This window comes from Microcoleus sp. LAD1_D5, assembly GCF_036702115.1.
Classification (GTDB): Bacteria; Cyanobacteriota; Cyanobacteriia; order Cyanobacteriales; family Microcoleaceae; genus Microcoleus.
On sequence record NZ_JAUBSA010000001.1, the window covers coordinates 115,344 to 171,961 of the forward strand.

The 56,618-nt window shown below is 45.7% G+C and carries 58 protein-coding genes, 1 tRNA gene and 1 pseudogene (2 of these 60 cut by a window edge); 23 read left to right on the plus strand and 37 right to left on the minus strand.

Annotated elements, in window-relative coordinates; genetic code table 11:
• Together sigC and lipA are read right to left on the minus strand one after the other, a co-directional pair.
• A protein-coding gene (gene sigC, locus QUA70_RS00530; protein WP_333325399.1) for an RNA polymerase sigma factor SigC crosses the window boundary here: on the minus strand, positions 1–155 show its 5' portion. The gene continues 1,111 nt to the left of window position 1, outside the view; the window shows 155 of its 1,266 coding nt (coding positions 1–155); it begins with the start codon at positions 153–155; its stop codon lies off the left edge, out of view.
• Positions 156–941: 786 nt separating this feature from the next.
• Positions 942–1,817 (minus strand): annotated as a pseudogene (lipA, locus tag QUA70_RS00535) (lipoyl synthase); the annotation flags it as partial.
• 91 nt (positions 1,818–1,908) lie between these two features.
• Here lipA and QUA70_RS00540 point away from each other — a divergent pair.
• A tRNA-Pro gene (locus QUA70_RS00540) sits at positions 1,909–1,982 on the plus strand.
• 478 nt (positions 1,983–2,460) lie between these two features.
• Entirely contained in the window at positions 2,461–3,582 is a 1,122-nt protein-coding gene (locus QUA70_RS00545) for an EAL domain-containing protein (protein ID WP_333344622.1), read from the plus strand.
• A 169-nt stretch (positions 3,583–3,751) separates the two neighbouring features.
• Here QUA70_RS00545 and QUA70_RS00550 read toward each other — a convergent pair whose 3' ends face one another.
• From QUA70_RS00550 to QUA70_RS00570, 5 genes are all read right to left on the minus strand, one after another.
• On the minus strand, positions 3,752–4,627 hold the full coding sequence (locus tag QUA70_RS00550) for an SDR family oxidoreductase (RefSeq protein WP_333344620.1): 876 nt from the start codon (positions 4,625–4,627) through the stop codon (positions 3,752–3,754).
• Between the two features lie 181 nt (positions 4,628–4,808).
• Positions 4,809–5,594: an exodeoxyribonuclease III gene (xth, locus tag QUA70_RS00555; protein ID WP_333325388.1), complete on the minus strand. Its 786-nt coding sequence runs from the start codon at positions 5,592–5,594 to the stop codon at positions 4,809–4,811.
• A gap of 76 nt (positions 5,595–5,670) precedes the next feature.
• Positions 5,671–6,060 (minus strand): hypothetical protein, encoded by a 390-nt coding sequence (locus QUA70_RS00560; RefSeq protein WP_333325384.1) that lies wholly within the window; start codon positions 6,058–6,060, stop codon positions 5,671–5,673.
• Positions 6,039–6,449 carry a HEPN domain-containing protein gene (locus tag QUA70_RS00565; RefSeq protein ID WP_333325383.1) on the minus strand — a complete coding sequence of 137 codons (411 nt, stop codon included), beginning with the start codon at positions 6,447–6,449 and terminating at the stop codon, positions 6,039–6,041. The genes QUA70_RS00560 and QUA70_RS00565 overlap by 22 nt, the downstream gene beginning before the upstream one ends.
• A 64-nt stretch (positions 6,450–6,513) precedes the next feature.
• Positions 6,514–7,920 carry an NB-ARC domain-containing protein gene (locus tag QUA70_RS00570; protein ID WP_333325380.1) on the minus strand — a complete coding sequence of 469 codons (1,407 nt, stop codon included), beginning with the start codon at positions 7,918–7,920 and terminating at the stop codon, positions 6,514–6,516.
• Between the two features lie 215 nt (positions 7,921–8,135).
• On the opposite strand from QUA70_RS00570, the gene QUA70_RS00575 reads away from it, so the two are divergent.
• From QUA70_RS00575 to QUA70_RS00585, 3 genes are all read left to right on the plus strand, one after another.
• Complete coding sequence (locus QUA70_RS00575) at positions 8,136–8,876, plus strand: calcium-binding protein (protein ID WP_333325378.1); 741 nt, start codon at positions 8,136–8,138, stop codon at positions 8,874–8,876.
• Between the two features lie 504 nt (positions 8,877–9,380).
• Complete coding sequence (locus tag QUA70_RS00580; RefSeq protein WP_333148509.1) at positions 9,381–9,593, plus strand: type II toxin-antitoxin system HicB family antitoxin; 213 nt, start codon at positions 9,381–9,383, stop codon at positions 9,591–9,593.
• Positions 9,586–9,813: a type II toxin-antitoxin system HicA family toxin gene (locus tag QUA70_RS00585; RefSeq protein ID WP_015174173.1), complete on the plus strand. Its 228-nt coding sequence runs from the start codon at positions 9,586–9,588 to the stop codon at positions 9,811–9,813. Before QUA70_RS00580 ends, QUA70_RS00585 begins: the two co-directional genes overlap by 8 nt.
• Before the next feature lie 155 nt (positions 9,814–9,968).
• Here QUA70_RS00585 and QUA70_RS00590 read toward each other — a convergent pair whose 3' ends face one another.
• From QUA70_RS00590 to QUA70_RS00610, 5 genes are all read right to left on the minus strand, one after another.
• A complete protein-coding gene (locus QUA70_RS00590; RefSeq protein WP_445301485.1) occupies positions 9,969–10,196 on the minus strand; it encodes a hypothetical protein in 228 nt (75 codons plus the stop codon).
• On the minus strand, positions 10,186–10,452 hold the full coding sequence (locus QUA70_RS00595) for a DUF6972 family protein (protein WP_333325374.1): 267 nt from the start codon (positions 10,450–10,452) through the stop codon (positions 10,186–10,188). The genes QUA70_RS00590 and QUA70_RS00595 overlap by 11 nt, the downstream gene beginning before the upstream one ends.
• 509 nt (positions 10,453–10,961) lie before the next feature.
• Positions 10,962–11,390, minus strand: coding sequence for a heavy metal-responsive transcriptional regulator (locus tag QUA70_RS00600; protein ID WP_333325372.1), 429 nt, complete (start codon positions 11,388–11,390; stop codon positions 10,962–10,964).
• A 103-nt stretch (positions 11,391–11,493) separates the two neighbouring features.
• Complete coding sequence (locus tag QUA70_RS00605) at positions 11,494–11,787, minus strand: hypothetical protein (protein WP_333120947.1); 294 nt, start codon at positions 11,785–11,787, stop codon at positions 11,494–11,496.
• 354 nt (positions 11,788–12,141) lie between these two features.
• Positions 12,142–12,312, minus strand: a complete 171-nt coding sequence (locus QUA70_RS00610; protein ID WP_333325369.1) for a hypothetical protein — start codon at positions 12,310–12,312, stop codon at positions 12,142–12,144.
• Between the two features lie 167 nt (positions 12,313–12,479).
• Here QUA70_RS00610 and QUA70_RS00615 point away from each other — a divergent pair, with 167 nt between their 5' ends.
• The 3 genes from QUA70_RS00615 to speA all read left to right on the plus strand — a co-directional run bounded on the left by QUA70_RS00615 (position 12,480) and on the right by speA (position 16,693).
• On the plus strand, positions 12,480–13,070 hold the full coding sequence (locus QUA70_RS00615) for a DUF3611 family protein (protein WP_333325367.1): 591 nt from the start codon (positions 12,480–12,482) through the stop codon (positions 13,068–13,070).
• 158 nt (positions 13,071–13,228) lie between these two features.
• A complete protein-coding gene (locus QUA70_RS00620; protein WP_333325365.1) occupies positions 13,229–14,380 on the plus strand; it encodes a helix-turn-helix domain-containing protein in 1,152 nt (383 codons plus the stop codon).
• Between the two features lie 303 nt (positions 14,381–14,683).
• On the plus strand, positions 14,684–16,693 hold the full coding sequence (gene speA / locus QUA70_RS00625) for a biosynthetic arginine decarboxylase (RefSeq protein WP_333325362.1): 2,010 nt from the start codon (positions 14,684–14,686) through the stop codon (positions 16,691–16,693).
• 101 nt (positions 16,694–16,794) lie between these two features.
• Here speA and QUA70_RS00630 read toward each other — a convergent pair whose 3' ends face one another.
• The 8 genes from QUA70_RS00630 to QUA70_RS00665 form a co-directional block, all read right to left on the minus strand.
• Positions 16,795–17,955 (minus strand): NDP-sugar synthase, encoded by a 1,161-nt coding sequence (locus tag QUA70_RS00630; protein WP_333325360.1) that lies wholly within the window; start codon positions 17,953–17,955, stop codon positions 16,795–16,797.
• A gap of 314 nt (positions 17,956–18,269) precedes the next feature.
• The gene (locus QUA70_RS00635; protein WP_333344615.1) at positions 18,270–19,085 is read right to left on the minus strand and encodes a segregation/condensation protein A; all 816 of its coding nucleotides are present in this window, start codon (positions 19,083–19,085) and stop codon (positions 18,270–18,272) included.
• Positions 19,086–19,158: 73 nt separating this feature from the next.
• Positions 19,159–19,548 carry a LapA family protein gene (locus tag QUA70_RS00640; RefSeq protein WP_333325355.1) on the minus strand — a complete coding sequence of 130 codons (390 nt, stop codon included), beginning with the start codon at positions 19,546–19,548 and terminating at the stop codon, positions 19,159–19,161.
• Between the two features lie 201 nt (positions 19,549–19,749).
• Complete coding sequence (locus QUA70_RS00645) at positions 19,750–20,574, minus strand: DUF3153 domain-containing protein (protein WP_333344613.1); 825 nt, start codon at positions 20,572–20,574, stop codon at positions 19,750–19,752.
• A gap of 242 nt (positions 20,575–20,816) precedes the next feature.
• Positions 20,817–22,121, minus strand: coding sequence for a TldD/PmbA family protein (locus tag QUA70_RS00650; RefSeq protein WP_333344611.1), 1,305 nt, complete (start codon positions 22,119–22,121; stop codon positions 20,817–20,819).
• 71 nt (positions 22,122–22,192) lie between these two features.
• Entirely contained in the window at positions 22,193–22,864 is a 672-nt protein-coding gene (locus tag QUA70_RS00655; RefSeq protein ID WP_333325347.1) for a hypothetical protein, read from the minus strand.
• A gap of 79 nt (positions 22,865–22,943) precedes the next feature.
• Positions 22,944–23,465, minus strand: a complete 522-nt coding sequence (locus QUA70_RS00660) for a tetratricopeptide repeat protein (RefSeq protein ID WP_333059932.1) — start codon at positions 23,463–23,465, stop codon at positions 22,944–22,946.
• Between the two features lie 47 nt (positions 23,466–23,512).
• Entirely contained in the window at positions 23,513–23,872 is a 360-nt protein-coding gene (locus QUA70_RS00665) for a single-stranded DNA-binding protein (protein ID WP_190663675.1), read from the minus strand.
• A 330-nt stretch (positions 23,873–24,202) separates the two neighbouring features.
• On the opposite strand from QUA70_RS00665, the gene QUA70_RS00670 reads away from it, so the two are divergent.
• The 3 genes from QUA70_RS00670 (at position 24,203) to mreD (ending at position 26,667) form a co-directional block, all read left to right on the plus strand.
• Complete coding sequence (locus QUA70_RS00670; protein ID WP_333325339.1) at positions 24,203–25,210, plus strand: rod shape-determining protein; 1,008 nt, start codon at positions 24,203–24,205, stop codon at positions 25,208–25,210.
• Positions 25,211–25,297: 87 nt separating this feature from the next.
• Complete coding sequence (gene mreC / locus QUA70_RS00675) at positions 25,298–26,104, plus strand: rod shape-determining protein MreC (RefSeq protein ID WP_333325337.1); 807 nt, start codon at positions 25,298–25,300, stop codon at positions 26,102–26,104.
• A complete protein-coding gene (gene mreD / locus QUA70_RS00680; RefSeq protein WP_333325334.1) occupies positions 26,101–26,667 on the plus strand; it encodes a rod shape-determining protein MreD in 567 nt (188 codons plus the stop codon). The genes mreC and mreD overlap by 4 nt, the downstream gene beginning before the upstream one ends.
• A gap of 70 nt (positions 26,668–26,737) precedes the next feature.
• Here the strand turns inward: mreD and QUA70_RS00685 are convergent, their stop codons facing one another.
• On the minus strand, positions 26,738–27,529 hold the full coding sequence (locus tag QUA70_RS00685; RefSeq protein ID WP_333325331.1) for an HAD family hydrolase: 792 nt from the start codon (positions 27,527–27,529) through the stop codon (positions 26,738–26,740).
• 246 nt (positions 27,530–27,775) lie between these two features.
• Here QUA70_RS00685 and argB point away from each other — a divergent pair, with 246 nt between their 5' ends.
• Both argB and QUA70_RS00695 read left to right on the plus strand, forming a co-directional pair.
• Positions 27,776–28,687: an acetylglutamate kinase gene (gene argB, locus QUA70_RS00690; protein ID WP_333344609.1), complete on the plus strand. Its 912-nt coding sequence runs from the start codon at positions 27,776–27,778 to the stop codon at positions 28,685–28,687.
• 163 nt (positions 28,688–28,850) lie between these two features.
• A complete protein-coding gene (locus tag QUA70_RS00695) occupies positions 28,851–29,114 on the plus strand; it encodes a DUF4926 domain-containing protein (protein WP_333344608.1) in 264 nt (87 codons plus the stop codon).
• A 76-nt stretch (positions 29,115–29,190) separates the two neighbouring features.
• On the opposite strand, the gene QUA70_RS00700 is transcribed toward QUA70_RS00695, so the two are convergent.
• On the minus strand, positions 29,191–31,581 hold the full coding sequence (locus QUA70_RS00700; RefSeq protein ID WP_333344606.1) for a dynamin family protein: 2,391 nt from the start codon (positions 31,579–31,581) through the stop codon (positions 29,191–29,193).
• Positions 31,582–31,777: 196 nt separating this feature from the next.
• A complete protein-coding gene (locus QUA70_RS00705) occupies positions 31,778–31,993 on the minus strand; it encodes a hypothetical protein (RefSeq protein WP_293269880.1) in 216 nt (71 codons plus the stop codon).
• Between the two features lie 227 nt (positions 31,994–32,220).
• On the opposite strand from QUA70_RS00705, the gene QUA70_RS00710 reads away from it, so the two are divergent.
• Positions 32,221–32,721: a DNA-binding response regulator gene (locus QUA70_RS00710; protein WP_333344603.1), complete on the plus strand. Its 501-nt coding sequence runs from the start codon at positions 32,221–32,223 to the stop codon at positions 32,719–32,721.
• Here the strand turns inward: QUA70_RS00710 and QUA70_RS00715 are convergent.
• Complete coding sequence (locus QUA70_RS00715; RefSeq protein ID WP_333410278.1) at positions 32,718–32,888, minus strand: hypothetical protein; 171 nt, start codon at positions 32,886–32,888, stop codon at positions 32,718–32,720. The genes QUA70_RS00710 and QUA70_RS00715 overlap by 4 nt on opposite strands.
• Positions 32,889–32,892: 4 nt before the next feature.
• Here QUA70_RS00715 and QUA70_RS00720 point away from each other — a divergent pair, with 4 nt between their 5' ends.
• The gene (locus tag QUA70_RS00720) at positions 32,893–34,680 is read left to right on the plus strand and encodes a cellulose-binding protein (RefSeq protein WP_333344602.1); all 1,788 of its coding nucleotides are present in this window, start codon (positions 32,893–32,895) and stop codon (positions 34,678–34,680) included.
• A gap of 17 nt (positions 34,681–34,697) precedes the next feature.
• On the opposite strand, the gene QUA70_RS00725 is transcribed toward QUA70_RS00720, so the two are convergent.
• From QUA70_RS00725 to msrA, 4 genes are all read right to left on the minus strand, one after another.
• The gene (locus QUA70_RS00725) at positions 34,698–35,279 is read right to left on the minus strand and encodes a DUF948 domain-containing protein (RefSeq protein ID WP_333325313.1); all 582 of its coding nucleotides are present in this window, start codon (positions 35,277–35,279) and stop codon (positions 34,698–34,700) included.
• A gap of 37 nt (positions 35,280–35,316) precedes the next feature.
• Positions 35,317–35,658: a YtxH domain-containing protein gene (locus QUA70_RS00730; RefSeq protein WP_333176020.1), complete on the minus strand. Its 342-nt coding sequence runs from the start codon at positions 35,656–35,658 to the stop codon at positions 35,317–35,319.
• A gap of 121 nt (positions 35,659–35,779) precedes the next feature.
• On the minus strand, positions 35,780–36,085 hold the full coding sequence (locus QUA70_RS00735; protein WP_333344600.1) for a hypothetical protein: 306 nt from the start codon (positions 36,083–36,085) through the stop codon (positions 35,780–35,782).
• 162 nt (positions 36,086–36,247) lie between these two features.
• The gene (gene msrA / locus QUA70_RS00740; protein WP_333344598.1) at positions 36,248–36,901 is read right to left on the minus strand and encodes a peptide-methionine (S)-S-oxide reductase MsrA; all 654 of its coding nucleotides are present in this window, start codon (positions 36,899–36,901) and stop codon (positions 36,248–36,250) included.
• Positions 36,902–37,219: 318 nt separating this feature from the next.
• Here msrA and QUA70_RS00745 point away from each other — a divergent pair, with 318 nt between their 5' ends.
• Positions 37,220–37,357 (plus strand): hypothetical protein, encoded by a 138-nt coding sequence (locus QUA70_RS00745; protein ID WP_333325307.1) that lies wholly within the window; start codon positions 37,220–37,222, stop codon positions 37,355–37,357.
• Between the two features lie 123 nt (positions 37,358–37,480).
• On the opposite strand, the gene QUA70_RS00750 is transcribed toward QUA70_RS00745, so the two are convergent.
• Together QUA70_RS00750 and QUA70_RS00755 are read right to left on the minus strand one after the other, a co-directional pair.
• Positions 37,481–38,407 (minus strand): DUF6999 family protein, encoded by a 927-nt coding sequence (locus QUA70_RS00750; RefSeq protein WP_333325304.1) that lies wholly within the window; start codon positions 38,405–38,407, stop codon positions 37,481–37,483.
• Complete coding sequence (locus QUA70_RS00755) at positions 38,407–40,275, minus strand: 3-oxoacyl-[acyl-carrier-protein] synthase III C-terminal domain-containing protein (protein WP_333344596.1); 1,869 nt, start codon at positions 40,273–40,275, stop codon at positions 38,407–38,409. Before QUA70_RS00755 ends, QUA70_RS00750 begins: the two co-directional genes overlap by 1 nt.
• Positions 40,276–40,521: 246 nt before the next feature.
• On the opposite strand from QUA70_RS00755, the gene QUA70_RS00760 reads away from it, so the two are divergent.
• Positions 40,522–41,538 (plus strand): hypothetical protein, encoded by a 1,017-nt coding sequence (locus tag QUA70_RS00760; RefSeq protein WP_333325300.1) that lies wholly within the window; start codon positions 40,522–40,524, stop codon positions 41,536–41,538.
• Between the two features lie 203 nt (positions 41,539–41,741).
• Here QUA70_RS00760 and serS read toward each other — a convergent pair whose 3' ends face one another.
• From serS to QUA70_RS00785, 5 genes are all read right to left on the minus strand, one after another.
• Positions 41,742–43,022, minus strand: a complete 1,281-nt coding sequence (gene serS, locus QUA70_RS00765) for a serine--tRNA ligase (protein WP_333344594.1) — start codon at positions 43,020–43,022, stop codon at positions 41,742–41,744.
• Between the two features lie 471 nt (positions 43,023–43,493).
• Positions 43,494–45,125 carry an iron uptake porin gene (locus QUA70_RS00770; protein ID WP_333344592.1) on the minus strand — a complete coding sequence of 544 codons (1,632 nt, stop codon included), beginning with the start codon at positions 45,123–45,125 and terminating at the stop codon, positions 43,494–43,496.
• A 45-nt stretch (positions 45,126–45,170) separates the two neighbouring features.
• On the minus strand, positions 45,171–46,175 hold the full coding sequence (locus tag QUA70_RS00775; RefSeq protein WP_333325294.1) for an ABC transporter permease subunit: 1,005 nt from the start codon (positions 46,173–46,175) through the stop codon (positions 45,171–45,173).
• Entirely contained in the window at positions 46,172–47,719 is a 1,548-nt protein-coding gene (locus tag QUA70_RS00780; protein ID WP_333344590.1) for a sugar ABC transporter ATP-binding protein, read from the minus strand. Before QUA70_RS00780 ends, QUA70_RS00775 begins: the two co-directional genes overlap by 4 nt.
• Before the next feature lie 178 nt (positions 47,720–47,897).
• The gene (locus QUA70_RS00785; RefSeq protein ID WP_333325289.1) at positions 47,898–48,878 is read right to left on the minus strand and encodes an ABC transporter substrate-binding protein; all 981 of its coding nucleotides are present in this window, start codon (positions 48,876–48,878) and stop codon (positions 47,898–47,900) included.
• 832 nt (positions 48,879–49,710) lie between these two features.
• On the opposite strand from QUA70_RS00785, the gene QUA70_RS00790 reads away from it, so the two are divergent.
• Positions 49,711–50,877 (plus strand): glycosyltransferase family 4 protein, encoded by a 1,167-nt coding sequence (locus QUA70_RS00790; protein WP_333344588.1) that lies wholly within the window; start codon positions 49,711–49,713, stop codon positions 50,875–50,877.
• 106 nt (positions 50,878–50,983) lie between these two features.
• On the plus strand, positions 50,984–51,364 hold the full coding sequence (locus QUA70_RS00795) for a hypothetical protein (protein ID WP_190663653.1): 381 nt from the start codon (positions 50,984–50,986) through the stop codon (positions 51,362–51,364).
• Positions 51,365–51,511: 147 nt separating this feature from the next.
• Here QUA70_RS00795 and QUA70_RS00800 read toward each other — a convergent pair whose 3' ends face one another.
• Positions 51,512–51,760, minus strand: a complete 249-nt coding sequence (locus QUA70_RS00800; protein WP_333344585.1) for a chlororespiratory reduction protein 7 — start codon at positions 51,758–51,760, stop codon at positions 51,512–51,514.
• A gap of 298 nt (positions 51,761–52,058) precedes the next feature.
• Here QUA70_RS00800 and sir point away from each other — a divergent pair, with 298 nt between their 5' ends.
• From sir to QUA70_RS00815, 3 genes are all read left to right on the plus strand, one after another.
• Positions 52,059–54,050: a sulfite reductase, ferredoxin dependent gene (sir, locus tag QUA70_RS00805; protein ID WP_333344583.1), complete on the plus strand. Its 1,992-nt coding sequence runs from the start codon at positions 52,059–52,061 to the stop codon at positions 54,048–54,050.
• A gap of 243 nt (positions 54,051–54,293) precedes the next feature.
• On the plus strand, positions 54,294–55,070 hold the full coding sequence (locus tag QUA70_RS00810) for a 16S rRNA (uracil(1498)-N(3))-methyltransferase (protein ID WP_333344581.1): 777 nt from the start codon (positions 54,294–54,296) through the stop codon (positions 55,068–55,070).
• 119 nt (positions 55,071–55,189) lie between these two features.
• Positions 55,190–55,783: a hypothetical protein gene (locus tag QUA70_RS00815; protein WP_333344579.1), complete on the plus strand. Its 594-nt coding sequence runs from the start codon at positions 55,190–55,192 to the stop codon at positions 55,781–55,783.
• Between the two features lie 197 nt (positions 55,784–55,980).
• On the opposite strand, the gene QUA70_RS00820 is transcribed toward QUA70_RS00815, so the two are convergent.
• Positions 55,981–56,133: a hypothetical protein gene (locus QUA70_RS00820; RefSeq protein ID WP_333325274.1), complete on the minus strand. Its 153-nt coding sequence runs from the start codon at positions 56,131–56,133 to the stop codon at positions 55,981–55,983.
• On the opposite strand from QUA70_RS00820, the gene QUA70_RS00825 reads away from it, so the two are divergent.
• Positions 56,132–56,618, plus strand: partial view of a tetratricopeptide repeat protein gene (locus tag QUA70_RS00825; protein WP_333344575.1) — the 5' portion only. 671 nt of this gene lie beyond the right edge of the window; only the first 487 of its 1,158 coding nucleotides appear in the window; the start codon lies at positions 56,132–56,134; the stop codon falls past the right edge of the window. The two genes, QUA70_RS00820 and QUA70_RS00825, sit on opposite strands and share 2 nt — an antisense overlap.

Sequence of the window (56,618 nt, forward strand, 5' to 3'; positions counted from 1 at the left end):
GCTGCTGGGTCTGCATCTTCTGTCTCTGCTGGGTCTTGGTCGAGCAGTTCGTCTCCAGCTTCTTCAGCATCTTCATCCAACACATCACCTTGCAAGGGATTGACTCGCAGTTGTTCGTCGAATTCAGCTTCAGCGTAAAAAGAGGTGGCTGGCATAGTGATTTTCTCAGTGGCTCCGGGTGAAAAGATGCTACGCTTAGCGGTTATTTATAATTAAGATGCCCATTTGGTTAAGACGAAGCATCACCGCTTTGTGTTTCTTTAGTAACTTTTCTGACTTTTCTGCTGTTGTTCGATCGAACTTTTGCTGCCCCACTTGTTTTACCAAGATTCTGGAAAACGCTAAGAACTTTCTGATGTAACAGGTTGAAGGCCCGAAAAGTGTGTTGTACTTCTTTGTTTATGTAGCTAGTATAGATAGTGACTGGCTAGAAACAAGTGACGTTAGTCAGAAGTTAAGTTAATCTTCATCACCAATAACCTGGTTCCCGATCACTTCGGAAAATTAGCCATTTTTTTAATAAAACTTTATATAACTCGGCGCTGTTGATTAAATACGCGGCAGTGAGCGCAGAAGTTTAATCCATTATAGAATATGGGTTTCAGAGTGGCTAGAGTCCCCAGTACCGAGTTATTGGCTGACGCAAAAACCGGGTTTCTTCCTCAAATTTCTGGATTAAAACCTAGAAGTTTGAGGAAGAAACCCGGTTTCTGGATCTTTTTTAGGTAAGTCGCGACATTGAGGCGACGATCGACCGATAATTGTTTTGCTGTTGGCTGCTGCTTCCCGCTTAACCTCACGCCCCAAACACCAGCATCTGAAACCGGGTTTTTTGCCCAGGGCCTGCATATAAAGCGCAACTTTTTCCTCGCTGTTACCCGGTTGATCTGCTTTTAGTGAGAATGGTGCGATCGGGCGCGAGTCAACTCAAATTAAAATTGCTAGCGTGGGTAAAGTTTCATCAGTTCCCTCACCTGTTCGGCGTGATAGGAACTGCGAGTTAAGGGAGAAGCGACAACTTGCAAGAATCCCAAAGATTCGCCAAACTTTCTCCAAGCATCAAACTGTTCTGGAGGCACAAAGTTTTCTACGTTTAAGTGCTTTTGAGTCGGTTGGAGGTACTGTCCAACTGTTAAAATATCGCAGCCGACAGCCCGTAAGTCCTGCATCGCCTCCCGAATTTCGGCGTCTGTTTCTCCCAGTCCCACCATGATGCCGGATTTGGTGTAAACCCCAGGTGCGAGTTCGCGACTTCGCTGCAATAGTTCCAAGGTGCGATCGTACTTTCCTTGCGGTCGCACCTTGCGGTAAAGTCGCTTTACGGTTTCGGTATTGTGGTTGAGTACGTCTGGGCGGGCTGCGAGAATGATTTCTAAAGCTTGCCAGTTGCCGCACAAGTCGGGAATCAAAACTTCTATAGTTGTGTCCGGCATCGCACAGCGCACTGCTTGAATGCACTCGACAAACTGAGACGCGCCCCCATCCGGCAAATCGTCCCGGTTGACAGAGGTAATCACGACGTGGTTGAGTTTGAGCCGCTGCACTGCTTGGGCCAATCTTTGTGGTTCCGTGGGATCTAAAGGTTGGGGCTTTTTCTCAAAATCGATGTCGCAGTAAGGACAGGCGCGGGTACAAGCCGGGCCCATAATCAAAAATGTCGCAGTACCTGCGTTGAAGCATTCGCCGATGTTCGGACACGACGCCTCCTCGCAAACCGTATTCAGGGATAAATCCCGCAAAATTTCTTTGACGTTGCCGACGCGCTCCCACTGGGGGGCTTTAACTCGCAACCACTGGGGCTTAACTGTCACGTCTGTCTCCGCCTGAGTAGTATTTTACAAATAATTATATACGAGGTTGCTGAATTTTCAGTTGAATGTGATAAGCTTAAAATATAGTGACTAATTTCGGGATGTAGCGCAGCTTGGTAGCGCACCTCGTTCGGGACGAGGGGGTCGCAGGTTCAAATCCTGTCATCCCGATTATAAAATTAAATTGGATATTCCCCAGCCAGTGAGTTTGTTTTGGGCGATCGTCCGGGTGTGTATATTTGTGGTACGCATAAATTAGTCTCTGGGGCGATTCCCTACGGGATAGCTGCGCTTCACGGGCGTGTTAATTCCCCTTTGCTAAAAAATCAACTGTACCGACTGTTTTGCCAGAGGGAATTATAGAATAAAACGTAAACAATCAGAGCAGCAGTAGAGAGTAGAGAACAACTCTTTGCCTTCTCCCTCTGTGATGATTTAGGACAGTGTTCGATCGCAGGTACTTGCTGAATAATGAGAACTTTGACCAAGGTTTGAAACCGGAGGCAAGTATAAATACTGCAATAATTCTTAAATACAAGTTCATTAAGATTTACATCTTGAGATAGATGAATTAATAAGTGAATTAGCTTATAATAAAACTTAATTGTTAGCTTGTCTAAAATTAACCCAAAAACCGGAGGATATTCCAATGCAAATAAGTGGCAAAGCCTTCGGCTCCTGCTCTCGCTGCGAAACAGTACCTGAAAAAATAGAGGGCAGGGGAGGTCTATACCTGTGGTTTCCAGTATCACACACGTTGAATAAGGTTATTTCTGCACTGACCAAGGCTAAACTTGAATTCGGGCTGTTAGAAGAGAGCAAGTGTTTGTACATTATGCTTGAGGGCATAGCAAACGAAAAGTTTAAGACCCTAGCATCATCGGTGCTGACAACTCAAGAGTTGAAAGAGACAAAAGTTTTGTGGATGCGCGAAGTTGAACAGCCAAAACTTAGCGATTTTTATCGCAGCACTTCCTTAGACTATTTTATTAATTTGAGTAACTCTGATTGGCTGTTAGATTTATTGTCCGAAGAACGCATTACTACACATTTTCAGCCCATTGTTTATACCTCAGATACTTCTAAAATTTTTGCCCACGAAGCGCTACTCCGAGGAATTGACGAGCAAGGAAACTTAATTTATCCGGGCCGGATTTTTGCCCAAGCAGAATCAGCTGGCCTAATTTTTCAACTAGATGTTTTAGCCCGGACTCGCGCTATCCGCGAAGCCCATGTTTACGATATCAAAGAACTACTTTTTATTAATTTTTCTCCCACTTCAGTTTACGATCCCGCTACGTGTCTGCGGAGAACAGTACAGGCTATTGATGAAGCGGGAATTCCTCACAGCAATATTGTTTTTGAAGTGGCGGAATCTCAGCACCCTCCTGATATGGATCACTTAATTAATATTCTGAGGTTTTACCGAGAGGCGGGATTTTTAATTGCCCTGGACGATTTTGGCAGCGGTTCTTCTAATTTAAATTTGATGCACCAACTGCGTCCAGATTTTATTAAGTTGGATATGCAATTGATTCGCAACGTCCATCAAGATTATTATAAGGCTCTCATTACGGAAAAGATGTTAGAAATTGCCGCTCAATTAGAAATTAAAACTGTTGCTGAAGGTGTGGAAACTTTGGAGGAGTTTGAGTGGGTGCGAGAACGGGGAGCAACTTTTGTTCAAGGTTATTTGATTGCTAAGCCGACTTCTCCGCCGATCGCAGTTACGAGCTATATTGGTGCTGAACCACTACCTATTTCTGCTTAATAACGGGTTTTCAGTTGCGATTGGGCGCTACATTGGCTCGTTCCCAGGCCTCTGCCTGGGGACGCATATCGGGAGGCTCTGCCTCCCTTAAAATGAGACAACAATTGGGAGGCAGAGCCTCCGGATTTTCATTACCAGGCAGAGCCTGGTAACGAGAATAACTAGCATTTTAAACGCTCAAATTGCGTCGCAGAAACATTTCTAAGGATTCCATTCTCATGCCGTAGATTGATTCCAAGTTTTGCACTTCTTCGGGAGTGCAGAAATACTCGTTACCCAGCAATACCCGCAAAGTTCCTAAGTCTTTTTGAGCTTGAGGATTCAATAAACCCAAGGCATTTCTCAAACCGTCAAACACAACCAGTGGCGGGTTGATTACCATCGGTTCGCGATTGAATAAGCGTGCAAAAATGCGGGGAATGTCATCCCTTGTCAGCACATCCGGGCCACCGACTCGCAGAATTTGGTTGCGGGCGCCTTCGACTGTTGGCGAGTCTGCGGCAATCTTTGCTAAGTCGTCGGTACTGACAACAGAGGTGCGGTTTTTGCCGTCGCCAATCAGCAGGTAAAGTCCGGTTTCTCGAAATCTTTCTGCTAGGGGTAACAAGCTGGAAGCAAAACCGGCAGGCCGCAAGATTGTATAATTCAAGCCACTGTTTTGCAGGTATTTTTCTACTTCTCGCTTGGCTTTAAATACTGCTGAATCTTCGTATCCGCGATCGACTCCCAGTACCGAAAGAAAGACAAAGTGCTGCACTCCCGCTTCTTTGGCGCAGTCGATCAATTCTATGTTAGCGCGGTAGTGAACTGCTTGAACGTCGCCGCCGGTGCCGTGGCTGCTGATAATGTATTGCACTCCTTGGCAGGCTTTTTTAATATCTTTGTCTTGTTTTAAGTCGCCGATAAAAATCTCGGCGCCTCGGTTTTCTAGTTCTGAGTAGCGAGATGCGAGGCGAACGAATGCGCGGACAGGCTTCTCTTGCTGTCTGATTTCTCGTACAATTCGGCGGCCTAGTGCGCCTGTTGCTCCGGTTACTAAGAACATGATTTTTAGTTGTTGGTTGTTACTTACATATTGCACTTTTCTCAATAGTAGGCAAGATGCCGGTTCCACAAAGAGTGAATTTTCTTGTGGGGAGTAGGGGGTTGGGCATCCTGTCCGCCCATCCAAGGCTTATTGAGAATGGGGCAAGATGTTAATTGTTATTAACCTTATAACTTATAAATCAAATTTCGACAATTACGGGGGCGTGGTCGCTGGGTTTGATTAATTTTCTGGGAGCAGTATCTATTGTACAGTTTTTTGCTTGTTCGTAGAGGGGAGGGCTGAGATAATGGTGGTCGATTCTCCAGCCGTTGTTGCGGGGAAATGCGGCGGCGCGGTAGTCCCACCAGCTATAATGACCGCCTTCTGTGGTGAATTTGCGAAAGGGGTCGTTTAATCCTAATTCTATGATTTCTGTTAGCGCGAGGCGCTCGGCGACAGACAAGCCGACGGAGTTAGCATTGGCTTTGGGATTGTGGATATCTCGATCGTCCGGGACGATGTTGAAGTCGCCGCAAATACACAATTTGGGGGATTTATCTAGTGCTATTTTGAGGTATTCTTGCAGCAGTTTGAGCCACTTTAGCTTGTACTCATATTTCTCGCTGCCAACTTCGGAACCGTTGGGAACGTATACGCAAATAATGCAAATATCGTCTATAATCCCCGCTATGAGGCGTTTTTGTTCGTCAAACATACCTGTGGCTTCGTCGCCGAGAAGGGGGGCAAATCCGGTGCTGATTTGCGTTAGGGGCGATCGGCTAAAAATGGCGACGCCGTTGTAGGATTTTTGACCGGAAATGTAGCAGTTGTAGCCGAGGTTGGTGAAGGGTTCTAGGGGAAAGTCTTTGTCTGGAACTTTGGTTTCTTGGAGGCAGAGAACGTCTGGGGAGTTTGTTTGCAACCAGCTAGTAACGTGTTCTAGGCGGGTGCGGATTGAGTTGACGTTCCAGGTGGCGATTTTCATTAATATAGTAATCCTAAAGGTTAGGTGAGAGGGAGAGCGATCGCACCTATTTTAACCCATTTTATTCACAGTCTAGTCACTTGATTTGATAAATGTAAGCATCTTCGATCCACGTCTGATTAATCCGATCATTCGTCATTCTTCTGCCTGATAAGTCTAAATTCCAATCTTGTTGTATCTGACGTAAGCCCTCAATTAAGTCATGTTTTGGGCTTACTGCTACGAGGGCTGTCCAATCGATTTTCAATTCAGGTTTAACTTCGCGAAAGACTGACAGAATTTCCCCATAAGTTTTCAGCGAACCTTCGCGATCGTACAGAGGTGAAGTGAGCATCAGCCGCCATGTTTCTGGTTCTGGTGCGTAGTTCCAGAGAGCAGAATCAACTGATAGATTTGCTGCATTTAGAGCGTCTATTAGTCTTTGACCTTCTGCTATTTCGTGACTTAATAATGTTGCTGTAGCCATTGTAAAACTCCGTGAGTGGGGTCAGTAATTGCTAAGTATATATCCAGGGCTTTTTGTTGGCTATGTATTTGATAGCGGCTTTCTTCTGACCAGTCTCTGACCTCTAACCATCCCACTGAAAAATTAGGATCGTCGAGGAGAGACCTTAACTCTTTATCAAGTTTAGCAACTTTAACCAACTTTTCTAAATCGTGGGTGTAACTGTCCATAACAGTTTTCTTGTCAGGAAAATCAAATTCCTGAGTTTGCTTGGCAATGCAAGCCTTTAAAGCGCATTCGATGACATAACCGCTGAGGTAGTAAGCACCTGAGTATTTATGATTGTTGAGCAGCACTTCTACTTCTTCAAGTCGAGTGAGTGCTAGGTTCTGTAAATCTTGGCTATTCAAAAGTTTAGCATACCTCCATAAATTTTTACTATCTTAGCTATAGTTTAGCAGAGCGATAAATTTATCAGTTTTTGTGTCGGGTTTTGTTGATTATATATTCTCTGATTACTGGCGCGATCGTAAAGTGCGATCGCCCGTTTTGTTTGACTGTTTCAACTAATGACCGTCGTCCTAAAGATTGCATGACTTTCAAGAGTTCTGGCGGTGATAGTTGCAGGTTTTCTGGTATTTTTGAGATGTCGGCAGGTTCGGGGGTATTGGCTAGCCATGCGATCGCCTGTTGTTCGGATGCGGTTAGGCGATCGAAATGCTGGTGCAGGAGTGATTCTAAGTCTCCTAAGAATAGGGTATCATAGGAGAGGAATTCGGAAACGCTACCGCCGAATAAGTCTTGAATCAATGTGGCAACTATATTTAACCATAAGGGATTGCCTCGGTAAAGGTCGATTAGTTCTGACCATTTCTCCGGTTCTGCTAAACCTTTTTCTCTGAATATTTCTTGTGCTTCCGCGCCTAAACCGTTGAGTTGCAGAGATTTGCAGGGGCGGTTTTCGCCTTCTAAGGCGGCGATTTCTCTGGGTTTTTCCCAACTCAGGAGGATTAAGCAACTGTTGTGGGATGATTCTGTTATTTGTTTGAAGAATGCGCCGTAATTTTCATATCCAGGTTGGTAATTTCCTGCGAGTTGTTGGCTGCTGAAGATGGTTTGGATATCATCGAGGATGATGAGACAGCGGTGTGATCGTAAATATTTTAGTAGGGGCAATCCCCCCGTGGTTGCCCTTTCTTCGGGATAGGGAACGGGCACGGGGACACCGCCCCTACAGGATTTAATTAAGTCGGTTTGGAGTGATGCCAGCGGTGGAGAGTTGCGGAGACTTCGCCAGATGATGTAATCGAATTCGTGTTGAATTTGTGAGATTAGTTGGAGAGTAAGGGCGGTTTTGCCAATACCGGATAAGCTTAAAATGGTGATGAGGCGGGTGCGGCCTAAAATCCAGTTTTCGAGGGTGGTGAGTTCGGATGTGCGGTTATAGAATAGGTTGGGTTCTGGTGCATCGGATAAGTCTAATCGCTGTTTGGGCTGAGTTTTGCTAGAGGTGTCCTGATTTTTATTTTCTAAGTTTGGGGTTTCTAAGAATTCAGGATGGTTTGCACAAACCTTAAACTTACCAACTTGTGCATTGTCGCCAAAATGTGATGAAACTATCGAAAATTGCCATCTTTCCACTGTATATGCAAAGTTAGATTGATTGATGTCTTCACCTAATGTTTCTGATAGAAGTTTCCATAATTTTGCTGCGACTTTTTTGACATGAGCTTCGCTACGGTAGCAAGTTTTGGCAATTTCTGGGTATTTCTGGCGTTGCCAAGTGCCTCGCAATATACCTTCTTGTAGATGGTTGAGGTGTTTTTCTGTCTTAGCGAATACGAGATCGTCAGCCACTTTTAAGACTTCTTCAACGTCCATAGGTCGAGTCAGGGTTTGGGTTTTGCCTATTGCGATCCTACTTTATCCTACCGTTTGATACTTTAGCAACTAAATCCTACTTTATCCAACTGAAAGAAATCAGGAAAGGTAAAAAAATGCCTACTAAATCCTATTGATTTGATTTGATTTGAGTATATTTTTCACATATGCTAAAAAATCAGGACGCAATAAATTTAAGCAATTTTTAAGAAGGAATGGCTAACATCAATATTGCAAATACTCCCGATGCACAAGGCACAGAGGATGATGACTTCATTCGTGATACTGATGGCAGCCGCAGAACGTTCGGCTTGGGGGGTAATGACTGGATCCGTGGCTTGGGTGGCAATGATGAACTGTTCGGGAATCAGGGTCGTGACACACTAGATGGTGAGGGCGGGTTCGATACCCTCTACGGTGGTAAAGATGCAGATACTCTTGACGGTGGACTTGACGATGACGTTTTGTTTGGGAATGCGGGCACTGATACCCTTATTGGTGGACGCGGCAACGATCAAATGTTTGGGGGGCGTGATAACGACAAGCTATCGGGTGGCGACGGTGCGGACATTTTATCTGGAGATTTAGGTTTTGATGTTCTGAATGGAGGAGCTGGACGAGACACGTTTATCCTTCAAGATGAAGTCGCTACTAATACAGTAGATTTTCTGCAAGACTTCTTCCCTGGGGAAGACAAAATTGCACTTCCAAAAGGTCTGACATTTGCTGACATCGAAGTCCTGACATTTGAAACTGCTGGGTTGAATCCACGTTTCGTGGAAAGGCAGTTTGAACCCTGGAATGCATTTTGTGGCGTCTGCGCTGGTGCCGATCAAAATCTGGCTTTACGAGTTAAATCCACTGGTCGAATTATTGGACTTGTGGATAAATCGCCAACTACTCGTGTTCCTCTAACACCAGCGAGCTTGACAGCAGCGGACTTTATCAGCAGTTGAGGATTCTGCTATGCTGGGTGGTAGCCTGTCGCTATCGGAAATAACGTGGGAGGGTGAAAACCCCTGCGATTTATGGAGGGGATGAAACCCGACTCAACAGGTTTTAACCTGTTGTCTCTCTTGTTTCCCGCGTTGATTTTCAGTGTACTTTTTAACTACTAATGAAGAATCTACTGAAAATAAGTAGATAACCAATTGCCAGCAAGGTAAGTAAATGCAACTCAGCAAAAGTGATATAGCTCATAAACATTAAGGAAAGGGGCGATTCGGCGAAGGCAAATAGGCTGCGACGAATCGCATTTTTTGATGATATAGCAATCGCTTTTCAATTTAGAAATAACCAAAAGGCGATCGCCCTTACGTCCCAACTTGTCACAAAGTGCGTGAAGCGCAGCTATCCCGTAGGGAATCGCGCCTCTTCCGCTGTACTTGCAAAAAAATTACATCCAAGATAAACTAGGAAATAGAAACTAAGCAACCTCTGATGCTGAAAGCAAAAATATAATGAAAACTAAAAGCTTCACAGTCATCATTTACAAAGAAGAAGATATGTACATTGCCGAATGTCCAGAAGTCGGCACAATTGACCAAGGCGAAACCATAGAACAAGCGATCGCCAATCTCAAAGAAGCTACAAGGCTCTATCTCGAAGAGTGTCCTTTACCCGACGAAATCACTCCCAGGTTTGTAACTAGCATAGAGGTTAGCTATGCCTAGGTTGCCCAGAATATCAAGCCTAGAAGTAATTCGCGTACTAGAGCGTTTAGACTTTTATCAAGCCAGACAAACGGGTAGCCACGTTGTCCTTAAAAAGCCTCTTCCAGACGGAGAAATTGTTTGCGTTGTGCCACTCCACCGCGAGTTAAAAATTGGTACTCTCAGCGGTGTTCTAAAGCAAGCAAAGGTCACACCTGATGAGTTTATAGCTAATTTATAAGTGAGAATAACCGGGTTTCCCAGTAGATGAGTTTTTGTAGCTTGTAGGGGTCGATCGCGATCGTAATGAAATAGCGATCGCCCCTCATCTCCCAATTTGTCAAAAAGTGCGTGAAGCGCAGCTATCCCGTAGGGAATCGCCCCTACATGAATTATTCAAACTAACTCCGACACACTCAGCCGCCCTTCTACGGGTTCATACTCATCCTCTAAAAGCCAATACTGCGCCTCATCATAACTCTTACTAGAAAACACAACTTTATAACCCTCAGCCGGATTGTAGATCCGACAATTTCCCTCAGCGTCACTTAGTAACAAAAGAAGATAAGGCGGTGAAAGATTTGGATCTATCCATACCTCTGTAAATTCCCAGTTATTCTTCACTAAATCGGCTTCGAGGCGTAACGTGGTATCGGTTTTCTGCATCAACTTTTATCTCTCCGTAGTAAAGTAAAAGACGGCTACCATCCGGGTCAACTCTATAACCAATTGATTCAGCAAAAAACTTACCATAACGATCGTAGCCCCGAATCGTACCTGTAAAGTCTCCATCTTCTATTATGGCTTGAGCTACCTGATTCATAGTAGCCTCATCGTTAAAAATATGAGCAGCACGTCCTTTATTAAGCAGTCTTCTCATTTGTGGCGTGTCTGGCAAGTGTTTAGCAATGTGCCTGCTGTCAAGGGTGATTTGGCAATTAATTCCACTCATTAATTAATTACTGAGCATACAAGTATGATTAAATCATGCGATCGCCCTTACATCCCAAATTGTCAAAAAGCCTGTAGGCGTAACCAGCCACAGGCAATGGGCGCATAATCCCTATGTCTGTAGCAAATCCCCATCAGTCAACAGTTGATACTACCAAACATCGCTCTAAAAAATACTTGACAGTGAAAATGTGGGGGTGTATTATAGAAGTAGTGCAAACAATGAAAAACATGAGACTAAAAAGTTGGGAGTCTCCCCGCAGCGAGGGCAGAAACTCCAAAGGTAAAGGCGGCTCAGCCAGGGCTCGGCAACTCAAAAAGCAACAGCAAACTCTGCGAAAACAGTTAAAAGCTCAACACGATCGACAAAACTACCAACAAAACCATCAAGGGAAGGAAACCGATAATTCCTTCCCTTTTTTTGTATTTTTCCGCTGCTCAATCCCGCTGAATGTTCGGACAAATCGTGCTAGTAATGCTCGCCTGCGAGGGTTGCTCTTGCCAGCAGTTGAGAATGCCTTGCAACTCCCCCTTCAAAGTTTCTAAGGCTGCAATTTGCACGGAAATTTCCTCTACCTTAGCCGTTAGATGCTGCTTCGCTTCAGAGCAAGGCAACTCTCCCCGATCGCGAACCTGTAAAATATCCTTAATCTCCTGAAGGCTCAAACCCAGAGCCTGAGAGCGTTTAATAAACGCCAACCTGTTGAATACGGTTTCGCCAAACAAGCGATAGCCAGCGGGCGAGCGCTTTACCGCAGGAGACAGCAAGCCCATCTCCTCATAGTAACGAACAGTTTTGACCGACAAACCACTACAGGCAGCTACAGAGCCAATTTGGTACAGTTTCTCGGCAACAGAAATATTCATAAACCAAGCATCCAAGATCGAAAGACTTTCTTGCCCTATCTTTTAGTGCCTCAGATCCAGGGAGTCGATCGGCACATCGCCCAGTCAGCATTGCCCAGTAATCTTAATAAGGAGGATTTTTTTTAGACACATTAAGCACGGGCAACTGAGGTCTAGAAGACTGAGGAGGAAGATAGTATTCGGGAGCCGGTGCGGGTTGTTCGGCTCCAGAGCGGTAAAATTGCCACCAGCGGAGAGCCATCGCCACCCCAGCGGTACCCAGCCCAAAAGCCAATAAAGAGCCACTCGCACCGATGCTGCCGATGGCTGCATCGACAACGCCCACTGTCACAACAAAGCTGGTAATTGGCTCTCTACGGTAAGCTGACCTCAAAAGTCGCGTCCACGAAGCATTCATTGGGTTTTACTCTGTTCTATATTTATTTACAAGCTCTAAAACTTAGAGTTGGCGGAACGATCGGGATTTCTAGCTCAAAGACTAGCTTCACCTAAATTAATCTTCTCGCCTGTGGGGAATTGTACGGGAGCGAGGCAAAATTGCCAAGCTTGTCAAATCAAAATTCCACCCCATATATACCTCCAAAAGCCAGCTATTGCATTCGGGAACAGATCTCTCTCGGCAGAGAAGTCGCTGGGCTTGTTTGTAATTAATATTTTAATCAATTCCCGAATTTGTCGCGGTCCGCAGAACTCACACCCGCTGCCGGAAGAGTCAAGACAAAGTGTAAGGCTGACCGCGCCATTGCTAAAATTAGTTGAGACCTAACCAGGACAGCAAGCCCTGGCCTGTGACATACTCGATAATTAAAGTTACAGAAAAACCGATCATCGCGGCTCGACCATTAAGGCGTTCCGCGTAGCTGTTGAAGCCAAACTTTGGCTGTTCCAGTTTGGGAGTGACGGTGGGTTGTAGTTGTGTCATTGCTTTGGGTACCTGGCGATCGACGCTATTCAAATGTGAAATCCAATGTTAGTTACAAATCTTAAACATTGCTACTTCTATTATAAAGAGGGTTAACCGCCGTCAACCATCCCCGAAGAGAAAAAACTGCAGCCAACTAAAGCCACTTAATTATACCCGCTCAAAATATGACTAATCAGTTAGATAACGATAAGCTTCCTATCGCCGCACAGCGAGTTGCCTTTGCCCTTCGTACAACAGGCTGGGTTTGCTTCTGGGTACAGTTAGTGCTAGCGGTGGTAGCGGCGATCATTTTGCTCTTTGCCATCCCCTTCGCCATCCCCAGCGCTACCGCCGCTGCGGGTTCAACCAGTGCCGGCACCGGCGGTGGCGTATTTTTTGCTATTTGCGGGCTAGCCGTACTCGCTTACAGCGTATATCGCTCTTTCCGCTTCACCCGCTTGTCGAGACAACTGCGATCGCCCGCTAACGCTGTCCGCCCCAAAAAAGCAGACACCATCAAAGAGGTGCGGCTGGCACTGATGAGCAACTTGTCAGGAATGGTGCTGACGCTGATCGGCGCAGAAGCCATCAGTGGCACTCTCTTAGCCAAATCTCTAGCTCAGCCGCAAGCCTTGTTCGGTGCCGCAGTCGATGTGGGTCGATTTATTCAGCCCCTAGATATATTTGTGGTACTAGCCAATACTCACGCTACTGTTGCCCATTTTGTCGGGATTTTCGGGGCTCTGTGGTTGCTCGATCGCATCCACAAGCAATAGACAATTGGTAAGTGGCAATTGCGCCTCTGCCACTCTCCCACTCTCTCACTCTCTCACTCTCCCTCACACTCCCACTCTCCCCCAACCGACATCCGGAATCACTGCCAACCTGTCGAAGAACGTACTCAGATACCTTCTACCAAGACAACATGAATATCATGGCACTGAAACCCGAGGCTTATTTTGGGGTGACAGATCACCCAACTATTGAAATTTCTCAAGAAAGTTTTCGTTCTGTCCTAGGTCAAATAGAAGCTGAACTCCTCTGTAGCGACACCTATAGCCAGGCTCTCGCTAGCTTGCAAACAATGTTGGGCGAAGCAGCCTCCGCTGCCGAAATTTTAATTAGAGCAGTTAGCAGAGAAGCCGTCAAGCTCGCCTTTGATCGGTTTCCCAAACAAAACAAAATTGAACCGCAAGTAGCCGAAGAGAGTTTTGGTGCTGTAACTCCCGGCATTGGGACGGTGACAGAATTTAAAGAATTGGAGCCACCAGTAGCTGTTCCTGTCTTCTATTGGCGCAGCGCTAGTGTGGAAGCACCCCCCCAAACCGAGTCCGACACTCAAATTTCCGATCGAGACACTAACACTTCTGAAGACAGCAAACAAGCGCCCCAAGACGAAATTAAAGTCGAGTCGGCTGCACCTGCAACTGTCACCGTCCCCGGAAAATCCTTCCCAGGGTTCGGTTTTCCCAAAAAGCCGAAAAAACTCACAAAGGAAGAAGAAGCAGCTTTAGCCGTTCAACAGCGAGAAGAGTGCCTGCGGGAGTTGGGTGGAGAATTGCGTAAGGGACGGCAAATTCGCTCCCTATCCCTGCAGCAACTCCACAGTCAAACTCTCGTGCCGCTGCACCACATCGAATCGATCGAAAATGGGGAAATCGACAAACTGCCCCAAGATATTTACGTTAGAGGTTTTATCCGCAGACTCGGCGACGCCTTGGGACTAGACGGCAGCGCTATGGCGAATGCTTTGCCCAAACCCGCTCCGAGCCCAATTCCCAGTATGTATGTGTCTGTTTCCGATTCCGACTCAGCCGAAGGCTTTCAAATGCGTCCGCTGCATTTGTACATCGGCTACACCGCTTTGATGGCTGGGGCTGTAGGGGGTTTGGGTTGGCTGTCGCAGCAACCCGTGGTGCCAGGAGCACAGGCAGTACCTCCCATGCAGGTGACACCGCCAGCCTCAGTTGCACCGGCTCAGAAGACTCCAGAAAAAGCACCTCAACCGGGTTTGAAGAAGTCTAACCGTAACGGGGTAATGATCGTGGGGGCTGACATGGCGCCGCCGGAGGTGATTTTTGGTTAGTGTGTGTCGGGCGATTGATCGCCCGACAACACTCTTGGCGCAGGTGAACTCTGAAACCCAGTTTCAGAGTTCACCTGCATAGGGATACTTACTTGAAAACATGAGTAGTGGAGAGCAATCACCGTTTAGATTTTAGTTGAATCCCCCACCTTCATCCATCTGTGGAGTCAATTTTAAAATCTCGCGTCTAAAATCTAAAATCGCCTAGCCCTACACCCAAAGTGAATTTTTAACTGCATCAGGAAACCCGATATGTGCGATAAACTATCTATTTGACCACTCCTAAAAGAGGTTTCCGATAAGATGAGTTCCCCAGCCACCGCTGCTTTCCCCGATCTCGATCCGCTATCGACTCACTCGCCAACAGTCACGAGTTTGGCGGCACCAGACAGTGCTTTGGTAACGGCGGCTCAACTGCCACAAGCATCTTGGACAATAGAAGATAGTGAGAAACTCTACCGAATTCAAGGTTGGGGCGAACCGTATTTTTCGATCAATGCAGCCGGCCACGTTACAGTGTCTCCCAAGGGCGATCGCGGCGGTTCCCTCGACTTGTGCGAACTGGTAGAATCCCTCAAACAACGAAATTTGGCTTTGCCCCTGCTGATTCGATTTTCTGATATTTTGGAAGACCGGATCGAGCGCTTAAATTCGTGTTTTGCCAGAGCGATCGCTCGGTACAACTACAAAAATGTCTATCGCGGTGTGTTTCCAGTTAAATGCAACCAGCACCGACAATTAATTGAAGATTTGGTGCGTTTCGGTCAACCCCATCACTTCGGGCTCGAAGCCGGCTCGAAACCGGAATTAATGATAGCTTTGGCGACCTTAAAAAACCCAGGCGCTTTATTAATTTGCAACGGTTACAAAGACCGCGAATACATAGAAACTGCTATTTTGGCGCAGCGGCTAGGGCAAACTTCCGTAATTGTGCTGGAGCAAATAGAGGAAGTAGAACTCGCAATCGCCGCCAGCAAAGCATTAGGAATTAAACCGATTTTGGGAGTGCGAGCAAAACTCACTACCAAAGGCGTTGGTCGCTGGGGAGTTTCCACGGGCGATCGGGCAAAATTTGGCTTGACAATTCCTGAAATTATTCGCGCAGTCGCCGAACTAGAAAAAGCTGGAATGCTCGATAGTTTGCAGTTATTGCACTTCCACATCGGCTCTCAAATTTCCTCAATTAGTGTCATCAAAGACGCCATTCGAGAAGCCAGCCACATTTATGTAGAATTAGCTAAATTGGGAGCTAATATGAACTACTTGGACGTAGGCGGTGGACTCGGCGTTGACTACGACGGGTCTAAAACAAACTTCCACGCTTCCAAAAACTACAATATGCAAAACTACGCTAACGACGTAGTAGCGGGAGTGAAAGATGCCTGCGACGAGCGCAAAATCCCGGTTCCAATTATCATTAGCGAAAGCGGGCGGGCGATCGCTTCTCACCAATCAGTGTTAGTTTTTGACGTACTCGGTACTAGCGATGTCCCCAGAGAAGTACCAGAACCAGTAGATGAAAACGCGCACCAAATTCCGCGCAATCTCTACGAAATTTACCAATCTATCAGTCCCGAAAATTACCAAGAAGTTTATCACGATGCTATCCAATTCAAGGAAGAAGCAGTCAGTTTATTTAACTTAGGCTATTTGGGGATTGCGGAGCGGGCGAAAACCGAACAGTTGTACTGGGCTTGCTGCGATAAGATACAGGCGATCGCGCGGCAAAAAGAATACGTATCTGACGATTTGGAAGACTTAGAAAAGGTGATGGCGTCTATTTATTACATCAACTTATCTGTTTTCCAGTCAGTACCGGACAGTTGGGCAATTAACCAATTGTTCCCAATAATGCCAATTAACCGACTCGATGAAGAACCAACTCAGCGCGGTATTTTAGCCGATCTCACCTGCGACAGCGACGGCAAAATAGACCAATTTATTGATTTGCGAGATGTGAAGTCGGTTTTGGAACTGCATACTCTCAAACCTGGAGAACCTTACTATTTGGCGCTATTTTTGGGAGGTGCTTATCAAGAAATTATGGGCAACCTTCACAACTTATTCGGCGATGCAAATGCAGTTCACATTCAGCTAACACCTTCTGGCTATCATATCGAACACGTTGTGAAAGGAGACACTATGAAAGAAGTCCTCAGCTACGTACAGTACGATGCAGAAAATTTGGTGGAAAGCATCCGCCGTCAGACAGAAGCAGCTTTGCAGCAAAATAAAATTACTCTTTCCGAGGCCCAACTTTTGCTGCAAAATTACGAACGGAGTCTCAGCCAATATACTTATCTTCAGTCTTAAAATGTAGGGTGCCACCTAAGCACATTACCACAATTAAAAGCTGAGATCATAAATGTAGAAGTAGGGTGCGCCTAGCGCACCTTACCTTGAACAATTACCAATTATTCAGGACGGAGAATTTCTGCGATCGCCCGCCGCTCTTCTCCGTGTTGAGTCGGTAAAACTTGGCGAGCGTCAGTAATCAGCCAATCGAGAGCCGCCGCTTGCAAATCGATCGCAGCCCCGGTTTTATCAACGCAGTAGCGCCCGAACACCAGTTTGTCAACCAGCCGCACCTCCGGGCCCAAACGGGAATACTCAAAAATCACGCTGTTTTCGACAGTCGCGCCACTGCAAAGCCAACAATTTGGGCCGATCATCGTTGGGCCGACAATTTTTGCTCCATCCTCAATGATCGTCATCCCGCCAATGTAAACAGGCCCAGTAATATCAACCTTATCCCAGTTGACAGCTACATTCAAACCAGCGTAAATGCCGGGGCGCACTTCAATTCCCGGAATCGAAACATTTTTAACTTGTCCGAGCAGCACGCTCTGAATTGCCCGCCAATAGTCAGGAACTTTGCCGATATCTACCCACTCAAAGTCCATGCTAATCCCGTAAAAAGGCGCACCTGCTGCTACTAGCGCGGGGAATAACTGCGAACCGATATCGTACTCCTCGCCCGAAGGGATGTATTTGAATATTTCTGGTTCAAAAATATAAATACCAGTGTTGATGTCGGTACTCAGAGCTTCTTCTACAGAAGGTTTTTCTTGGAAAGCTTTAATTTTGCCAGACTCGTCCGTAACTACGACACCGTAACTGGGAACCTCCTCGCGGGGAACCGATTTCATAACAATAGTAGCGATCGCCCCTTTTTCCCGGTGCCACTTCACAGCAGCAGTCAAGTCCAAGTCAATCAAAGCGTCGCCGCACAGCACCACAAAAGTATCATCAAAAAACGGCGAGAAGTCCTGAATCCGCTTCATGCCACCAGCCGAACCCAGAGCCTCTCCAATAAGTTCTCCCTCCTCAATTCGCCCTTCAAAAGAATAGGCAATTTGTACCCCAAATTTTTGACCGTCACGGAAGTAGTTTTCAATCACATCTGCCAAGTGGGAAACATTGACCATAATCTGGTCAAATCCGTGCTGTCGGAGCAATTCAACCAAAAACTCCATCACTGGCTTTTGCAGGATGGGAATCATCGGTTTGGGTATTGTCTGAGTAATGGGACGGACGCGAGTGCCTTTACCGGCCGCCAGAATCATCGCTTTCATTCTTAACTTCCTCAACCCTCTGTTAATTGATATAAACTCAACAATTAGATGCTAGCGGTTGCGATCGAATCGATCGATCACAGCAAAATCCTGACCTGTTTATAGGCGACATCGTACCAGGCTATCAATCATTTATTCCGAATTTACCTAGATTTAAGAAACCAGGTATCGGGAACCAGCAATAACTTCAAACTCTCGCTCTCCGCATCCCAGACTCAGCAACAGAATGTCGGCGAGCGAGGTTCTGTCTGGAATTTTAACCGACGCAGTGGCATAGTTATTAGTTTCGCCCGAGAACCTAATACCCTGCAAGCTCAAAGCGCGCGGATTTTGAGGTCTTGATAAAACTCCTCTTGAAGCAACTCTACTTTAGACTGAGCCGAAAGCAGCAACAACGCCCAAAAGATACCCACGCGGTCATGATTTGGCAAGTGAACTTCCCCAGTCGATACCGGGTGTTCTGGGCTGACAGAGAAGTGCAAATCCTTATCATGCCAAAGTTCCAGCAGTTGTTCCAAGTCCAGCCAACCCTCGTCAATTTCTGAACCCCGTTCTGCCAGAAACCGATCGAGTTCACTAGCAGTTTCCACCAAATTTTCTTGGTGAGCTAGCTCAAAGATAGCCTGGGCTGCTTGCGATCGCATTTTTGAGGTAGGGCGACGCCGGGGGGTAACTGTCTGCTCCATTGCTGCTTTCATTAGCTGCAACTGCTCAATCAGTTCTGGGAGAGTTACCGGGCGTTTTTGCGGTAGTTGAGCTACACCACGACGGCGCAATTGCCGCTCCAAATGCTGGGGCAAGTGTCGCCCTCCTGAGTGCTCTGCGTCTTCGAGTGCCGCCTCGTCGGCCGAGTCGGGATTCGCGGGGGGTTCTGAGAGGACGATACTTTCTGCTTTGAGCAAAACCAGCATGGAAGCGTACAAAAACGCTTGGCCGGAGTGGGACAAATCGGAGAAATCCTTACTCTGATCCGCATCGCAGGCGTTCGTAAGCTTGCTCAAACATCGATCGAACACTTCAATTACCTTAACGTCCCAAGGATCAATTTCTCCCCGTTCGGCTAGGTCAATTAAAATTGCGATCCCCTCGGAAATCGTTTCTAAACCATCTTGGTCTCGGGAAACGGCCATTCGATTTTAGATTTTATATTTTAGATCTTAGATTTTTGATTTTCTCTCTCGGAAAACGAGAGAGCATATCAAGTTAAGTGGCGGTGATTTCAGCAGTTGTACCCTCAATGGCTGCTATTTCTAAACTTATCGGTTCTGCACTTTCTAACAAAGGTTGTTGGACTTCTACTTCGGCTTTATAGCGTTCAAGATTTTGTTCTAATTCCTGAATCCGCTGCTCTTTTTCCCGAACTTGGCGGAGTTGTTGGCGCGACGCGAGGGTTCGCTGCATTCTCGACCACAGACTGAACAGCCACGCTAGTGTGGCCCCTAATCCAGTCGCTACAATTAGTTCGACGCACAGCGGAGCTTTAACTTGGACGCCTTTGATAACTTGAATCGCGACTGGCTCTGTATTTTCGATGCTGAATAATACTAGAGCCAAGCAAATCAGAAAGATGAAGAAGAAATTTAGCGATCGCATTTTCTCTGTCCCTAATTCTCAATTCAGGTTAAGCAAATTATTTACCATTTGTCAACTGTTTTTTGACAGATATTCTCAGTTTTTTTGGATAATATCAAATCGGGTCAATTAACCATAATATCCGGGGAGGGGCGGGTTTATGGGAGTTCTGAGAGTGGATTGAAGATATTGGTTAACCCGCCCCTCTAGGACATATCCTCTTTAGGTTTGACCGATGTTTTGCGGTTTCTTACCGATTCCCAGTGCTGGCAATATTTGATATTTCAAAGCAATGCCCGCCGCTACAAATAAGGCAATAATCAGCGCCCCAATTCCTACAGGACTGGGAATCCAGAATATCGCCTCCAAATAGTTAACTTCTCCGGGTTTGAGCTTCCAAACTAACTGTTTTCCTTGCTGATAGGTTTCGGGAACCAGCGCACCGGCAACAGTTTCAATACTTTCGGCGCCCCAAGGCGTGTTCAAGCTAAAGTCTAGCTCCAAAAGTCCCCCCGGGCTCAGCAGCAGGCTGCCATTAGAAGAAAGCAGTGAAAGAGAGCGCAAATCCAATTCCAAACTCAACCGATTTCGCAGCACCAATAACAAATTATTCTGCTTGACACTAAGGTGAGATTCAAACTTCGGCAAATCGGTTTCTAGCGGACTTGCGACCCGATATTTGGTGGTTGGTGCGATCGGATTGTAAAATTGGTTGAACTTGTCTTGCAACTCTGCTCCATTATTGAAAGGAATCTTCACTAGAACTTCTGTGGGGGAAAGCCGTTTAGTTTTTCCGTCCAGCAACCTCACCCGGCGTTCTACGCTTTTCAACCATTCTGCAACAGTTTCGCTGCTGAAGCTCGTCAACCTTTCCCCCAGTTTTATGTGCTGCACGATTTCGCCACGAGTTTGACTCTCAAAGTTCACCCCGACATCGTACTGAACGCATCCACTCACTAGAGTTAAAAGGCAAAAAACCAAAGGTAAAAGAAAGAAAAACTGCTTTTTCTTCTTCCGAGTTCCATCCTTGACATTTTGCTCTTTCATTGTACCTTTTTCCCTGTTTTTCCCTATTTGCATGAATTAGCAAAGCGTTGAATTGTCGGCAGTATTTATGTGTTTTTATTTCCACGTCTGGACTTGCGAACCGCATCCCAAAAACCCGGTTTAGGGGCTACCGAAGGGCGATTTCACAGATGCTTTGTGGCAGAAACCAGGTTTTTTTGAGGTGAGTGCTAAGATTTTTCTAGCAACAGTATCAGCGTCACCTAGAATTAACCGCACTGAACTTATTGCCTCGAAGCTACACCCAACTGTTGAAACAGTATACTCGGCAAATAGGCTGCACCGCCTACCCATTCGGCTTCGCTGCTCAAATCTGCCAAATTTTTAAAGGCTTCAAAAATGCTGCCTGCCACCATTGTATTCTTGACGCGGCCGACAATTTTGCCTTTTTCTACTTTATAGCCTAAGTCCAAATTGACAGAAAATTCTCCAGCTAACTGATTGGACTGACCGGCTCCTAAAACCTGCTCTACTATTAGACCTTCGTCCATGCTAGCAATCAAGTCTTGAGTGGCGGTATTTCCTGGGGAAATGCAAAAGTTAGTCAAATCCGGGCCTGGGCGAGACAATCCGCCACGAAAACCGTTCCCGGTTGATTCTACACCGGCGCGAGCGGCCCACCTGCGATCCCAATAAAATCCGGTGACAGTACCTTTGTCTATCAAGACTTTGCGGGTGGTGGGTGTACCTTCGTCGTCAAAGGGACAAGCAGAAGGGCCTAAAGTGGGGTCTTCAAAAAAGGTAAAGCGTTCGTCAAATAAGGTTTCGCCGATTTTGTCGGCTAGGGGAGAGGCTTTTTGAACTACTGCTTGACCTGAAAGGATGGTATCAAATAGGCTGCCGAGGGTGCTAGCGGCGGCATTGGGGGTAAATAATACTGGGTAGGAACCGCTGCTGATGGTGGCTGAATGTTCCGCGAGGCGGTATTTTTCGAGGAGTGATTGGAGGATGCTGTCGGTGTCTAGGGGGCGATCGCGCGCTACGTCGTAACTGTATGCTTGCATAAAGTCTTCTCCCTTTACCAAATTTCCCGTGATCGAGCCGCTGACTATTTGGCTGCTTCTTTCGGCATACAGGTCTTGCGTTGTGGCAATTTTCACTCTGCCGCTGCGGACGTGAAAGCCGACATCTACCATAATATCGGGATTGTAAGCGTGAACTTGCTCGATGAGGTTTTTGCCGTTTTCGACTAATTCTTGAGTTGTGGGTGGAGTGTAGGTGGTTTCCGGGCCTTTTAGGTGGAAGTTGGAGGCGAGTTCAAATTCTGCGGGGTCGCCGATTTCGGCTGTTTGAATCGCTGCATCTACTAAATCGTCTATCCGCGTTAAATCTGTGGAACTAGCAAAACCGATTTTGCCTTGGTAAATCAGTCGCAGTGCAACGCCTTGCAGGGCTTTGGTTTGCAGGGATTTGAGACGATTGTTTTCAAATTCTATGGGGGTGTCTTGACTTGACAGGTAGTATACTTCAGCCGCATCGGCGCGCTGAGAGGCCAATTTCAAAATCTGTTCTATGGTTGAATCGCTCACAATAATCGCCTTTCTGGTTTGGTCTTTTTTTTATTTTAGCAATTATCGCTATTCAACTTCTGACTCCTGCCTCATGCTCGATAATTAATCCGTGTATCCGTGTCAAAATCAGTGTCGTTCCTTCCTTCTTCCTTCTCCTCTAATTGTAATTCACACTGTTTAAAAACATAGTTAACGGCTGCAAAGAGTCGCTCTAAGTCCTGAATTGTATAGAAAAATTTATTTTGAGTAAACCTTTCTAATTTGAGCTTGCCAAACTGCCACATTGCCCCATTAGAAACAATACCAAAGATAGTTTGTTCTGGTTGATTGTTAAGTCGCTGCACGGCGATCATTTCTGCCAAACACTGCCCCCATCCTTCATCAAATGCGCTCTCTTTCTTGGCTTCAACTAATATGAAATAGGGCTTGTCAAAAACTACTGTGCCAAGGGGGGAGCGCTTCGCCAATATATAATCTGGAATTCCTGACAGATTCTCATTATAGACTAAGGTTTGGTGGCTCCAAAGGAGAAAATTACTTCGATAATTTTTCCAAACTTCTTTTAATACAGGATAAATGATATTTTCACAAATGGCGATTTCCGAGTTGTCAAATACTCCCTCATTGAAAATCAATTCTAATTCATTCCGAAAAACTTCGCTGACTGCAAATTCTGTTTCGACAATGAAATTATCCCGCAGGTAATTAATTTGGAATTCTTTGGCGACCGCGCTGATACTTTTATAATTGCTAAAAGGCATTGCTTAACTTCTCTCAGTAGGGGTAAGGTGCGCCGCCCGGCGCACCCTAGAGATAGAGTTTGTGGGAATGAAAAAATGATTAATAACTAATAAATAAGCCGCCTAAAATTAGCCCGATCGCAATTAACGCCACCCAGATAAACCTATTATCTTTCGTATTAACCTGACTCAAATCTACAGGCTCTGGTACGACTGGCTTGGGTTTAGCGTACTTGATATCAGCGTTTGGATTGGCTTGAAAACTGATTGATTGATTTTCATCTAAAGCTGCCAAATCAGGAATTTTCACCATCCATTCAGGAGGGATAGTAAGTTTGGGAGCTTCGAGAATGAACAGCAAGCGCTTTGCTTGCTGGCGGGTTTCTTGGCGGGGATGGCGGGTGAGCTTGCGGCAAAGCTCGATCGCCCTTTCTGTATTGCCAGAGGCTTCGTAGGCTGTCACTAGCCACATCTGCACCTCGCCGCCCAACCGGGAATTTCGATCGACTAAACCGGTAGCTGTTTCTAAACTCTGCACAGCTTGAGCATACCGGCCACTCTCAAAAGCTACTTGCCCAGCTTGGTACTCAGTTTGAACAATTTCTAACTTTTCTGAAGTCACAAGCACCCACCCAATTCACAAATATTACTTCCCCAATTCCCCAAACACTAGAATTCGCTGTTGTGTTGCGACATACCCGACTCGTTGTCGCGCTTGGAACCGAGCAAGTCTAAATGGTCTACCTTAATTACCGGCTTCGAGCGATTTGAACCGGTATTGCGGTCTTGCCAGCGATCGAACTTCAAAGAGCCTGTTACGCCAATTAGAGAGCCTTTGCGAACGTAGTCAGCAGCAATCTGCGCTGTTTTGCCCCAGATTTCCAGATTGAACCAGTCTGGTTGATCGCTGTTCTTAGTTCTGCGGTTCACTGCCAGGGTCAAACTACACTTAACTGTACCCGACTCAAAATACTTCACGTCCGGGTCGCCGCCGACGCGGCCTACTAAAGTCACAACATTAAGACTCATAAACTTTTTTGGGAATGTGGTCGATCGGTGATGTAGTTAAACAGTCCACACGCGCATTAGCCTCCAAACTGAACTTGGAACAACGCTTGTGAGGCTTCATCCTGATTGTACACGCAGTTAGCAGAACATATTGATAGTGGATGATTGGCGAGTCTGCGCTCAACCTGAGCTCGACAATGTACATTTCTGACTAGACTCAGGATGAAAAACGTAATAGAATCCACCTCGGTTACACTTTTGTAACAACATTATTGCACACAATAGTATTTTAGTTTTTGGGGGGGGTACGAATCAGTGGGTCTTCTCAATCGATTTTCGTTATCTAGAGATATGGGTATCGACCTCGGTACTGCTAACACGCTCGTTTATGTATCGGGCAAAGGTATTGTTCTGCAGGAACCTTCTGTAGTGGCGATCGACCAAGATTTAAAAATAGCGCTGGCTGTTGGAGAAGAAGCCAAGAAAATGCTCGGGCGCACGCCAGGGAATGTCATAGCACTGCGCCCGCTTCGCGATGGGGTAATTGCAGACTTCGATACGGCGGAACTGATGCTTAAGACTTTTATCCGCAGAGTTCACGAAGGCCGAAGCTTAGTTTCGCCGCGGATAATTATTGGCATCCCCAGCGGTGTCACCGGAGTCGAGAGGCGTGCTGTCATTGAGGCGGCGACTCAGGCCGGTGCTAGAGAAGTACGGTTAATTGATGAACCCATCGCTGCGGCGATCGGGGCTGGACTGCCTGTTGCTGAGGCGACTGGCAATATGATTATAGATATCGGCGGAGGTACGACGGAAGTTGCGGTTTTGAGTTTGCAAGGTACGGTGATCAGTGAGTCTGTGCGGGTAGCCGGCGACGAACTCAATGAGGCGATCGTCCAATACATGAAAAAAGTTCACAATTTGGTCATTGGCGAACGCACTGCTGAAGAAATTAAGATTCAGGTTGGTTCTGCATATCCAACTCCAGAGGATGACGATGTAATGATGGAAGTGCGGGGCTTGCACTTACTGTCTGGTTTGCCGCGAACTGTTACTATCAAAGGCCCAGAAATTCGCGAAAGTATGTCGGAACCGCTTTCAGTAATTGTGGAAGCTGTCAAGCGTACTTTGGAACGCACCCCTCCGGAATTAGCAGCAGATATTATTGACAGGGGAATTATGCTGGCTGGTGGTGGCGCGCTGATGAAAGGTTTAGATACTCTGATCAGTCACGAAACAGGAATTGTCACTCACGTGGCAGCAGATCCGCTGTGCTGCGTGGTTTTGGGAACTGGTAGGGTATTGGAAAACAAACAGTTGGAACGGGTTTTTAGCGGGCAGTCGTCGCGCAATATGTAGTTAAAAAATTTGGGATTGTGGATTTAGAAATACGGCTGCAATCTCAAATCTAAAATCCTGACATAACAATTTTAGATTACTGAAATTATGCTAAAAAATACATTCCGAAAGTGGTGGGATCTGCGACTGCAAATTGCTCTTTTAGGTTTAGCTGTAACTGCCGCTTGGGGAGTTCGACAAACACAAGGTGCTGCCGTATTTGAAGTTTACAATTGGGTGACTCGTCCGTTTCACGCCAACGGCTCTGGGCAAGAGGAACTCATCTCGGCGCGTACTCAAGAATTGCAAGCGCAGCTATTAGAATTAGAAAATCAAAATCAGAAGCTAAAAGAGCTTTTAGGTTACGTTTCGGCTAAGAAACCTACAGGGATTGTAGCTCCTGTTGTCGGTCGCAGCGCCGACCACTGGTGGCAGCAAGTAACCTTGGGGCGCGGCAGTAACGATGGCATTAAAACAGATTTTACTGTGATGGGCCCCGGCGGTTTAGTAGGCAGGGTTGTCAGCGTTACTCCTAATACTAGCTTGGTGCTGTTAGTTAGCGACGCTACGAGTCAATTGGGTGTGGGAATTACCCGCAGTCGTCACATGGGTTTTATGCGCGGGAAAGGCGGAAATCAGGCTGTGATGGAGTTTTTTGAGAATGTTCCCAATGTCAAGCCTGGGGATGTGGTTTCAACTTCTTCTTACAGTCAGTTGTTCCCTCCTGGTTTGCCGGTCGGAAAAGTGGTTTCGGTGGATATGAATAAAACTCCGGCTCCAGAAGCTGTTGTTGAGTTCTCTGCACCGATGAATGCTCTGGAGTGGGCGGTGGTTTACCCCCACTCTAAGCAAGCCGAACCGACGAACTCGGAGGGTCAATCTTCTGCACTATCTGAGGGATCACAGCAACAATGAAAGCTTTATCTCGGATGTCTTCGCGATCGCGCCAATTTCTCAATTTCGCCGTTACATTTCTATCTGTGATGCTGTGCATACTGATATTGCCCACTCGGATGCCGGGAATGGAATTGTTGGGAATTGGACCGAACTGGCTGTTAATTTGGTTGGTAGCTTGGAGTATTAAGCGGAAACGTACAGTTTGGGGAGCTGCTAGCATGGGCTTGGTTTTGGGGTTTCTTCAAGATGCGATGACGGCTCCTCATCCCACCCATGCTGTCAGTCTAGTTGTTGTAGGAGTCTTAACAGTTGTTTTGCAGAAAACCTGGTCGATTCCGGCAGATATTGTTGAGAGAGATCCGATTCCGATCGCGTTAATTGTTTTTGGGATGGCGGTGGTAGCGGAAACGGTGATGGGGCTACAATTTTTTGCTATGGGCGATCGGGCTTTACTGGAAATTTGGAGCTATCACCAGCGAGTGGCTTTGTGTTCTGCCATTCTTAGCAGTCTTTGGGCTCCGGTGATGTATTTTCCGCTCAATCGCTTGTGGGAAATGACCAGGACTTTAGAAAAGTCTTAGTCAGCCATTAGTCATCAGCCATGAGTCCTTAGTCAACAGTTAACTGTTAACTAATTACTGTTAACTGTCGTCATTCTACTATTACTTGTTGACCGGAACCTAATAAGTGATGAACGGCAATAATCAAGTCGCTGAGAATGAAATTAGGCTGGTGCTTTTGGAGTTGATAGCGGCTGCGAATTCCGCAGGTAACGGCAATTGTAGGTATTCCTAATGCTTGTCCTGCTAGGATGTCTGCTTCTGTATCTCCGATCATCCAAGCCGAACCCAGGGATGACTCAAATTCTTCTGCAACTTCAGCCAACAATTCAGTTTTTAAGGCTGTATAGTTGTGATAGGCGGCATCCGCCATCTGAGTTCCGCGAATGCTAGTAAACAGTCTGGCTAAACCGTAATTTTGTAACAGTTGAACGGCTTGATTTCTCGGCCGCAGGGTGACTAAAATCAGCCGCACGCCACGGGAGTGCAGAAGTGCGATCGCCCATTGCACTCCTGGCTGGATACGATCTAAGTGCAACAAGTCTGGTTGATTGACAAGCTGACTGACGCATCCGAGAAAAACGTGAATTTCTTCTCCCGACAAGCCGGAACTTTTGGCGATTTCAGCATCGGGTACTCGGTTTTGTTTCATTTGCCAAAACTGCTGTTTGCTGAGGATTTGGATGTTGAGGTTGATTCCCCTAGCAAGATAAGCTGCTTGAGTGTCGGCTAATCCCTGTTGATAGGTGGCATAGTAGCGATCGGACACATCGACTATGGGCCCGTCTAAATCGCAAAATACCGTCATCCGGGGGGACGAGTCAGCCTCTGATGGTAGCTTGTACTGAAGGTTTTCGGAGTCTTGGGCGACAGCAGTTAACATAAAACGTTAAGTAAATCAAGGGAGTTATACATTTCTTGACTTTAGCAAAAAATGTATAAGTTATAATACATAATTTTAAATGAGGTTATTAAAAAAACCTATTAAGTTTTTGAGGATTGGGTTCAATAAGGGCGATCGAGCCTGCGCGTGGATAAATTCAAGGGAAAAAGTGATTTTTGTGGCTGTTGATATGTGCTTTAGCCATTAAAGTTTAGAATTAAGTTTTTAGTCTTTTGTAATTTACCCATGCTCAAACAAAGCGATTTTGTTAGGAATTCGGACACTAATCGAGTAGAGGTGCTGTCCGAAGCACTGCCTTACATTCAACACTTTGCCGGTCGCACAATTGTGGTCAAATATGGCGGTGCGGCGATGAAAGATAGCAATCTCAAAGACAAGGTGGTTCGGGATATTGTGCTGCTAGCTTGCGTGGGGATGCGTCCGGTTGTGGTTCACGGCGGCGGCCCGGAAATTAATATTTGGCTGGAAAAATTGGGCATTGAGCCGCAATTTAAGGATGGTTTGCGGGTGACTGATGCGGCGACAATGGAAGTTGTAGAAATGGTTTTGGTGGGGAAAGTAAATAAGGAAATTGTTTCGTTAATCAACCAAGCTGGCGGCAAAGCAGTGGGATTGTGTGGCAAGGATGCCAATCTCATTCAAGCTCGTCCAGATGGCCGGGAAGGAATTGGGTTTGTGGGTGAAGTCAGTGGCGTGAAAATTCAGATTTTGGAGTCTTTGGTGAACAGCGGTTATATTCCGGTGGTGTCGAGCGTGGCAGCCGATGAAACCGGTCAATCTTACAACATTAATGCTGACACGGTGGCTGGGGAAATTGCGGCTGGTTTGGGAGCAGAAAAGTTGATTTTGATGACTGATACGGCGGGAATTTTGGAGGATTATCACAAACCAGAGAGTCTGATTGCTAAGTTAGATATTCAGGAAGCGAGACAGTTGGTTGAGTCGGGAGTTGTGTCTGGGGGGATGATTCCAAAAGTTAATTGTTGTGTGCGGAGTTTGGCTCAGGGTGTGAAGGGTGCTCACATTATTGACGGTCGAATTCCTCATGCTTTGCTGCAAGAAATATTTACGGATGCGGGGATTGGGTCGATGATAGTTGCTTCGGAGTTTAGTGGCGCGAACTTAAGGCCTAAGTAAGGGGTAAATCCTAGCGTGGGGAGGGCGGGTGCGTGAAAGAGGTAAACTCGCTGCGATCGCGTAGCTCCTAACTAAACCTGCCCCTATAAAGCTTAAGAAGGTACTTCTGGGAAATGACTTCAACTAATTCTAACCGTTGTTGGATTTCAGATTTTATTAAACTATGATAAAACATTTGAGAGTTTTGGATTCTGTTGCGATTCTCACGCCGATTTCAAATACGCGATTAGCGCTAGTGGAACCAGAATACGCATCTATTTCTAGTTTGCCAGTTGGACTTGTGGGAACTATTGTTGAAGTGTATGATACGGGAAAGGAATGTCAGTATTTAGTGGAGTTTGCTGATAGTCAAGGCAGTGAATATGCTATGGCTATGTTGAAAGCCGATGAAATTTTAGTCCTGCAATATGAACTTGCAGTTGCTTAATAATGTGAGGAGAATAGAAGTTAGATAAGGGCGATCGCACTTTTGGAAGAAAAGGGCGATCGCACTTTCTCTAACTTTACTTAACTGGCTTCCAACTATTGAGAGATTCCCGAATCGAACTTAATTGACTGAGGTAGTCAATAAGCTTGGCTTTTTGATACTCAAGACGAGCTAGAATTTCCGGCGCTTCTGCTTCTTTCGTTTCTCGTTCCTTCAAAACGCGATCGAAGTCATTTTGAAACCTGTTGATATAATCATTGATTTGCCGTTCAGCACTTTTAAAATCCGTAGAAACTTGTTGCTCAATCACCCGAACTAAAAGCAACTGGCTTCCTGATACATTGTCATCAATTTTTTGCTTGATTTGTTCTACAGTTTGGCGCAAGTCAACTTGATAGATAGTACGCTGATCTTGAACTTCTATTGTTTTTTCAATAGGAACGTCTATCGTGTAAGTCTTATCGCCCTTACATAAACTATTTGATTTTTTTGTCCTGCTTTTCTTTTTAACCTCAGTTATCTTTTCAGTCCTGGTAAATACCTCAACTTGACGTTGAATCCCTGCATCAATTCCGGGAAAATCAAAACTCGGAAACTGAATCGGGTTAATATTCAGTCTCACCTGTAAAGCATCACCCAAATAATTAGATAACTCATCAGATATTTTTTGAATATCTTCTTGAATCTTCTCGGCTAACTGCTCTCGGATGCTAGTACCCTCTCGAACTAGCTGATCTTGAGTATCTATCCACCAACTTTCAATACTTGGCGCACAAACATCATTAATAGTTTTTAGGATTTTTTGAGCTTCAGTCTGAGTCTTACAACGGATAATGTATGGATCGAACTTTTCAGGCTTATCATCTTGTTCAGAGACAGAAGCATTGAAAGTGTCAGGAACAGTTTCACTCAGTTTATCCCAGAGAGATGTGCTCAATTTGAATGCTTTGCCTAATCCCTCACCAAAAACAGGGATAAATCCTAATAGTGCTTCTCCAATTTCTCCCACTATTTGTCCGAGGAAGCCCATTTTTTCAACTTTTTGGAGTTGGTGGGAACGAAATTCACTTTTTTTTGGGTTTGGAGAGTTAGCGGAACGTGATCCTGCAATCTTATCAATTTCACTGGCTATCTGCTCTTTAGCTCCCTCGGCAAATTTATCAATGCCTTGACTAAATCCTTCAATTAGTATTTGTTTTTGTTGCTCGACAGCTTTTTCTACAGATTTAACTTTGTACCTCGCATTCTCTGAGCGTCTCCTGTAGTCTTCTACTTTTTCCTTGAGGGCTTCAATCCCCATTTCCCAACCCCGGATCTCTGTATTCAGAGTATCTTCAATTGCGTTAGCAGCTTTATCGATTTCTGCCACCACCTCACTCAATAAATTCCAGCCAGAATTTTGAGTAATCTTTTGAATTACTGTTTCTTGAATGTTCAGGATACCGCTATCTTGCAAAGCTCTTGGTGCAATCTCTTCAGGTAAAGGAATTACTCTCCTACCTTTTTCATCTCTGTCAGCATATTTGGCACTAAAGAAATCCTCAAAATCTTTTATCTCCTTTTCAGTTGCTTTTCCTTGCTGAATCAGTTTCGCTAGAAGTCCTTGTCGAGAACTAGCAGGGTAAATAACTGGATTGCGAAAGCCAAAGCCAGCTAACTCTCGCTCTAAATCTTTGATGACATCAGCAATTTCTTTGTCTCTCTCTGTTTTTTGGTCAACTTTATTCAAAATAAAGTAAATTTTTCCCGTGTTTTCAGCTATAAAATCCTTACGATTTTCAACAACATCCTTAAACAAATCAGCAACTGCATTATCTTTGTAGGAAGCGTAGTTTAAAATAAACAGAATGGCATTGCAGGTTCGCAGTGCTTCTAGTGCTGTTTGCTTCAGTGCATTAATGTTGAAGTTTGCAGACTCCCACTCATTAGGGCCGGGAGTATCAACTAAGGTAAAGCCTGTGAGAGAAGATAATTGGCTAATTGCTTCAATCGGATGCTCTATCTCAAAGCGTGTGGTGTTATCAGGATTTCCTTTTTCTCTGATTTCACGGGTACGCAGCAAGAATTTTTGCTGAATTTCGCCAGCGTCACCCTCAACAAGAATGACTGGTTTCTTTTGTCCTTCTCGATACTCTAAAAGTTTAGGAGTGTCGCCCGGTTTAATGTGTCGGACATCTGTACGGCAGATGGTACAGGCGGCCGTTTCACTCGCCAGCACATCAGCACCGATGATAGAATTTAAGAAGGTGCTTTTGCCAGCTTTCATTGCTGCAATGACGGCTACTTGATATTTCTGATCTTGCAAAGCCTTTAAAGCTTTGTTAATTTCATCTTCAATGCTTTGTAGCCCTTGACTTTCATCTCCCTGAATGCGGAGTCCGTCACGGAATTCTTTGAGATATTGTAAGAGGAAAGTGCCTGTACTGTAAATGCTGGTGTATGCTGCTTGAAATTCTTGAGAAGACATAAGTTGACACTCTTTAGTTGAGGGACGGGCTAAGTTAGAGCTAGAAATTCGCGGTTCAAATTGATATAGATTGGGCGCTTACCAACCTATCCGCCAGGGGTTTAAACTCCTGGCGGACTCGTGCAACAAGCGCTCAATATCAACAACCGACTTGAGTTATTAGCCAGAAATTTAAGTCCCTGGCGCGAATCACTGTTTAGTCGTCAGAAAGAGCCTTGCTAATCCCGTAAAATGCCAAACCTGCTAATGCACCTACGGCTATACCAACGGGACCAGCAGCAGCACCCATACCAGCACCTCCACCAATAGCACCAATTGCCGTAAAACCTGAAGCAGCTACCACACCCGCACCCGCAGCAGCACCCGCAGCAGCGGAACCTGCCGCTTTCGCTATTTCATCACCTTTAGCCATTGAAATACCTCAGTGTAAGGAACAAAAACTAACTGTTTGACTAACGAAAGTTAACTAAACAGGCAAAATTTGAAAGATCGCGATCGCACTTTCCCGCTTTTCTAAGTATTTGCACTTAGACGATGAGTCGGTAATTTAATACTAGACTACCTATTGTTAGCAAACAACTAACAAACGCTAGCAATTTAGGTTATGCTATCGTTAGCCACATCTCACCACACCCGAAAATGGCCTCAAAGGAAGACTTATTTGCCGAAGCCGCCAAACACTGGGACTTAGAAAGGCTGTACCAAGCTTTTGCAGAAGCTAAACGGCAAATCTCTCCTCGATCGCGCAGGGGACTAACAGAAACAGAAAAACTCTACCTGCGAGGATTGCTTTCCGGTTGCAGCCCCGCCGAAATCGCCCGCCAACTGTTTCAGAGTTCCAAAAGTGCAGAGGTTTATTTATGTAAAACTTTATACCAATATGTTAAAAAAATCGCAGATGTACCTAACGAACCTGTAGGAAATTGGCGCAATATTTGCGATCGGCTAGAAGAAGCCGGATATAAAACTCAGTCTTCTCCTGAATTTAAAATAAATAATTCTGTACCTACAGAAGCCTTAGTAAAAATAGTTAATATAGGTTTTAAAGAAAGTACAGTATCAATTGATATTAACATTCGACTAGAATTCCCCTCAACTTCAGAAGCTCCGAAAACCGAACACTTGGATAAAGACGGTTAGATGGGCGATCGCACTTGGGGACAGAAAGGGATCTCGCCCCTCCACTGAGAGACAAAAATGTTAATAATCTTATAGCTGATAGTTTGAGAAGGAACTTTTTGATAAAATATCAAAATTAAAACTGCCTCACTCGCTACGATTTTACCTAAAACAATCAAATTAGTCAAATTTATGTCTCGATTAAGTATCAGATCGAACAAAAAAGCTCTGGGTTTTGTGCTGGGCTTCTTAATTTTTGTCATTTTTATTCCCGGATGTTGGGCTTTAACAACTAATATTGCTCCCACACCCGTACGGCAAGTAGATAACACAGTAGCTGTGCGGGCAGATGTACAAAATACCTCAAATTCTCGCTCTTCTTTAGGAGTTGGGCTTAATGGTATTGCTGACTACTCCACACAATTACCCTTTTTAGATGCTTTCAAATCTTCGAGACAATGGATAACTCAATGCGTCAGCGGACAACCAAACTGTAAAGGTGAATGGGATACAGAGGAGTATAATCTTTTAAATCTTGATGAAAATGGGTGGGTAAAGTCTCTTCCATCCCCCGAAGATGCTCCTAAATATACTAGGGTAAGTACGCTATTACTTAGGGAAATCCCCAATCGCTATCCTTCAGGACAATATATTGTTACTTATGAGGGTGAAGGTGCGCTCGAATATAGCTTTGATGCCAAAAAAGATGAGGCTGCGTCGAAACCTGGGAGGGATATCATTAATGTAGATGCCACACAAGGCGGAGGCATCTACATTATAATTACTGCTACCGATCCCAAGAAAACAGGGAACTATATCCGCAATATTAAAGTTGTTCACTCGCAAGATGAACAGCTTTATCAAAATGGTGAAATATTTAATCCGCTGTTTATAGACAAGATTAAAAAATTTAGAGTATTGCGTTTTATGGACTGGATGGGGACAAATGGTTCTGAACAAAAAGAATGGTCAAACCGACCTAAACCAGAGAGTGTATCCTATGCTTACAGAGGAAATGTTCCCATAGAAGTTATGGTGAATTTATCTAATAAAGTCCAAGAAGAACCCTGGTTTAATATGCCGCATCAGGCTACGGATGAATATATGACTAACTTTGCTAAAATGGTCAAAGATAGTTTAGATCCAAAGCTGAAAGTTTATGTAGAGTATTCTAATGAGGTTTGGAATTGGTCATTTCCACAAGCAACTTATGCTTTGAAACAAGGTAAAGCGAGGTGGGGAGATAAAGGCGATGCTTTTATGCAATGGCACGGAATGCGTAGTGCTCAAATGTGCGATATATGGAAAGGCGTCTTTGGGGATCAAAAGAATCGAGTTGTCTGCGTGTTAGGAACTCAAAGAGCCTGGAGAGACTTAGAAACTTATTCTTTAGAGTGTTCCTATTGGGTAGCTGAGGGCAATAAACCTTGTTATCAACACGGGATTGATGCCGTAGCTATAGCGGGATATTTTAGTGGCAACTTGGGCGGGAAAGAAAGTGTCAGCACAGTCGAATCTTGGTTGAATGACGCCGATGGCGGGTTTGGCAAAGCTTTTAAGCAATTAAAAGAGGGCGGGTTACTGCCGGGGTTCAAAGATAGTTTACCCGATGTGGATAATGACTTTAGGTATTTCTTAGATGTGGCTCAAAAGAAAGGTCTCAAGTTATTTGTTTACGAGGGGGGTCAACATATTGTAGGTATTGAAGGAGTTCAGGATAACGAAAAACTGACCAAGTTTTTTATGGAATTAAATAGGCGTCCAGAAATGTATGATATGTACACCCAATTACTGAATAGTTGGAAACAAGCTGGAGGCAGTCTTTTCATGCACTTTGTGGACGTGAGTTCATTTAGTAAGTGGGGAAGTTGGGGGGCTTTGGAGTATGTTGAACAAAAGGGTTCGCCTAAGTATGATGCCTTGATGGATTTTATTGATAAGAATCCTTGCTGGTGGGATGGGTGTGCTGTAGGGGGATGATGAGGAATTGGGTGCAATTAAGAATCGTTCGATCGCACTTGCTCAAACTCTTCAGCATCCCCCGGCAAACCAGAACCCTCGCTATTCCTCAACCTGGGCGATTCCCCATTACTCGCACCCGCACCGTAAACCCCAGAATACCTATCCTCCAAGCCCGAATCCCTCAGCGAAATCGCACTTCTTTGACTCGGCGACAATCTATCTGTCGATCGGCGATTTGTCCCAGACATGGGCGGCTTCCGAGTTAAAGTTTTCCAAGCAGCCTTAATCCCAGTTACCACGCTGCGAGTTGTTACCTGCACGTTTTGCGCCTGCTTTTTAGCGCTACCAATACTTCGATCGACCTGTTTGACAACCTCGCCCGCACTTTGTACTCCCTCGCTGACATCATCCGTCAACTCGCTAATTTCCAGCCCCGTCAACCGAATCGCCTCCAAAGTGGGCGGAAATTCGCGAGAAAGCGTGTCAGCGAGCTTTTCCACGCTGCGGGCCGCCCTGGCCAGCGCTTGCACCGCAGGTATTAAAGTCACTAAAACAGCAGTCAGGCTAACTGCCACTAGCAAAATCGAAAGTCCTAGCCAAAATATGGGATCGCTCACTTGAATCTGGGATTGGGGGTTTGGGATTTCATGTCATTTAGCGGATGGGAGGGCGCGACGGGGGACTCACTTCAGCTTCACTTTCCGACAGGGTTTGGCGTTCCCGCTGAGTCGCTTCCAAACCGGCCGCGATCGCCTCTTTGAGTCTAATCAAAGTTTCGTCCCAATTTCGGATTGCGGTTTCAGAAAGTCGATCGGCCTGCAACTGCACGCTAGTCGATAAATCTTCCGCCAACTCGGGCAAAGCATCGGCCGATTTTTTCAATATCTGCCGCGTCTCCTTGCCCGGTCGCGGTGCTATCAGCAACCCAGTCACGGCCCCGATCGCAGAACCCACAAGCAAACCGCCAATAAATAATCCTGAACGTTTAGTTGACATTTTTATAACTTCTCTCCATACACCAATTTTAGGCACGTTTGCCCGATCGCAGCCCTTTACAAAGGTAGAAATATTGTTGACAATCCTACGGAGTCAGCAGGGGCGACAGTTTTAGGATACCTTACCTCAAAGGTCGAGCGCGCCTGGACCAAAGCATCCGTCCCAAACCCAGCAATCCCAAAAGTTGCTGAACCTGTTGCAGTTGCAGTTCCAGTTGTTGATAACGCCGTCGCACTTGGCGGGTACCTTGCTGCCTTTTACCAAGGAAATCCGGCGACGTGCTGAGAACCTTGCTGCTGCTGCGTTCCATAGCTTCGATCCGCATTTCCAAACGTGCGATCGTCCGCCTGATTTTCCACACCTTCGCAGCGATATAAAAGCAAACCAGAGATATTAGTAGATTTATAATTACAACAGCAGTCAGCATTTATTACTTCTTTTTAAACTACTAACATATTCCGCTTTTTTTGGCGGGCTAGAAGCCCTCTTGTTTAGGGACACAACAATGTTGTGTCCTGATCTATTTTGTAGGGACACAACAATGTTGTGTCCTGAACTATGTGTCCCTATCCATAAGCTGGGTCAAATTTTAAGCCTGAGACATAGCAGGCAAACAAACCTTAGTACCCCCCAAACCGCAATAACCGTTCGGGTTTTTAGCAAGATACTGCTGATGATAGCTTTCTGCGTAATAAAACTCAGGAGCCTCAATAATCTCAGTGGTAATCTTACCGTAACCGGCAGGTGTCAGAGCGTGCTGGTAAGCATCTCGCGAAGCTTCAGCTAGCTGCATTTGGCTGGCTGAATACGTGTAAATTCCCGATCGATACTGAGTACCCGAATCATTGCCCTGACGCATTCCTTGAGTAGGATTGTGACTTTCCCAAAAAACTTTCAGCAGCGTTTCGTAACTAATTACTTTCGGATCGAACACAACCAGAACTACTTCATTATGTCCCGTCATCCCGCTGCAAACTTCGTCGTAAGTAGGATTCGGAGTAATCCCGGCTGCGTAGCCAACAGCCGTCGAAAAAACTCCATTTTGTTGCCAAAATTTGCGTTCTGCTCCCCAAAAACAGCCCAGGCCAAACAACGCAGTCTCCATGCCGTTTGGAAAGGGAGGTTTGAGCGGATTGCCGTTAACAAAGTGACTTGCCGGTACCGACATCGACTCTGCCCGTCCCGGTAATGCCTCTTGGGGAGAGGGCAGGCTCGACTTTTTGCCAAATCCAAATAGCACCATAAGTTTCTAAGGGGGATCTCTGATAAACGTCTTTACCTTACTTAATAATATCAGATGTATACTGAAAATAGTGGCCCTCTTAAAGGTAGAAGGTAAAAACCAGAAGGCAGATTTTTTTTACGGAAGGTTTTTGGTGATACTGCTCACTGCCAACCCAGTTTTCAATCACATTAGGCAGTGTTCTATGTCACCAAAACATACCTAAAATATCACCTATTGTTGAGGTATAAATCACGCGGATTTTAGGCAAAATAGCCGATTATTAAAGGTATGGTGTTGTAGTAGTTATTCAATACCATTTATTGGGAGTGTGTAGAAATGGCCGCTAAACCTTGCAGTCAACCTTTAAAATCTAATCCGTTTATTACTTACCGCGACCCAATTACAGGCAAGTGGATTGTGGTAAATCAGACTTTGCCCAAAGCAGCAGAACAAGCACAGCTAGTAGCAGCTTGAGTTTTCCTATTAATTTTATACCTGAAAATCAACCATTCTTTCAAACTTCAGGACTTACGCAAAAAGTTATTGGACGCGCTACTTATATTCGTAAGGTGCTTACCTTGCACTTACCTAAGCACCTTACTTTGAAACATTTATCATCTCTTTTTGCAGTTCCAAATACCGATAGAGATATTCCGAAATTATTCCGTGCAAAAACAAGTCGCGTGCCGCATTAAAGGGACTGTTTGGCGCTAGCGGATGGCGGTTAACAATTACATGATTCCAGTCGCAATTTCCGGTAATCTCGCTGACATACAGTCCGAAGTTTTCATCTAACTGAAGCGACATCACTGCTCGCGCAAATTCGTCGCTAGTCAAACACAGAGAATAAAACACTTTAAACAATTCGATCGCCGATTCTAAATCCAGAATGTTTAGCCATCTGCGTTTTTCAAAATCTATGGCAACTTCTACTGGTTGAATGCTATCATAATTAATTCCCCGTTCTTTAACCAACTGCAACCAGTTAGGATTGGTCACCATTGCTTGGTTGTAATCCCAGACAAAGTTATAGAGAATTAAGTCATGTTCTAGAAACGCATTGTCAGCTAAATCGCTAACTGTGCGCGGATAAAGCTTTGACTTTTCAATCTGGGTGTCGGGGCCGTTGTCAATCAAGAAGTTGATAATGTTGGAGCCGGCGCAGATGTGCCGGACTATTAAATAACAAGCTTCGGGCGAGACAAAGTTATTCAGAAAAAATGCAGCCGATTTGTGCATTAAAGTGTAAGCGCGAAATTGAAAGGGCAACAGGCGCTTGACAGTCATAATTACCGCCAGCAACAAGTTAGCAATTACTTTGATCGGGATGAGCAAATAATTGCGAGTCCAGCTTTGCAAATCCCGCATCATGTAGGCTTTTGCCACTAAATCGACGGGAATAGATCGATCGCAAAACAGTACATCCCAAACATTCGGATCTCGGCGGTTATAGGGTTTGGTAGCGTAAGGAATTTTTCTCTCATCTGGGAGATTTTCGGTATCTTGTTTTTGCAGGCTTTGCATTAGCGAATTTCCTCCAGTTGCAACAAATATAAACGAGCAGTGACGCGAGCGGTTTTGACAATGCGGCGGGCAATATCATCTGTCATCCATTCGGCATTAATCAAATTTTCCAGTTTGGCTAAATGCGACTCGTCATTATATCCGTGATACGCTAAAAACGATACTTGTTCATCTTGCAAACCGAGAGTTTCTTGAATTTGTTTGGCCCACTTTCCCGCCAACCGATTGCCCAATCCTTCGATAATAAACATACTGCCAATTAAATCAACCGGATTTTCCCGCGATGCTTGGTGGAAGATAAAAGCTGATAGTGCTTCGCTGCCAATATTCTTATCATATTCCACAATTTTTGCCAATTCACCGCCCACAGAAACATAATTTTGTTCTAGCATTTGATAGTCGCGGTGTTCGTCTTGAGCGTGGCCGATAAAAGTCGATCGCAGGCGAAAGTCACTCATGTTAGAAGCAGCACGAGCAATCCAGCGAGCTCCCTCTACAACTTGCGGCCGGAGATTGCAAAGTAAAGCTTGATAATCTTCTATTGTAAACTCTCCTCGGTACAATTTGCGGACAATAGGAACGGAACGAATTTCGCGATCGAACTTCAGCCAAATCCATGCTAACTCCCGGAACAAATAAGCTTGCGGAGAGTTGGGGTGTTCCGGTTTAACGCTTTCGAGAGGCGAAGCTTCGGGAACCTCAAGGGAGTTATAACTTTGACTAATCATAGATTTATTGGTATTTTCCACAGCAGTTAACATCATGTATGCCGTTGTAAAGCGGCCGCTTTCTGGCACAAAACAAAAGATTTTCTGTCCAGGCTGCAACTTGCCAGAATTGAACAATTCCTCTAACATTAAATAAATCGAGGCACAACCTGTATTTCCCCGTGTGTATAAGTTGGTAAACCATTTTTCTTCAGGAATCATGCAGCCTGCTTGTTCCAGAATATCTACAATTTGCGCCCGGAAAAAGTGAGAGGAATAGTGGCACAGCAGCCAGTCGATTTCCTGCGGACAAACTCTCCCGGCTTTAATCAACCGCAGCCAACCTTCAACGCCTAATTTCATTACATTTTCCAGCAATCGAATATTTTGCCGCAAGTCAAAAGCTCCTGCTGTGGCTGCATCGAGGTAGGAGGAATAATCCAACCAGCTTTTAGTTGATGTTTCGTTTGCTAATCCTGAATACATACAAACAGGATAAGCATTGGCGTGAGAAACGAGTTCAATCCATTCTATTTTTAAACTAATTCCTGTCGCGTTAGGATGGTTTTGGAGCAACAATGATCCCGCACCGTCGGAGAGCATCCAGCGCAGAAATTCTGTATCGAAAGGCAGGGGTTTTCCCGCTTGCACTGAAGTCTTTGCTTCAAATTTGGTGCTTTTGAACAGGCGCGAGGGAAATTCGGAAGCGACGGCAAGGGCGGTTTGTTTTTTGCCGAGTTCGATTTGAGAGGCGGCGTAATTTAAAGCACTAACTCCGGCACAGCAAACTCCTTGAGTTGACACTATTTCTAGGGGAGATAATTCGGAAAGTTCCCCGTGTACTGTGCTGGCAAATCCCGGTACTAATAAATCTGGTAAAGTGGTAGCGCAGGCCAATAAGTCGATCGCCCCCGGTTCCAGATTTGCCTGGGCGATCGCGTCACGGACGGCAAACGCTGCCATTTGGCTGTTAGAATATAGTGTTTGCTGCTGTTTGTTGATCGCGTAGTAGCGCTGTTGAATCCCGTTGCTGTTGAGAATTCGCTGCCTGACTCTCGAAGGGCGCGAGGCAATTTTGCCGAGATACTCTTCCATCTCATCATTATTAATTGGTTCTCCCGGCAAAAATTTTCCAATCCGATTGATATAAGCACTGTGCATGGCGTAAACCTCTAAAGTTGCTAATTTACTCGGGTTCGTTGGTTTGTTAAATCAAGCCAGAAAATATCTAAAATTGATGGTGCTTTGTGAAGCAGTGCACGCGCAAGGAGCAAGCAGCTATCTTGTAGAGTCGCCGGAAATCAGGCAAGTTGAGCAACAGCGGCAAGAAGTAACCTGAAGCGGGGTGAAGTTTATTGTAATTGAGCCAATATGTAACTAGAGTTCCTTCACTGCTTGGTGACTGAAATGGATATTGCAAAACTAGATACTTGGTATTCTCCTTCTCAACGCCGCACGGCTGTTTCGCTGTTGATGAAACGAGTAGGCGTAACTCGCACTAGGGCTGAATGCTTTATCAGGCTTTGGGTTTACTTATCGGTGAAACAGCTTCAGGAAAGCCAGCCCCGCCTCAAACCACCGCTGGCGAAACTGGAACTGCCAGCAACAGAAGTGCAGTGCACTCACCGGGAAGCCGCCGAACTATTTTACTGCGATTCCGATCGCGGGAGCGATCGCGCCGCCGGAATGATGTTAGATAAATTAGCAGCACTCGGATTAATCGCAAAACACTTTGATGGTAACGCTACGGCAATTCAAATTCAACCAGTTTCAGAAATTTTAGAGACCGCCGAACCTCAAAAGCCTATACAACTCCAATTAGATGATTTCAACCCTCGGTGCGACGCGATTCCCGTTGCCAATTTATTAGCCACCAATTACAACTGGATGAACCGCAACACTAACACCGTTCCCCACAAAATTGCTAAAATCCTCCGGCTTTTTGCCATTCAATACTCAAAGGGAATGCGAGTTTTGCGCCGCTCAGATAATCTCAATCCAGTCGGGTTTTACTTACTTTATCCCACCGCTAGCGAATCTGAAGTAAATTTTTTTAACGCTCCTAGCAAAAGCCTTCATTTAAGTTCTATTTCGGACATCGATCCTTTCAATATGGCGCTACCAGGAGATATAAATTGCCAGTCAGTATTTGTCCGCAGTTGGATGATAGATCCGCAGTATTTGTCAGAATACCGCATTGCTTTTCTCGAAGACTCACAAAAAGTTTTAAGCGAAATGCAAAAAGATTTTCCCAATCTTTGCGACTTGTACACCCTGATGATTCACCCCATGTACGAAAAACAGTCCCTGGCTTTGGGATTTCAGAAGACTAGCAGCGATAGTCAATTATCTGTTTATTGGATGTATCTAGCATTGGATAGATTTTTAGCATTAAATATCAAAGAAGCGTTGCTCAAACTGTAATAGACATCTGGTAAATAGCCAGCCAAGGGCACGCAGGATGCCTACACCACAAGAGTTTTACTCGTTACTCGTTACCAGGCAGAGCCTGGTAACGGAGATCCACAGGCTCTGCCTCCAATTTTCGCAAGCAAGCGAGGCAGAGCCTCTGTACATCGGTTCCCAGGCAGAGCCTGGGCAACCAGTTAATCGCCGAATCATCTTGTTTATAAAACTTCCCGTCCCAAATAGGGTTGTAAGGCTTCCGGCACTTTTACAGTTCCGTCTGGCTGCTGGTAATTCTCCAAAATAGCCGCCATTGTGCGACCTATAGCTAAACCGGAACCGTTGAGGGCGTGAACGAATTGAGTGCCTTTTTTACCCGCTTCTTTAAAGCGAATATTTGCCCGCCGCGCCTGAAAATCTGCGACGTTGGAACAACTGGAAATCTCGCGGTATTTGCCCGCAGATGGCAGCCACACCTCTAAATCGTAGGTTTTGGCTGCCGCGAAACCCAAGTCGCCGGTACACAGTGCGATCGCCCGATAAGGCAATTTCAGCGCCTGCAAAACTCCCTCAGCATCCTGCACTAACTTTTCGTGCTCTGCCTCGGAGGTACTCGGATGCACCAGTTTTACCAATTCAACTTTATTAAATTGGTGCAATCGAATTAATCCCCTCGTATCTTTGCCGTAACTGCCGGCTTCGCGGCGAAAGCAAGGAGTGTAAGAACAGTGATAAATTGGCAACTGTTCTGCTGTCAAAATTTCACCTCTGTACAAATTGACAACCGGAACTTCGGAAGTAGGAATTAACCACAAATCATCTTGGTCGCACTTGAAACTTTCTTCAGCAAATTTGGGTAATTGGCCCGTAGCAGTCAGGGATTCAGTGTTAACTAAAAATGGGGGAATAACTTCTACATAACCTGCTTTTGTGTGGCGATCGAGCATAAATTGAATTATCGCTCTTTCCAGGGCTGCACCAGCTCCAATTAAGCACACAAAGCGGGGTCCAGCGATTTTTACGGCTCGTTCAAAGTTGATAATTCCTAATTTTTCGCCGATTTCCCAGTGCGGTAAAATACCCGAATTTTGGGGAATGTATTCGTCTCCCCAGCGCCGGATTTCGATGTTTTCCTCTTCATTTTTGCCGATCGGCGTTGACTTGTCGGGCAAGTTCGGCAGCGGCAATAATAGAGCTTCTATTTGAGCTTTGAGGTCTTTTTCTCGTGCTTGCAGTTCGTTCGACTCGGTGCCGACTGCGTTGCCTTCTGCTTGGAGTTCCTGAACTTCGGGAGATTCGAGGGGTAAACCCGATTTTCTTTTTTGACCGATGAGTTTGGCAATTTCGTTGCTGCGGGCTTGCAGTTGCGATCGCTTGCCTTCCAACTCCCGCTGCTGTTTGTCTAATTGCAAAATCGGCTCGATTTCATAGTTACCTCCGCGCAGGTTGAGGCTTTCTTGCACGGCTTGCGGGTTTTCTCGGATTAATTTGAGGTCTAGCACAGATTTATTCTAAATCTTAAATTTTATCGGACTTGCGCTCAGAAACCCGGTTTCTTGGAAAATCTTGGCTTTGGCAAGCATAAATCTATGAATTAACAGGGTTTCTGAGGATTCCTGCGTCTGTCCTATCTTAGGTTAACAGCGACAATCCGCTCGGACATACAAGTTTTCTCAATCTTTTATAACCTCAAGTATAATTTATTCTAATTAAAAAATCTTCCTGGCTGTCACCAATCAGGGGTGACACCCCACAATAGATGCTATAGTAAGCACATTAGTAGATGCACCCTGATAATTTTCTACCCCAGCCAGCGATGGTAGGGGTTTTTTGTTGTGGCATGAAATTGAAGTCCGGGACGCACTATCAGTCTAAAAAACCCGGTTTCTCGCGATTATCGTCTCAAATGAGGCAATTACGTCAAGAAACTGGGTTTTTGCGTCCAGGACTAGGTTACTAAAATATCTTTCTGGTTAAAAGTTAAAGCCAGTGCGAATCAACCAAACCCATTGAGTTTCGTTGCGACTGTCATTCTCAGGATTAACAACGACCCAAGCAGCAGGGGTGATGGAAATGTTGTCGTTGACCTGAAAGCGATAGAAGGCTTCAATGTGATAGGAAGTATCTCGCTCGCGGCGCACATTACTGCTCGTCACGCGACCTGGCAAACCCACCAAAATCCCGGGTAGGTTGCCTTCACCTCCCACATCTGGGAAACTTATCCCGATCGCTGCATACACAACATCGGCGCGATCGCCGCCGTCAACATTTAGCAAAACCACGCCACCTCTACCATCAGAAACACTGCTAACACCGGAATTTTCTGCATTGGCGCGAGTATAAACGCCCCAACCGTGAACTTGCAACCGGGGAGCAAGGCGGTAGAATCCTTGTACGCCTACAGAATCGCTGGATGTAGCAATATTGTCCCCAAACGGTCGCGCCGCCAGAAAACTGCCCGTACCGCCTGTGAGATCGGCTTTACCGCTTGGTGCAAAGGTACGAGAATAGGCTACGCCAATTGCTCCGCGATCGCCCCTGTAGGCAAGCTGAACCAGAGCGTTGTACGAACCGTTGAATAAACCGTTACTTGACTGCGAGAGATTGGCATTTCCGGCTACATAGCCCACAGTCAGGGTGAGGTTTTTGACGATCGTCCAGTTGACAGCACCACCCCCACCTCCCCGGCGGTAGAGGGGATTGTATTGTCCGAACTTCGAGGGAATTCCCTGACTATCGCTGGCGATCGTTGGAGGAGTCAGCAAATCCGTAATATCCGGATACCCAACACCTGTGGAGCCCACGGTCAGCGCCAGATTAGAGGTCAGCGGCGTTACATATAATACGTGAGGGACGGTGATTGTGTTATCTACATTGCCATCAAAGTTCAAGGCCGTCATATTTGTACCCGTCTCATCGGCAATCCTGCCCAAGTTGCCGAATTCCAAACGGGTTCTCAGCATATCGCGACCGGTGAAGCTGGTTTCCAAATTTAATCGGCCGCGGTTGGCAACAATAGTGTTGGTGCGATCGCGCGAGTCCCCAACACTGTTACCGGAGGTATCTGTTACCACCACGATAATTTCCGCATTCAGCTTAGTTGTGGTGGAGAACTGATTCGCTTCTAGTTCTGCTGTGCGTGCATCGAGAGTATCGACTCGACCCCGCAACACCGATAATTCAGTGGCAAATTCTGCTTGCAGTTTTTGGACGATCGCTAAATCTTCCCGAGTAATCAGGTTGGTTGTTCCTGCGGCAATTAGTTCGCTGACTCGATCGAGACAGCTATTCAATCCTGCTGCAAATTCGTACCGGGTCATCGCGCGGTTTCCTCTGTAGGTGCCGTCGGGATAACCCGCAATGCAGCCGTAGCGTTCTACGAGAGATTGCAGCGCCTGAAACGCCCAGTCAGTGGGTTTTACATCCGAGAGTTGAGAGACAGAATTCACCTGCGCGAAGGGTTTTTCTGCCAAGGTATTTAACGGTTCAGGAGCAACTAATCTATCAATTGGGGCGGCCAAACTTGGGGATGATGTTAGTAGAAATACACCAGGTGTTCCCAGTATAAAAGCAGTAATCAGGTGAAGAAAATGCTGAATGTGCATAGGACAAAGCTCCTCATAAGGAACCGATCGACCGAATTAGCAATATTACGCTGCGCTTGAACCGGTGCGAACTTTGTCAATCGTCACTGCGATAATTATCACCAGACCTTTGACAACTAACTGCCAGAAGAAAGACACGTTCATGAGAGTTAGTCCATTGTTGAGCAGGGCAATAATTAAAGCCCCCAGCAAAGTACCCCAAATAGTGCCAATTCCACCTGTGAAACTCGTTCCTCCCAAAATTACAGCAGCGATCGCATCTAATTCGTAGCCTTGCCCCAACATCCCCGTCGCACTGTAGAGGCGCGACGCGCTCATAATTCCACCTAAACCAGAAAGCAACCCACTCACGCCATAGACAAATAACAGCACCTGACTCACCTTAATACCTGTCAATCGTGCTGCCCGAATGTTGCCTCCCACGGCATAAATATGCCTCCCTAGAACAGTCCGCCGCAAGACAAACCAACTCGCTAGAACTGCGAGGAAAGCGATAATAACTAACCAGGGAATTGGACCGACATAATTGTTACCTATCCAAGCAAAATTCAGATTTCTATTGATAACTGTAGTGCCGTTAGCTACTAAATAAGCAACTCCCCGCAAAGCAGTGTAAGAACCGAGGGTGACGATGAACGGAGGCAAACCTAAATAGGCAATTAGCGAGCCGTTAAGTAATCCCAAAAAGACTCCCGCTATTAACGCAGCCGGTACGGCAAACCAACCCAGACCTGGAACTAAGGAAACCAGCACCCCGACAACTGCCGTCACGCCCAAAATTGACCCGACTGAAAGGTCAATTCCGCCCGTCAAAATCACAAAAGTCATGCCAGTAGCAAGGACAATATTGATCGATGCTTGCCGAATGACATTGATAAAATTTCCTACGGAAAGAAAGTTGGGCGTTACCAGGGAAAAAATCACACAGATAGCCACCAAAATCGGCAGGATACCGGCAACTTGGATGAAATTTTTCCAAGCTTGAGCTTTACTTGTTTTCTGCCGATCGCTCCCTGAACTTCTGCTGGTTTTTGTTTGCGTTTGACTCATGATTTTACTACCTCTTTTGCACCAGTGGCATAAGCCATAATGTTTTCTTGCGTAATCTTTTCCCCAGTCGATCCGCCTACTTCACCGACGAGGCTTCCTGCTCGCATCACTAAGACGCGATCGCTCATTCCCACAATTTCCGGCAGTTCGCTGGAAATCATTAAAATAGCTACACCTTTGGCTGCCAAATCGCTAATAATTCGATAAATTTCGCTTTTTGCGCCAATGTCCACACCCCGCGTCGGTTCATCTAGCAAAAGTACCTTTGGGTTGATAGCCAACCAACGCGCTAGCAGCAACTTCTGCTGATTCCCCCCAGAAAGATCCATTGCTCTGATGCTCGGACTTGCAAGGCGAATCTGCAAATTATTAATCGCATCATTGACAATTTTCAACAAAAAATTTGAGTTGATAATGCCAGCTTTTGCTTCTCGATCGAGGACATTCATGGTGATATTCTCGCCCGAACTTGCCTCTAAAAATAGTCCGAGAGCCTTGCGATCTTCTGGCACGTAAGCAATTCCGGCTGCCATTGCTTCATTGGGTGTCGAGACATTGAGGGGACGATTCTCGAGTTTAATTTCACCGCTTGTCTTTCGATCTGCACCAAAAATCAGGCGGGCAAGTTCTGTTCTGCCAGCGCCAACTAAACCCGCTAAACCCAGAATTTCGCCCGCATGAAGTTGAAAACTGGCCGACTTTACTTTTTTGTGGCCGTCGCTTAAATTTGTTACGTCAAGAACAACTGCACCCCGTGTTATTTGATGCTTGTTTTCGTACAAATCCTGTAAAGAACGACCCACCATCATTTCCACCAGGCGTTCGGCCGAAATTTCGTGCTTTTCAAGAGAGCCAATATACCCGCCATCTCGGATGACGCTCACGCGATCGGCAAGGGCATAAATTTCTGCCATTCTGTGGCTGATATAAATAATAGCAATGCCCTCATTCCGCAAGCGGCGAACCACTTCAAAAAGCTTATCTGTTTCCCGGTCTGAAAGCGCGGCCGTCGGCTCGTCCATCACTAAAATTCGGCTGTTGTCTTTGAGCGCCCTAGCTATTTCCACTTGCTGCTGCTCAGCAATTGAAAGTGTCGAAACCAGGTCTCCAGCCTCAAAATTGGCATCGAGGTTTTTTAATACCTCAGCGGCCCTACGCCGCATTTCATCTTGGTCTAGAAATGTACCTCCTTTCTTCAGCTCGCTGCCCATAAAAATGTTTTCAGCAACTGTCAGATTGGGGGCGAGATTGAGTTCTTGATAAATAATCGCTATCCCTAAATTTCTGGCTTGAGCGGGGTCGGTCATCTTAACAGCTTTGCCGTCAATTCTGATTTCGCCTGCATCGGCTATGTAGGCTCCCGCCAGAATTTTCATCAGCGTACTTTTACCCGCGCCGTTTTCCCCCATGAGGGCGTGGACTTCGCCCGGGTAAACGGTGATATTTACATCGTGCAAGGCTATAAAACCGTTAAAGGTTTTTTTAATACCTTGCATTTCGAGAACGGGCTTAGTTTTAATTGAATCTTGAGTGCTATTTACCATCGCAAATACCGTAATTTTATGCCAATTACAAGTCGAGGTTTGCTCCATCAATTTGTGGAATTAATGGCAGATATATCTGTAGGGTGCGCCGGCCCGCGCACCTTACCCCTAGCAATAGCGGCAGGACTACTAAAACGAAGTATTTTCGCAAACAACTCGATTGCCCGCGATTTCTGATTTATTCGCTGGTCCAGCCTTTATGTTGATGAACGTTTTCGCGAGTTATCAGCGCGACTGGAATCAGAATGTTTGGATTGGCTGGCTTTTTTCCTTTCCGAATGTCGTTCCCGACTTCAACTGCCTTGGCTGCCATGCGAAATGGATCTTGAGCTGCTGTAGCCACAAAGAGACTGTTGTTTTGCTTGAGGGCATCTAAAGCTTCAGGTGCACCATCGACTCCAACAATAAAGAACTCGCTTCTTTGTGCCTGTTTGGCTGCTAATTCTGCACCAATGGCACAGGGGTCATTAATTGCAAAAACAGCATCAATTTTTGGGAAGGAAGTAAGGACATCACTCATCACTCTCAATCCGCCATCGCGGCTGCCTTCTGCGTTCTGATCTTTGGAAAGAACTTTGAGATCGGGATATTTGGAGAAGACACTCTGGCACCCCTGAACTCGCTCGACGACTGAAGCGACGGGAGGCCCGTTGATAATCACAACGCTGCCTTTTCCTTTCAAGCGATCGGCTATATATTGACAGCTTACTTCGCCAGCTTGCACGTTATTTGAAGTAACTGTGGCATCAACGCCTCCCTCGGCGGCGGTATCCACTGCAATTATCGGAATTCCGGCTTGCTTGGCTTTTTCGACAGCGGGGGCAATGCCTTTGGTGTCTGCCGCATTGAGTACAATCATGCCGACATTAGAGGCAATAAAGTTTTCGATTTGATTGAATTGCTGATTTAAATCGTCGCCGCTGGAAACGAGAGTTGTCCTCACGTTTGCACCGCCGATTTTCTTGGCTGCGGCCTCAGCGCCCTTGCCAACTTGTACGAAGAATGGATTGCCGAGGTCGCGGACTGCTACAGCAACTGATGAAAGTTCGGAGTTGCTTGGTTGTGTGCCGTTTTGAGCGTTCTGGGAAGTGGCTGTGCAACTTGCCAGAGTGCTGCTGAGTAGACTAAAAAGACTGAGTGCGATCGTTACTCGTTTCACCTCAAACTCCACTGAATTCTCGTTTGGAGAGAGTCACTCGTAAATATGACGTTGCCAACCTAACATTAGCTTTCGTCAGGTTTAAGCTCGAATACTTAATGTTTTAGGTGCCCGGCTTTTCTTCGTACATGATTGTACGAAAGCTTGTTTCTTTTCGGCTCGTAAAACTTTCTGGCTCGGCTCGTTAGACTGCTTTTGCAAACAGAAAAGATACGAATATCCAGTATCGCTCCTCCCTGCCCCCAAAATCAACGATGCTTGAGTTTTTTAAATGCTTTATGAGCATTTAAAATTTTCCAGGGATGAGAAAATTTTAGGAGAATATTTTCGACAAACTATTTCAGAAATTGCTTTTAAAACCTGGTCGAGTCATATTGAATTTAACTCTCTATGTTTACTGATGATAACCGTTAAAAACAGGCTCGTTATCTATCTTTCGATAGACAATACTTTTACCAAGAACTAAAGATGCGATCGCCTCAAGCGGTACCGCTTTGCTAATCTTCAGGCTGGTCGGATGCCCCGCTTCAACTCAATAAATCTTAAATTTTGCTTGGGGTAGGATATTGTAAAAAATCATTAAGTTGACAGTCAATTACGGTAGACTATAGTAAACTAAAAGCAAAGCCTCGCGCTCACCCATAGACCTAGTTAAAAAGCGCTAGTAAAAAAGCAGAGCGTCGCTCAAAACTAACGCTGAGAGTAGGTGAGTCAAATATTTGCCTGTAAAACCTGCAATTACAGTCATCATCACATGGTTTAAAAGCTCTGGATAATGGCGATCGCCCTTTTTGGCAAAATCACTATACTGCAATAATTGTCTCCGCTGTCAATGGGTAAATCTGAGATGCGATCGCCAAATTACCTATTCTGTTTCCTAGAAATATTTGCCAGCGAAGGCGGCATTCAATCGTACGTTAAAGACATTTTCAAAGCTTACCTGTCCATAACCGCAGGGACAAACTCGCCCCCACAAGCTGAAGTTTTGCTGTTGCGAGATTCGGAAGACTGCAACAATCCTTACGAGTCAAAATATCTCAAATTTTATTACCTCAAAACCGAGAATCCCGGCTTGGGTCGTCTTAAGTTTGCTACACTATTATTAACTCGCTTGCTGCAAAAACGACCGCAGCGGGTTTTTTGCGGTCACATCAAACTCGCACCGCTAATTCAAATTCTGTGCCAACCCTTGGGAATTCCCTACACTATTTTAACTTACGGCAAGGAAGTGTGGGAACCGCTTGCTCCCAAATATCAAACAGCAATGAGACAAGCTGACAGCATTTGGACTATTAGCAGGTACACGCGCGATCGCACTTGCGAAATTAACCAATTTAATCCTGAAAAGTTCCAAATAGTGCCTTGTACGGTAGATGAAAATATATTTACGACTGGGCACAAGCCACAGGATTTATTAGAGCAGTACAATCTGGTTGGTGCTAAAATATTGATGACTGTAGCCAGATTGCGATCGACGGATATTTACAAAGGCGTCGATGTCACAATTCAAGCTTTGCCGCAAATAGCCAAAACTTTTCCGAATGTGAAATACTTAGTTATTGGACGCGGAGACGATCGATCTAGATTAGCCGAACTCGCTAATGATTTGGGAGTTACCGAAAGAATAATATTTGCGGGTTTTGTACCGACAGAAAATTTAGCAGAACATTACCAGTTAGCCGATGCTTATGTAATGCCCTCCCAGGAAGGGTTCGGTATAGTTTATTTGGAAGCGCTGGCTTGCGGAGTACCCGTACTCGCGGGGGACGCGGACGGGTCAGCCGATCCGCTGCAAGATGGTAAACTGGGATGGCGAGTTCCCCACCGAGATTCAGCAGCAGTAGCGGTTGCTTGTGTGGAAATGCTGCGAGGGGAGGATAAAAGGTGCGATCGCCACTGGTTGAGGGAACAAACCCTGGCCAAATTTAGTTTTGAATCCCTTTGTCAATCCTTACAAGGAATTTTTCAACCCTCTGGCTCAGATAAACTTATGCCGTAGAGAGCGGTTTCTGGGTGTACAATGGGAAAATTAACTCGATCGACCGCCGGAATTTCTGAGTAGGATAGAGTTAGGCCTACCTGCAAAGACACCCAAGGAGACCACCGTGAACCAAGGCACCCCCAAAATATCTTTCAAGCTACCCCGTATTAGCAATTGGCTGATACTGCTTGGTATCGCGTGTTTGTTGGTGTCAATTGGTTTGGGTTGGATAGTTAAATCAGTGTTGATTGTAGTAGCTTTTTTGCTGCTGACGCCTGTGGTCGCATTTTTCGCGCTTCAGTGGTGGCTGAAACGCAATTTAATTGAGGACAATTGTCCAGTTTGTCAATACGAATTTACAGCTTTAAATCAAACTCAGTTTCAGTGTGCCAACTGCGGCGAACCTCTGAAAATAGAGGAAGGTCATTTTAGTCGCTTGACACCGCCCGGTACGATCGATGTTACCGCAGTTGAAGTATCATCGGTTCAACAGTTGGAAGATTAACCGATTTTGGATTTTGGATTTTGGATTTTGGATTGAAGAATTGTTGACTGTTAACTGATAACTGTTACCAATTCCGAATTTCCGATGCCCGATACTTCGACTACGCTCAGTATAAGTGCCCAATTCGCAGTTCCGCATTCCCAAAAATTACTTTTCCAAGCGCACTGCATACCACTGCAAAAATTTTCCCGGCCCGACATCTAATTCACAATAAGTATCAATTAAATACTTAGCTTGAGCTTCCAAGCCAGATAGTTTCTGCACGTCCTGCGGCAAATCTTCATGTTCCTCCGCTAACACGGCTTTCAGCTTTTCTAACAGTTCCGCGGCAGTCAAAAACTGCTCTGACTGGTTTGTTTCTAAGACCACAAAGGTGTCTTCGTCATACAGTGACATAGTTTCAAAGGTTGAGGTTAATTATTTCTAAAGTTTCGTACCCTTAAGCGATCGAAAGTATAAACTCTTAATTACAATTTTCCAGCCCCAGCTCGATCGTGTTACAATTGAACAACATCAGAATTCCTACCGGATTACCGTTATTAACTTACTTGTTAACTGACTTGTTAACCGAGTTGTCAACATATCCGACACAGCATTTCTGAGGAGATTTGTCAAGTGCAAATTTGTCAAGTGTCAAATTGTCAAGAAATATTCGATCGGCTGTATCTAATTATAACTGGCACTATACATTCCCATGATCACATCATCCACTTCAACCCCTGCCGCGCGCAAGCCCTCTAAATCAGAAGGTCTGAAAGAACGCAGCAACTATTTACGAGAACCCGTTGCGACTGAACTGTTACAAGAAACTACCCACTTCACCGAAGAGGGGCTTCAGATTCTCAAATTTCACGGATCGTACCAGCAAGACAACCGCGACAATCGAGTTAAAGGACAAGAAAAAGATTATCAGTTCATGCTCCGCACCCGCAATCCCGGCGGGTTCACTCCGCCGCAATTATACCTAGCCTTAGACAAGCTATCTGAAGAATACGGCAACCACACGCTCCGCGTCACAACGCGCCAAGGTTTCCAACTTCACGGCGTGTTGAAAAAAAATCTTAAAGCAGTGTTTTCCTCAATTATTAAAAATATGGGGTCAACCTTGGGAGCTTGCGGCGACTTGAACCGCAACATCATGGCACCTCCAGCACCATACAAAAATCGCCCAGAATACCAGTATGCGCTGCAATACGCTAACAATGTCGCCGATTTGCTGACGCCGCAAACCGGTGCTTATTATGAACTTTGGTTGGACGGCGAAAAAGCTGTTTCGGCCGAGGAAGACCCCGCAGTGAAGGCGGCGAGACAGAAAAACGGCAACGGCACAATCTTTAGCGACGACAAAGAAGAACCGATTTACGGCAGCCATTATATGCCGCGCAAGTTCAAGTGCTCGGTTACCGTGCCGGGAGACAATTCAATTGACTTGTACTCTCAGGATTTGAGCTTGGTGGTAATTACCAATGAAGCTGGGGAATTGCAAGGTTTTGACGTGTTTGCTGGCGGCGGTTTGGGCCGCACTCACAACAAAGAAGAGACTTTTGCGCGGGTTGCGGATGAGATTTGCTATGTTGCCAAGGATGATGTTTACGATTTGGTCAAGGCAATTGTAGCAACCCAAAGAGATTACGGCGATCGCACAGACAGACGGCACGCGCGGCTCAAGTACCTGATTAACGACAAAGGTGTACAGTGGTTCCGCGAAAAAGTAACCGAATATTTTGGCAAGCCGCTAGAAGCCTTTAAACCGCTGCCTGAGTGGAAGTATTTTGATTTCTTGGGTTGGCACGAACAAGGAGACGGCAAGCTGTTTGTCGGCATTTCTGTGGATAATGGCCGGATTAAGGATGAAGGTTCATTTCAGCTAAAAACGGCTTTGCGGGAAATTGTGCAGAAGTACAACTTGCCGATACTGGCGACGCCGCACCAAAACGTGCTGATTTACGATGTTTCGCCGGATACCAAACAGGAAATTCAGGGAATACTTGATCGATGTGGCATTGAGCGAGAAACTGCGATCGACCCCTTAGTGCGCTATGGGATGGCGTGTCCAGCAATGCCGACTTGCGGGTTAGCGATTACCGAATCTGAGCGCGTGATGCCGAGCATTTTAGAGCGGATTCGGGCGCTTTTAACCAAAGTGGGCTTGGAAGACGAGCATTTGGTGGTGCGGATGACTGGTTGCCCAAATGGATGCGCCCGCCCTTATATGGCAGAATTGGGGTTTGTCGGGAGTTCGCCGGAATCCTACCAGATTTGGCTGGGCGGTTCTCCCGAGCAAACGCGGCTGGCAAAACCAATTGAGGAAAAGCTGCACGTCAATGATTTTGAAGCTTTTCTGGAGCCGATTTTTGTTTATTTCAAGCAAAAACGGCAACTGAGCGAGAGTTTTGGCAATTTTTGCGATCGCGTCGGGTTAGAATCTATCCGTCAATTTGTAACCAACTACCAATCTGCTGACTCGATGACAACTGAGATTAATGAATTAGAAGTTACGTCTAGTAACGACGATGCACATGAGACTGGCCCTGCTAGCGGTGGCAAAGTCCGCCGTCGAATTAGCGTCCGCGATGAAATCTACAACGAGCTCAAGGAAGAAGCAGCCCGTCAGGGCAAGCCAATCACGCAGCTAGCTACAGAGGCGATTTCCACTTATTTAAAGAAGATTAAGGAGGAAGCATAAGCCGATTTTCAATTTTCGATTTTTGCTCGCATCATATAAACCTCAAGCAAAAATAATATAAGGGCAGAGCATTTGCAGAAAAAACCTTGGATTTTTAACATAAATCTGGTTGTAAATGCTTTGCCTTTATTATTTCTGATCGGTTGAAACCCCGCCTGCCTACCTCCTCTCTTCCTCTGCGCTCTCTGCGTTCTCTGCGGTTAAATAAAAAAATATAATAGAAAAAGAGCAATCCAAAATCCAATGGCTCAATTACAAAGATTAGCAGTTACGGCCACTCAAATTTGCGATCGCCAAATCGACCTAACTAAAGAACAGCAGCATTATTTAAATCGAGTGCTACGTTTGCAAGCGGGCGATCGATTTATTGCAATGGACGGCCGAGGACATTGGTGGTTAGCAGTCCTAGAAGTACGGGAAACCGGGTTATTTGCCTCGATAGCAGAGGAGATTGCTGTGAACAGGGAGCTACCCGTGGAAGTTACTTTGATGGCGGCATTGCCCAAGGGAAACGGGTTTGACGAGGTTGTGAGGCAGGCGACGGAGTTGGGGGTGGCAAGTATTGTGCCGGTAACGAGCGATCGAACTTTGCTCAAACCAAGTGCTCAGAAAGTCGATCGGTGGAGAAGGATTGCTGCGGAGGCGGCGGAACAGTCGGAACGTCAAATTGTGCCGACAATTTTAGAGCCTATTGCGTTTGAATTTGCTGTGAAAGATTGCGGTCAAAAATATCGATATATTTGTGTTGCTCGCGGGGAAAATCGGCATTTGTGGGATTGTTTGATTGGTAGTTTCGATCCCCCCTTTGTAGGGGCGGTGCCCCCGTGCCCGCCCCCTGCAGGGGGAGAATTATCGATTGTGATTGCTGTTGGGCCGGAGGGTGGATGGACTGATGGTGAGGTGAAAAGGGCGATCGAATGTGATTTTGAGCCTGTTTCTTTGGGGAGTAGAATTCTCAGGGCGGTGACTGCACCGATTGTTGCTTTATCGTTGGTGGGCGCGGCTTTTGAGAAGTGCTAATATCAACAAATCGCCTCTACCTTGGCCTTCATCCGCGTTAATCTGCGTGAATCTGCGGTTAAAGAATCATAAAATACGATCGGTGCAAAAAGTCTCCACCAAAAACATGAGAATAATTCATGAAAAACCGATCGCCCATAATCATCACCATCATCACAGCAATTCTAGCGACCGCCAGTATACAATCTGTAACGGCTGAGCGATCGACAAATCAAGAGCAATTGCTAGCCAATGCTCAGCTATCTGACAGACAAACAAATCAGCTTAAGTCTCTCGGAGTTAAAGTTGCCATTCCTAGCTATGTTCCCGCCGGGTTTAAGGTGGCTAGCGTTCAAGTTAAACCTTGTCCTTCAGGAGTCCGCCGTTTTTGCCCTAACTACGCAATTATCTATCGAAACCCCAATAACTCTTGCTTTGCTATTGAATCCACCGGTGGCGGTATTGGTGATATGCCATCGACTGACTTAGAACGGGACTATCCCGTCAACAATTCAATATTGGGCAAAGGCGCAGTGTTAAAATATCGTAAAAATGATCGACTTTCTGGCCCTACTTTAATAGGAACTTGGATGGGAAAAGGCCCATTTTACAGATTTACTGGTGCGGGTTCTCGTCTTTTCTTAGATACCGCGCCTCCAGAGTTATCTAATTGTAAGGACATTAGCCCCCAAGAAGCTGTCCGGGTTTGGGAATCTCTGCGATACTTGCCATAAAACTCTCCAATAATCACAGCATAGTGTCTTCAGTCTTGGGCGATCGCACAAGCAAAGAATTATACATTAAGTGTTAATTCTTCAGTCTTGGGCGATCGCACAAGCAAAGGTACTTACAAATTAAGCATAAATTCCAACCAATTGTAACTTATATTTCTTTTCACATCCCCTTAACATCCATCTCTACACATCCGCGTTCATCCGCGTTCATCTGCGGTTAAAATCCCAATCTTAATTTTTCCCAACCGCCCAAAATCCCACACTAACATAACAGCGAAAGTTGTTAACCAGTGGCGGAACCAACCAAACATCAGCCAAGATAGAAACAACGCCATTTCCGCAATCGCCATGACAGACATCAACCAAATAGCAGCCGCCCTAGATGGTAAAGACTACAAACAAGCAGCCCAACTCATCAAACAACTGCAAAAAGAATCCCCCGAAAATCCGTGGGTGCAATACTATATCGCCCGCTACTACGAACTCACCAACAACCTCGAAAAAGCCCAAACAACCTACAAACAAATACTCCGCGACATCACCAACGCCAAAATCGTCTCCCAGACCCGCCAAGCTATTCAACGGATTGAAACCGCCCAACAAAACATCCGCCAACAAGCCATAGAAACCGCCAAAAACGACCCCAGCAACCTCGAACCCGGACTCCTCATCCTCGAACCAGTGAGTCCCGAAAACAAACCCGCCGCCATTCAAAATATCAGCAGAATCTTTAAAATCGACGCCTACACAACCCGGATGCAAATCCAAAGCCGCGGCTGGAGACTTTACAAAACTGGTTCCATCGCCGAACTCCGAATTTATGGTCAAGAACTTC

Excerpts from the sequence above, each read along its gene's own strand:
- sir (WP_333344583.1), top strand. The coding sequence starts at position 52,059 with ATGATCACATCATCCACTTCAACCCCTGCCGCGCGCAAGCCCTCTAAA.
- QUA70_RS00610 (WP_333325369.1), bottom strand. The coding sequence starts at position 12,312 with ATGACACAACTACAACCCACCGTCACTCCCAAACTGGAACAGCCAAAG.
- QUA70_RS00670 (WP_333325339.1), top strand. The coding sequence starts at position 24,203 with ATGGGTATCGACCTCGGTACTGCTAACACGCTCGTTTATGTATCGGGC.
- xth (WP_333325388.1), bottom strand. The coding sequence starts at position 5,594 with ATGAAAATCGCCACCTGGAACGTCAACTCAATCCGCACCCGCCTAGAA.
- QUA70_RS00705 (WP_293269880.1), bottom strand. The coding sequence starts at position 31,993 with ATGGCTAAAGGTGATGAAATAGCGAAAGCGGCAGGTTCCGCTGCTGCG.
- QUA70_RS00770 (WP_333344592.1), bottom strand. The coding sequence starts at position 45,125 with ATGCACATTCAGCATTTTCTTCACCTGATTACTGCTTTTATACTGGGA.
- QUA70_RS00755 (WP_333344596.1), bottom strand. The coding sequence starts at position 40,275 with ATGCACAGTGCTTATATCAATCGGATTGGAAAATTTTTGCCGGGAGAA.
- speA (WP_333325362.1), top strand. The coding sequence starts at position 14,684 with ATGAGTTCCCCAGCCACCGCTGCTTTCCCCGATCTCGATCCGCTATCG.
- QUA70_RS00730 (WP_333176020.1), bottom strand. The coding sequence starts at position 35,658 with ATGTCAACTAAACGTTCAGGATTATTTATTGGCGGTTTGCTTGTGGGT.
- QUA70_RS00775 (WP_333325294.1), bottom strand. The coding sequence starts at position 46,175 with ATGAGTCAAACGCAAACAAAAACCAGCAGAAGTTCAGGGAGCGATCGG.
- QUA70_RS00605 (WP_333120947.1), bottom strand. The coding sequence starts at position 11,787 with ATGAATGCTTCGTGGACGCGACTTTTGAGGTCAGCTTACCGTAGAGAG.
- QUA70_RS00665 (WP_190663675.1), bottom strand. The coding sequence starts at position 23,872 with ATGAGTCTTAATGTTGTGACTTTAGTAGGCCGCGTCGGCGGCGACCCG.
- QUA70_RS00595 (WP_333325374.1), bottom strand. The coding sequence starts at position 10,452 with ATGAGAAGACTGCTTAATAAAGGACGTGCTGCTCATATTTTTAACGAT.
- QUA70_RS00695 (WP_333344608.1), top strand. The coding sequence starts at position 28,851 with ATGATAAAACATTTGAGAGTTTTGGATTCTGTTGCGATTCTCACGCCG.
- QUA70_RS00655 (WP_333325347.1), bottom strand. The coding sequence starts at position 22,864 with ATGCCTTTTAGCAATTATAAAAGTATCAGCGCGGTCGCCAAAGAATTC.
- QUA70_RS00620 (WP_333325365.1), top strand. The coding sequence starts at position 13,229 with ATGGCACTGAAACCCGAGGCTTATTTTGGGGTGACAGATCACCCAACT.
- QUA70_RS00815 (WP_333344579.1), top strand. The coding sequence starts at position 55,190 with ATGAAAAACCGATCGCCCATAATCATCACCATCATCACAGCAATTCTA.
- QUA70_RS00800 (WP_333344585.1), bottom strand. The coding sequence starts at position 51,760 with ATGTCACTGTATGACGAAGACACCTTTGTGGTCTTAGAAACAAACCAG.
- QUA70_RS00560 (WP_333325384.1), bottom strand. The coding sequence starts at position 6,060 with ATGGCTACAGCAACATTATTAAGTCACGAAATAGCAGAAGGTCAAAGA.
- QUA70_RS00790 (WP_333344588.1), top strand. The coding sequence starts at position 49,711 with ATGGGTAAATCTGAGATGCGATCGCCAAATTACCTATTCTGTTTCCTA.
- QUA70_RS00685 (WP_333325331.1), bottom strand. The coding sequence starts at position 27,529 with ATGTTAACTGCTGTCGCCCAAGACTCCGAAAACCTTCAGTACAAGCTA.
- QUA70_RS00600 (WP_333325372.1), bottom strand. The coding sequence starts at position 11,390 with ATGAATATTTCTGTTGCCGAGAAACTGTACCAAATTGGCTCTGTAGCT.
- QUA70_RS00700 (WP_333344606.1), bottom strand. The coding sequence starts at position 31,581 with ATGTCTTCTCAAGAATTTCAAGCAGCATACACCAGCATTTACAGTACA.
- QUA70_RS00645 (WP_333344613.1), bottom strand. The coding sequence starts at position 20,574 with ATGAAAGAGCAAAATGTCAAGGATGGAACTCGGAAGAAGAAAAAGCAG.
- mreC (WP_333325337.1), top strand. The coding sequence starts at position 25,298 with ATGCTAAAAAATACATTCCGAAAGTGGTGGGATCTGCGACTGCAAATT.
- msrA (WP_333344598.1), bottom strand. The coding sequence starts at position 36,901 with ATGGTGCTATTTGGATTTGGCAAAAAGTCGAGCCTGCCCTCTCCCCAA.
- QUA70_RS00575 (WP_333325378.1), top strand. The coding sequence starts at position 8,136 with ATGGCTAACATCAATATTGCAAATACTCCCGATGCACAAGGCACAGAG.
- QUA70_RS00570 (WP_333325380.1), bottom strand. The coding sequence starts at position 7,920 with ATGGACGTTGAAGAAGTCTTAAAAGTGGCTGACGATCTCGTATTCGCT.
- QUA70_RS00630 (WP_333325360.1), bottom strand. The coding sequence starts at position 17,955 with ATGAAAGCGATGATTCTGGCGGCCGGTAAAGGCACTCGCGTCCGTCCC.
- QUA70_RS00810 (WP_333344581.1), top strand. The coding sequence starts at position 54,294 with ATGGCTCAATTACAAAGATTAGCAGTTACGGCCACTCAAATTTGCGAT.
- QUA70_RS00745 (WP_333325307.1), top strand. The coding sequence starts at position 37,220 with ATGGCCGCTAAACCTTGCAGTCAACCTTTAAAATCTAATCCGTTTATT.
- QUA70_RS00760 (WP_333325300.1), top strand. The coding sequence starts at position 40,522 with ATGGATATTGCAAAACTAGATACTTGGTATTCTCCTTCTCAACGCCGC.
- QUA70_RS00585 (WP_015174173.1), top strand. The coding sequence starts at position 9,586 with ATGCCTAGGTTGCCCAGAATATCAAGCCTAGAAGTAATTCGCGTACTA.
- QUA70_RS00750 (WP_333325304.1), bottom strand. The coding sequence starts at position 38,407 with ATGCAAAGCCTGCAAAAACAAGATACCGAAAATCTCCCAGATGAGAGA.
- QUA70_RS00710 (WP_333344603.1), top strand. The coding sequence starts at position 32,221 with ATGGCCTCAAAGGAAGACTTATTTGCCGAAGCCGCCAAACACTGGGAC.
- QUA70_RS00545 (WP_333344622.1), top strand. The coding sequence starts at position 2,461 with ATGCAAATAAGTGGCAAAGCCTTCGGCTCCTGCTCTCGCTGCGAAACA.
- QUA70_RS00720 (WP_333344602.1), top strand. The coding sequence starts at position 32,893 with ATGTCTCGATTAAGTATCAGATCGAACAAAAAAGCTCTGGGTTTTGTG.
- QUA70_RS00550 (WP_333344620.1), bottom strand. The coding sequence starts at position 4,627 with ATGTTCTTAGTAACCGGAGCAACAGGCGCACTAGGCCGCCGAATTGTA.
- QUA70_RS00640 (WP_333325355.1), bottom strand. The coding sequence starts at position 19,548 with ATGCGATCGCTAAATTTCTTCTTCATCTTTCTGATTTGCTTGGCTCTA.
- QUA70_RS00635 (WP_333344615.1), bottom strand. The coding sequence starts at position 19,085 with ATGGCCGTTTCCCGAGACCAAGATGGTTTAGAAACGATTTCCGAGGGG.
- mreD (WP_333325334.1), top strand. The coding sequence starts at position 26,101 with ATGAAAGCTTTATCTCGGATGTCTTCGCGATCGCGCCAATTTCTCAAT.
- QUA70_RS00615 (WP_333325367.1), top strand. The coding sequence starts at position 12,480 with ATGACTAATCAGTTAGATAACGATAAGCTTCCTATCGCCGCACAGCGA.
- QUA70_RS00780 (WP_333344590.1), bottom strand. The coding sequence starts at position 47,719 with ATGGTAAATAGCACTCAAGATTCAATTAAAACTAAGCCCGTTCTCGAA.
- argB (WP_333344609.1), top strand. The coding sequence starts at position 27,776 with ATGCTCAAACAAAGCGATTTTGTTAGGAATTCGGACACTAATCGAGTA.
- QUA70_RS00580 (WP_333148509.1), top strand. The coding sequence starts at position 9,381 with ATGAAAACTAAAAGCTTCACAGTCATCATTTACAAAGAAGAAGATATG.
- QUA70_RS00820 (WP_333325274.1), bottom strand. The coding sequence starts at position 56,133 with ATGGCGATTGCGGAAATGGCGTTGTTTCTATCTTGGCTGATGTTTGGT.
- QUA70_RS00735 (WP_333344600.1), bottom strand. The coding sequence starts at position 36,085 with ATGCTGACTGCTGTTGTAATTATAAATCTACTAATATCTCTGGTTTGC.